Raw genomic sequence first — 54,252 nt, 5'->3', positions numbered from 1 at the left:
GCGCTTGCCCAGCCCGGCCGGGCCGCAGATCAACAGGCCATGCCCCAGCCGGCCCGCGTCGAGCGCGGCCACGGTCTGATCGAATGCGCGCTGCTGCCAGGGCGAGAAGGTGCTCATGCGCCCTTTCCTTCCTGCAGCCAGCGCTCGACCTGCGCGATCACGTCGGCGGCCACGCGTTCCTGCACCTGGCCCGCGTCGATCACGGCGAAACGCTGTGGATCCTGCTGGGCGCGGCTGCGGAACACTTCACGCACGCGCTGGAAGAAATCGTCCTGCTCGCTCTCGATGCGGTCCGGCCACAGGTCGCGGCCATTGGCGCGCGCACGACCGACCGCCACGTCCACATCCAGCAGCAGGGTCAGGCCCGGCAACAGGCCAACGGCACGGCGCTCCAGCTCGGCAATCCACTGCGGGTCCAGGCCACGGCCCCCTCCCTGGTAGGCGTAGCTGGAATCGGTGAAGCGATCACTCAGCACGTAGGCACCGCGCTGCAGGGCCGGCTGGATCACCTCCCGCACGTGCTGCGCGCGGGCGGCGAACACCAGCAGCAGTTCGGCCTCGGCACTGAGCGGCTCGGCGGCGATCTCGGCATCGGGCTTCAGTATCAGGCTGCGGATGCGCTCCGCCATCGGCGTGCCGCCCGGTTCGCGGGTCAGCACCACCTCATGGCCATGCTGGCGCAGGCACGCGCGGATGGCATTGATCGCGGTGGTCTTGCCGGCGCCCTCGCCGCCTTCCAGGCTGACGAAACGCGGGTGGCGTAGCAGCGCGGGACTCATTGCGCCGGGGTCTCCTGGGTGCGTTGCTGGCGCAGCTGCTGCAGGTAGCGCGCTACCGCAGCGTTGTGCTGGTCCAGGCTGGACGAGAACACGTGCGCGCCACTGCCATCGCCAACGGCGACGAAATACAGTGCATCCCCCGCTGCCGGCTGTGCCGCGGCCATCAGCGCGTCGCGGCTGGGCATGGCGATGGGGGTCGGGGTCAGGCCCGCACGGGTATAGGTGTTGTAAGGCGTATCGGTGGTCAGGTCGCGGCGGCGGATGTTGCCGTCATAGGCCGCGCCGATGCCATAGATCACGGTGGGATCGGTCTGCAGGCGCATGCCGATCTGCAGGCGGCGCATGAACACGCCGGCAATCTGCGGGCGCTCGCTGGCCAGCGCGGTTTCCTTCTCGATGATCGATGCCAGCGTCAGCAGCTCGTACGGCGTGTTGATCGGCAGGTCCGGTGCACGGCTCTGCCAGGCCTCGTCCAGCGCCTTTTCCATCGCCGCATGCGCACGCTTGAGCACATCCACGTCGCTGTCACCGCGCTGGTAGATGTAGGTCTCCGGCAGGAACCGGCCTTCCGGATGCTGGCCGCCGAAGCCCAGGCGCTGCATCAGTGCCGCATCATCAAGATCATCGGTGGTGTGCAGCAGTGGATCGGCACGCTTCAGCGCCGCGCGCAGCTGGCGGATGTTCCAGCCTTCGATGATGGTGACGCGGTGCTGCAGGACCTTGCCGGCGCGCATGCGCAGCAGCAGCTCGCGCGGGGTCAGCTGGCTGTCCAGCGCGTACTCACCCACCTTCAGCTTGCCGGCGGCGTCGAGCTGGCGTGCCAGCAGCTGCCACTGTGCGTCCTGGCCTTCGTCCACGCCCGCCTCGCGCAGCTTGCGCAGCACGGTGTTCAGGCCATCGCCGCTGGCGATCACCACGGTCTCTGCGGAGGGGGAGATCGGGGCATCGGCGAACTGGGTCTGCTTGTAGAAGAACCACGCGCCCGCGCCGGCCACGACCGCGACCAGCACCACCAGCAGCGTTACCACGAACAGACACCCGCGCTTGGCTCCCGCCATGGATTACCTCAGAACTCGATTCCGTCGTGCAGGATACCGTGCCGGTGGTGTGGGGTCATGGCCGGGGTGGCACTCAACCCCGCTTCGCTCGCCGGGCATGGCCCGGCGGTGATGCATCGGTAGCGCCGGGCCATGCCCGGCGGGGGTCGATCGCCTACCCCTGCTGGCCCAGGGCGCGCAGCAGGCCACGCGCTTTGGCACGGGTCTCGTCCAGCTCCTTGTCTGGGTCCGAATCGACCACGATGCCGGCGCCGGTGCGGAAACTGACCTCGTGGCCGTCCACCTCGGCGGTACGGATCAGGATGTTCAGGTCCAGGTCGCCATCGCGGTTCAGCCAGCCGAACGCCCCGGTATAGGCACCGCGCGGCACCTGCTCCAGCTCGCTGATGATCTGCATGCAGCGCACCTTCGGGCAGCCGGTGATGGTGCCGCCGGGGAACGTTGCGGCGATCACTTCGCCGGGGGTGACCTCCGGGCGCAGATGGCCGCTGACGTTGCTGACGATGTGGTGCACATGGGCGTAGCTCTCCACCGTCATCAGTTCATCGACCACCACGGTGCCGGGCAGGCAGATGCGGCCCAGATCGTTGCGTTCGAGGTCGATCAGCATCACGTGCTCGGCGCGCTCCTTCGGGTGCCCGACCAGCTCCTGGATGCGCGCGGCATCATCGTCACCCTCGAAACGCGGGCGCGTGCCCGCGATCGGCCGGGTCTGCGCGTGGCCGGCATGCACCGATACCAGCCGCTCCGGCGAGGAGCTGACCACGTGCCGCCCAAACGCACTGAACAGGCCGGCAAACGGTGCGGGGTTGGCGCGGCGCAGCTGTGCGTACAGGGCCTGCGGGCTGACCGGCGTGGCGAACTGCGCGCTCCAGCGCCGCGACAGGTTCACCTGGAACACATCGCCGGCGCGCAGGTAGTCGATCACCCGGCGCACGCCGTCGGTGAAGCGCTGCGGCGCGTCTTCGCCGACCGACTGCGGCGGCTGCCAGCCCTGCCCCGCCTCCGGCAGCGCCTGCGCGGCCAGCGCCACCAGCGAGTCCAGCAGCGCCTGCTCGCCCGCTTCGGCGATGACGAAGCTGGCGTGGTTCTGGTGATCGTGCAGCACGGCCGCCGGGCAGCGCAGCGCCAGTGCCGTCGGCCGGCCATCATCGCGCGCACGCGCCGGCAGCACCGGTTCGATCTGGCTGGCCACTTCGTAGTCGAGCATCAAGGCCCAGCCGCCGCGGAACGGCAGGCTGTGACTGCCATCGTGCGGCAGCCGTGCCTGCTGCCAGGCGCGGTCCAGCGCCTGCAGGAAACTGCCGGGCTGCACCGTATCCTGCTGGTCGCGCACGCGACCATCGGCATCCAGGCGCAGCGTGTCGCCCTGTGCGGCCAACAGCAGGCTCCAGCGGCCCTGCGCGGTGCCGGAAGCGGTGGACTCCATCAGCAGCGGGAAACGTTCCGGCGCCTGCTGCTGCAGGGCCAGCAGATCGATCGGATGCGGCAGCGGGTGGATCAGCGGGGCGTGGGTCATGGTGGCCTGCAGGGGAATTCAGATACACGGAAGCCGCCTTGCGGCGGCTTCCTCGTGCGTGGAGCACGTCCGGTCGAGCATGGCCCGACGCGACAACCCGGTCAGACGCGCTTGAAGATCAGCGTGCCGTTGGTGCCGCCGAAGCCGAAGCCATTGGACATCACCACGTCGACCTTGGCCTGGCGCGCTTCATTGGGGACGTAGTCCAGGTCACAGCCTTCGCCCGGCTCCTGCAGGTTGATGGTCGGCGGGATGACGTTGTCCTGCAGAGCCATCACCGAGAAGATCGCCTCCACACCGCCGGCAGCGCCGAGCAGGTGGCCGGTCATCGACTTGGTGGAGCTGACCATCATCTTGTAGGCGTGGTCGCCGAAGGCCGTCTTCATCGCCATGGTTTCGCCCAGGTCGCCCAGCGGCGTGGAGGTGCCATGTGCGTTGAGGTAACCCACCTGTTCCGGATTCAGGCCAGCGTCCTTCAACGCCATGGTCATGCAGCGGGCAGCGCCTTCGCCGTTCTCGCTCGGCGCGGTCATGTGGTACGCGTCGGAGCTGGCGCCGAAGCCGGCCAGCTCGCAATAGATCTTCGCGCCACGGGCCTTGGCGTGCTCGTACTCTTCCAGGATCAGGATGCCGGCACCGTCGCCCAGCACGAAGCCGTCGCGATCCTTGTCCCAGGGGCGCGAGGCCTGTTCCGGTGCGTCGTTGCGGGTGGACATGGCCTTCATCGCGCAGAAGCCGCCCACGGCGGTCGGCGAGGAGCCGCGCTCGGCGCCGCCCACCACCATCACGTCCGCATCGCCGTACTGGATCATGCGCATGGCGGTGCCGATCGAGTGGTTCGAGGTGGCGCAGGCCGAAACCGCCGAGAACGACGGGCCCTTCAGGCCGGTGATGATGCTCAGCTGGCCCGGCAGCATGTTGATGATGGTCTTGGGCACGTAGAAGGGCGAGATCTTCTTGCCCTCGTGGAATTCGATGGTCTGCTCTTCGATGCCGAGCAGGCCGCCGATGCCGGCGCCGACGATGGCGCCGATGCGCTCGGCATTGGCGTCGGTGATCTCCAGGCCCGAATCATGCAGGGCCATGAACGAGGCACCGAGGCCGTAATGGATGAACGGGTCCATCTTCTTGGCATCCTTGCCGCTGACCCGGTACTTGCCGAACAGTGCATTGTCGGCGGTGATGTCGAAGCCCTTGACCTCACCTGCAATCTTGGTGGTGAACCGTTCCAGGTAGGAATCGGCGACGTTGGTCAGCGGACCGATGCCCGAACGACCATGGGTGATGCCTTCCCAGCTGCTGGCCAGATCATTGCCCAACGGCGAGACGATACCCAGGCCGGTTACGACGACGCGACGCTTCATTGCTGATTCTCCTGACCCGAAGATGCTTTCGGGCAACGCGGTTTGCTTCGGTGTGATGCGCAAACACACGGGGCCGCAACAGCGGCCCCATGGGGTGCGGTGCGCGCCGGGCGGATGCCCGCACGCGCACTGCCGTCTGACATCAGGCCTTGACGTGGGCCTTGATGTAGTCGATGGCGGCCTGCACGGTGCTGATCTTCTCGGCTTCTTCGTCCGGGATTTCGCACTCGAATTCTTCTTCCAGCGCCATCACCAGCTCGACGGTGTCCAGCGAGTCAGCGCCCAGGTCATCGACGAACGATGCGCTGGTGGTGACTTCTTCTTCCTTGACGCCAAGCTGTTCGACGACGATTTTCTTGACGCGTTCTTCGATGGTGCTCATGGGATCTCGCTCCAGATGGAGTTGTGGTTCAAAAGTGGTCGCCATCAAGGGCGATGGCCGTGGGATAGTGTAGTGGAAACCGGCGCGCCCTTGCATTGCAGCAAAAATCCACGCAGATCAACCACTTGCGGCGCAATCCGTGCGCCCCTTGCTTACGGCATGTACATGCCGCCGTTCACATGGAGGGTTTCGCCGGTGATGTAGCCGGCAGCCGGGCTGGCCAGGAAGGCCACCGCATGGGCGATGTCTTCCGGCGAACCCAGGCGTTCGAGGGCGATGTCGTTGATCAGCGCGGTGCGCGCTTCTTCCGGCAGTGCCTTGGTCATGTCGGTGTCGATGAAGCCCGGCGCGACCACGTTGACGGTGACGCCACGCGAGCCGATCTCCTTGGCCAGCGACTTGCTGAAGCCGATGATGCCGGCCTTGGCGGCCGCGTAGTTGGCCTGGCCGGCATTGCCGGTCACGCCCACCACCGAGGCGATGTTGATGATGCGGCCCTTGCGTGCCTTCATCATGCCGCGCATAACCGCCTTGCTGGTGCGGAACACGCTGGTCAGGTTGGTGTCGATGATCGAGGCCCAGTCATCGTCCTTCATGCGCATCAGCAGATTGTCGCGGGTGATGCCGGCGTTGTTGACCAGGATCGAGATCGGGCCGAACTCCTTGGCGATGCCATCCAGCACGCTGTCCAGTGCGGCGGCATCGGTGACGTTCAGCGCGCGGCCGTGACCACCGTGGGCCGCCAGGCGCTCGCCGATCGCCGCAGCGCCGGACTCGGTGGTGGCGGTGCCGATGACGGTGGCGCCCTGGGCGGCCAGCAGATCGGCAATGGCGGCACCGATGCCACGGCTGGCGCCGGTGACCAGTGCGATTTCACCCTGCAGGGGCTTGCTCATGATGGTTTCCTCAGACGGGGGCAGCCGCCCCACCCGCGCCGCGTGCAGCGGCCACTGGCAGGGTCGGCAGGAACAGGGGCGATCAGGCCGACCATGCCTCGCGGGCGCTTTCAAAGTCGCCCGGGGTGGCCAGCGAACGGCCGTCGATGGCCTTGTCGATGCGCTTGACCAGGCCGGTCAGCACCTTGCCCGGGCCACATTCGGCAACCTGGGTGATGCCACGGGCGGCCAGGGCCTGCACGCAACCGGTCCACTGCACCGGCTGGTACAGCTGCTGGACCAGCGCGGTGCGGATGGCATCCACGCCGTCGTGCACCTGGGCATCGACGTTCTGTACCACCGGCAGCTGCGGAGCCTGCCAGGACAGCCCGGCCATCACTTCGGCCAGACGGTTGGCGGCCTCGCGCATCAACGGGGTATGCGAGGGCACGCTGACGGCCAGCTTCACTGCCTTGCGCACGCCCTTTTCGGCCAGCAACGCCAGCGCGCGGTCGACTGCTGCCGCATCGCCACCGATCACGATCTGGCCGGGCGAGTTGAAGTTGGCCGGTACCACCACCTGGCTGCCCGCTGCTTCGGCGCAGACGTCCAGCACCAGCTGGTCTTCGGCGCCGAGCACGGCGGCCATGGCGCCCACGCCGGCCGGAGCCGCGTCCTGCATCAGCTGGCCGCGCAGGCGCACCAGGTGCGCACCGTCATGCAGGCTCAGCGCGCCAGCGGCGACCAGCGCCGTGTACTCGCCCAGGCTGTGGCCAGCCAGCACCGACGGGCGCGGACCACCCACGGCGTTCCAGGCGCGCCACACGCCGATGCTCGCCGCCAGCAGGGCCGGCTGCGTGTATTCGGTACGGTTGAGCATTTCCTCCGGGCCACCCTGGGACAGCGCCCACAGGTCGACGCCGGCACCATCGGATGCCTCGGTGAAGGCCTCACGCACCTGCGGGTGCAGCTCGGCCAGCTCGGCCACCATGCCCACAGACTGCGAGCCCTGGCCGGGGAAGACAAAAGCGAGGGTGGATACGGTCACGCGGTCATCCGCTTGTTGCAATCGAAGCGGGCCATGATAAGGGCGAATCCGCCGTGTCGTCTGTACGTGCGCGTATGCAGGGCGTATGGAGCGCGCAAGCAATGCCGGGCCGGCGAACGGTTGCGGCAGCGCCAAGCCATGCCCGGTGAACGGCTCCGGTAGCGCCGGGCCATGCCCGGCGGATGCAATCAGCAGAACAACTGCAGAATGTCCAGTTCGCCATCGGCAAAGAAGTCCATGCACAGCCCGACCACCATCAGCACCCCCATGGTGGTGGCGCCGTGCGCGATGAAGATCGAATGGGCCAGCGTGCGCGCCGAGCGTCCGAGCTTCATGCAGACCCGGGCCAGGCGCTGCAGGCGGCCGCTCACAGCGTGCACGTGCTCGCGTACCGGCGCCTGCACGGTGCCGATCGCCTCGGCCATCATCGCCTGCAGGCAGTCGGGTCGGTCGGCGTAGTACTTGGCCACGCCATAGCCGAACATCAGCCAGTCGCGCGCCTGGGCTTCGGCCAGATCCATCACTTCCAGCGGATCTTCCTCGAAGTCGATGAAACCGACCCGCTCGCCATCCCAGGTGAGATTGCGCGGCAGCGGCTGGCCGAAATAGGCGCCACGGCTGTGTGCTTCGGCAAGTGCCCGCATTGCGGCCATCACCAGCCGGTCCCGCCCGGCGTCGTCGGCCTCGCGCAGGCAGGTGTTGAACGAGCTGCCGTTCTCACCGATCACCAGCGCGGCATGGCCGCTGCCGATCACGTCGGGCACGTTCACCCCTTGTGCCTGCAGTTCGCCCAGGCGGCGGGCCTCGACCTCGCGTGCGGCGTCACCGCCCCGGTGCGGTGGCGGACGCAGCGCGTCCAGCTGGAACCGGTGGGCGACGAAGTTGAGCAGACCCAGGGCCATGGCCCGGCTTCCCTTGCCGTACTGCTTCAGCCAGGCGCGCTGCCCGTCGATGACGATGGGCTCAACCATGACAGGACCTCCTTAAACGCGTTACGGCCCCGGAGGGCCGCAACGACAGACTTCACGTTGTCGTAACTTGCACTATCAATAGCGCAACAGGGCCGAACCCCACGTGAAGCCGCCACCAAAGGCCTCCAGCAGCAACAGCTGACCGCGCTCGACGCGGCCCGAGCGGACCGCGGCGTCCAGCGCCAGCGGCACCGAGCCGGACGAGGTGTTGCCATGCTGATCGACGGTGACCACGACCTGGTCCATCGACATTTCCAGCCGCTTGGCGGTGGCTTCGATGATGCGCAGGTTGGCCTGGTGCGGGATCAGCCAGTCCAGGTCCGACTTGTCCAGGCCATTGGCAGCCAGGGTCTCGTCCACGACCGAGTCCAGCGCCTTGACGGCGTACTTGAACACGTCGTTGCCCTTCATGTTGATGGTGCCGCCGCCATTGGCGCCGTCCTTGAAACCGGCCGAAACGCCGACCGGATTCCACAGCAGTTCCTTCTTGCTGCCATCAGAGTGCAGATGCGTGCTGAGGATGCCGGTTTCCTCGTCGGCCTTGAGCACGACGGCGCCAGCACCATCACCGAACAGCACGCAGGTGGTGCGGTCGTTCCAGTCGACGATGCGGGTCAGGGTTTCCGCGCCGATTACCAGCACGTGCCTGCAGTCGCCGGAACGGATGAACTTGTCGGCCACGCTCAGCGCGAACACGAAGCCCGAGCAGGCCGCGTTGACGTCGAAGGCGGGGCAACCGGCCACACCGAGCTTGGCCTGGATGAGGCACGCGGTGGACGGGAAAATCAGATCAGGCGTGGTCGTGCCGACCACGATCATGTCGAGCTGGGAAGCGTCGATGCCCGCCGCTTCAAGCGCACGCAGCGCAGCCTGGTAGCCGAGATCGCTGGTGGTCTCGCCTTCGGCCGCAATGTGCCGCTCACGAATACCGGTGCGCGTCTGGATCCACTCGTCCGAGGTTTCGACCATTTTTTCCAGGTCGGCGTTGGTCAGGACTTTTTCCGGCAAATAGCTGCCGGTGCCCGCGATCCTCGAGTAGATCCGCTTGCTCATCATGTTTCCTGTTGCGCGGGCCGCCGATCACCGGCACGCCCGGGGAAAGAAGGCAAAGGCCGCTGCCCGTCGGGCAGCGGCCTTCCCGGCACATCAATCTTCTTCGACGGCCGAGGTCTTGGTCTGGATGACCTTCTTGCCACGGTAGAAACCGTCGGCAGTGATGTGGTGACGCAGATGCACTTCACCGGTGGTCGGGTCGGTCGACAGCTGCTTGGCGCTCAGGGCGTCATGCGAACGACGCTGGCCGCGACGGGACGGGGTAACACGGGATTTCTGGACAGCCATGGGATTGCTCCAAACTCGGTTCGTTTTGCTTCGTCGTTTCGTCGCACAGGACGCCAGCGCCCAGCACACTTTTCGCTTTCGCCGCAGCCGCCGACGACAACCGGCTGCTATTGTTTCTTCAACGCCGCCAACGCCGCGAACGGGTTGGCCTTCTTCGTTTCTTCTTCGCTCGGTGCCCAGTCCTTGTCGACTGCTTCACCGTCGGGTGACAGCGGTACCACCGGCACCGCCAGCACCAGTTCGTCCTCGACCAGGTCCAGCGGACGCAGCTGGCCATCTTCCGGCACCAGCAACGCCTCGTACTCCTCCGGCAGGGACGATTCCTCGTCCTCGTCGCGGATCAGGCCAAGCCTCTGGGTCACCTTCACCGGCAACAGGAATCGCTGCATGCTGCGCTGACAGGTCAGCGGCAGCGCGGTGTCGATGGTCAGTTCCACATAGGATACCCGCAAGACGTCGTCGCGACCGAACTCAAGCGAGTACACGCACTCGCCGTCGGTATCTGCGACCAACCCCTGCAGGCGGGTCAATTCAGCCAGGGACACCTGACCGTCGAAGCGCCTTCGCGCTACAACCATCCGCCAGGCATCCAGCGTTTCGGGCACGTTCGCGGACATAAGCCGCTGAATACTAAGGATCCGGGCGGCGGCTGTCAAATGCCCGCCACATGAGGCTTGCCGCTGGCAGTCAGGCCGGGCCAGACTGCCGCACCCTGCCCCGGTATTGTTGCATGACCCTGGTCCTGGCCTCCACCTCCCGTTACCGCCGCGAACTGCTGCAGCGGCTGGCCCTGCCGTTCGAGTGCGCGCGCCCGGAGGTGGATGAAACGCCGTTGAGCGGTGAAGCCCCGCTGGATCTGGCGGTACGCCTGGCCGCGGCCAAGGCGGCCGATGTGGCCGCCCGCCACCCGGGCGCCTGGGTGATCGGCTCGGACCAGGTCGCCGATCTGGAAGGCCGGCCGCTGGGCAAGCCAGGCACGGTCGATGCCGCCTGTGCGCAGTTGGCGGCCATGGCCGGACGCACCGTACGCTTCCACACCGCCCTCAATCTCACACGGGACGGAGAATCTTTCGCAGCGCTGGATCTGACCGAAGTGCGCTTCCGTCATCTTGATGCCGCGGAAATCGCCCGTTATGTCGCTGCCGAGCAGCCCCTTGACTGTGCCGGCAGCTTCAAATGCGAAGGACTGGGCATCAGCCTGTTCGAAGCCATCGACAGCCGCGATCCCACTGCGCTGGTCGGCCTGCCCCTGATCGCTCTGTGCGGCCTGCTGCGCAGGGCCGGATTCCGGGTGCCCTGAGCCCCGGGTAGCGCCTTCAGCGCTTCTCCACCACGAACGGCTGCTCCTGCCATGCTTCCACGCTGCCGTCGTGGCCGTACAGGCGCAGGCCCAGCCAGTGCTTGCCCGGTGCCAGCACGGAGGTATCGAGGCTGGCATCGAAGCCCACGGCCGGATGCTGCGGATCGGTGCTGTCCGGCCAGGCCGGGCGCAGGTCGAACTCGCGACCGTAGCGTGCATCGCCGATCGAACGGCCATCGACCAGCACCTCCACGCGCGCCAGGCCGACGCCGTCCTTGAAGGCCCAGCCCCGGATCGCCAGCGTGCCGGACACCTTCTCGCCATTGGACGGCGCATCCAGCCACGCCATCGCCGGCGTCACGCAGGGCCCCGGCGCGCGCTGCGCCGGCAGGCGGAACAGCAGGAAGCGCTGGAAGCCGTGGTCACTGCTGACAATCCGTGGTGCCGGCAGCGGCCCCACCTGTTCGCAGACCGCGTGATAGCGGTCCAGCAGCTCGCGGTACCGCTGGTCGCTGGGTGACAGCACCAGCAGCATGGGCGCGGTGCGCTCACCGGCATGCACCAGGTTCCACTGCGCCAGCTGCGCCGTGCGGCCATGCTTGTCGTTGAGCGGGTGCGGCAACACTTCGATATCGCCATCGCCCAGCTGGAAGCCCAGCTCGGCCCCCACCTTGAAGTTGCCGGCCAGGACACGCGTGCCTTCTGGCATCTGCTGCAGTTCCTCGCGGACCGCCTTGGCCAACGGCTCCCAGCCGGCGAAATTGCGCGGGTAGTACTTGCTGCCGGCCATCTGCTCGCGCAGTGCCGGCGTGGATGCCATCAGGTAGTAGCCGAACGCCAGCACCATGCCCAGCCCTGCCAGCCACCACCCTGTCCTGCGCAGCCAGCGCGGCCATCCATTGAGCACCACCGGTACCGCGACCAGCAGCGCCAGGTAGCCCGGCAGCGGCCAGTGGAAACTGATGCGCTCGACATCGGTGAAGAACCCCAGCAGGAAGATGCCCAGCGTCGATACGCCGCCCACCAGCCCGAAGTAGCGCCACTGCACGCGCGCACCACCACCGCTGCGCGTGCCGGCCAGCGCCACCTTCCACATCGCGATGCACAGGATGGGGGTGACCAGCATCGGCTGGATCACCAGGAACCACAGCCCACCCCACTCGAACGCCCAGGGATGGCGCTCGACCACCTGGAACTTCAGCCCGGCATCGTGGTTGTCCGCATTCCACGCCAGCAACGGCAACCAGGCCAGTACACCGATGGCCAGCGCGACCCAGACCCGCGGATCGGCCAGCATGCGCCGGCCCTGCGGCAACGCCAGCAACGCGATGAAGCCGACGCCGATCACACCGATGAAGCGATAGTGGCTGAGCGCACCGATCAGCAGGCCCAACGCCAGCTTCATCGCCGATGATGCGTCCACGTTGTGCAGCAGGCGCGCACCCGCGTGCAGGCACAGCACGGCCGCCAGCGCCATGGGTACGTCCGGCACCGCCAGCAGCCCCAGCGTGGCCGACAGTGGCATCAGCAGAGTAAGGCTGCCTGCCTGCCAACCGGCCACGGCACCGAACCAGCGCGTGGCGATGCGCGAAACCAGCCAGGGCAGCAACGCACCTATCGCCAGGAACGGCAGGCGCAGGGCCAGCACGTGATGACCGCCGATCTCCACGCCCAGCCGCGCCATCCACGCGGTCAGGCCCGGCAGATCGGAATAGGCCGCCGCCAGGTGCTGGCCTTCCTGCCAGTAGAACGCTTCATCGACGAACAGTGGCAGGCGCGCGGCCACCACCAGCTTGGCCGCTGTGACCAGCGTCCATAACCAGAGAAAAATCGTCCGTGCGCGCTGTTCGCCCTGCATTGCTCTATGGATAATCGAGGAGATTCCAGATCAGAGACGATCATGCCAGCTTCGTCCCCCAGTCCCAGCATGCTAACCGATCAACTGCGCCAGTCCCTGCGGGAGGCCCAGGATCAGGTCAACGCGCTGGTGCTGGGCAAGGTTCCGGAAGTGCGGCTCGCCTTCGTCGCTCTGCTGTCCGGTGGACATCTGCTGATCGAGGACCTGCCCGGCCTCGGCAAGACCACGCTGGCCCACGCGCTGGCCAGCAGTCTGGGCCTGGGCTTCCAGCGCGTGCAGTTCACCTCGGACCTGTTGCCGGCCGATGTGCTTGGCGTATCGGTGTATGAGGCAGGCAGTCGCCAGTTCCAGTTCCATCCCGGCCCGGTGTTCACCCATGTGCTGCTGGCCGATGAAATCAACCGCGCGCCACCACGCACGCAGAGCGCGCTGCTGGAGGCCATGGCCGAACAGCAGGTGACACTGGATGGACAGACGCATGCGCTGCCGGACCCCTTCTTCGTGATCGCCACCCAGAATCCGGTGGACCTGTCGGGCACGTTCCCCTTGCCCGACTCGCAGCTGGACCGTTTCCTGCTGCGGCTGGCGATGGGCTATCCCAGCCCGCAGGCCGAGCGCGAGCTGCTGCGCGGCACCGATCGCCGCGACCTGATCGCACGTGCGATGCCGAAACTGGACGAAGTGCAGGTGCGGGCATTGCGTGAGGCCGTAGGCCAGGTCCACGCCAGCGACGCGCTGGTCGACTACGTGCAGGCCCTGCTGACCCGCAGCCGCCAGCATGCAGGCGTGCGCGTAGGGCTGTCGCCTCGTGCCGGACTGGCGCTGCTGCGTGCAGCCCGGGCGCATGCGCTGCTGCTCGGCCGCAGCCATGTCATTCCCGAAGACGTGCAGACGCTGTTCGTGGCGGTGGCGGGGCATCGACTGGTGGCCGAAGCCGAGTCCAGCTCCGGGCCTGCGCTGGCACGCGCGATCCTGCAGACCGTCACGGTGGACTGAGCGTGGCCTCGCGCTGGGCGCGGCTGCAGCTGCTGGCACGCCCGCGTGCGCCGGAAGCACTGCCGCAGCGGTTGAACCGCCACCGCATCTACGTGCTGCCTACACGCTTCGGCCTGTTCGTCGCCACGCTGCTGTCAGCGATGCTGCTGGGTGCGCTGAACTACAACAACAACCCCGCGTTGCTGCTGGCGTTGCTGCTGGCGGCGGCGGCAATCGCCAGCGCCATTGCCGCGCACCTGCAGTTGTCGGGCGTGCAGATCGATGCGATCTCCGCCGAGCCGGTGCCTGCCGGCCAGCCGCTGCGGCTGCGCGTGGACCTGTCGCTGCGTGATCCGCGGCCACGACAGGGGCTGCACCTGCAACTGGGCGACAGCCAGGCCTGGACCTCGCTGCCGGCACAGGGGCGCGGCGAAGTGGAGCTGGACGTCCCCAGCGAACGTCGCGGCTGGCGGGAGCTGTCGCGCATCCGCCTGTCCACCACGCAACCGTTGGGCCTGGTCCGTGCGTGGTCGTGGGTGTGGCCGGAACAGCCATTGCTGGTGTATCCCCTGGCCGAAGCGTTGGCCCCCGCGCTGCCGGAGCGCGGCAACGATCCATTGCACACCCGCGCCCACGCCAGCGGCGAAGAGCTGCACCAGCTGCGCCCCTACCGCGCCGGAGACGCGCCACGCAGCATTGCCTGGAAGCACTCCGCGCGCCGCGACAGCCTGCTGGTCCGTGAGTACGAAAAGCCGGTCGGCATCGAGGTCGTGCTGGACTGGCACACGCTGGCGCCACTGCCGACCGAAGCGCGCATCGCACGCCTGGCGCGCTGGATCGACATGGCCGAACGCGGAGGTCGCCGCTACACCCTGCTGCTGCCCTCGCATCCGCCACTGGGGCCGGGACAGGGCGCCAGCCATCACCATCTCTGCCTGCGCGCGTTGGCGCTGATGCCGCATGACTGACGCCGCGCCCACGCTCGACCGCAACGCCCGCACCTGGACCCTGGCCAGCGCTGCGCTTGCGCTGCTGCCGTTGCTGCTGCAGTTGCCGCCGATGCTGGCCACGGTGATCGCGCTGGCTGCGCTGCTGACGGCCGCGCTGTCGTGGCGACGCGTGTTGCCGATGCCGGTGCGCCTGCTGCTCGTGCTGGGCATGCTGGCCGCCATCGCCTGGCAGATGGGCCTGGTCCGCCCCGGACGCGATACCGGCTGCGCACTGCTCGCCGCGATGCTTGCAATCAAGTCCAGCGAGCTGCGCAGCCTGCGCGATGCACGCAGCCTGCTGGGCTTTGCGCTGTTCTCGCCATTCGCCGCCTTCCTGCTGGACCAGGGCCCGCTGACCACGCTGCTGGCGGCGCTGGCCGGCCTTTGTGCACTGCTGGCCCTGCAGCGCCTGGCACAGGGCGAGGGCCACGCCGACGCCTTGCCGTTGCGCGGCCAGCTGAAGGGCGTCGGCCGGCTGCTGGCGCTGGGCCTGCCACTGGCGCTGGCGTCGTTCTGGCTGTTTCCGCGTCTGTCCACGCCGCTGTGGGGCGTACCCGAACGCGCGGTCAGCACGCCGGGCCTGTCCGACAGCATGGAGCCGGGGCAGTGGCTGGACCTGATGGCCGACGACACACCTGCGCTGCGGGTGCAGTTCTTCGGCGCCGTACCCGATCCGGACCAGCGCTACTGGCGAGGACCGGTGTTGACCGACTTCGATGGCCGACGCTGGACCCGTGACCGTGCCCGCACGCAGCGCCCACCCGCGATCGTCGATGCCGGTGCGCGCGGCTGGGACTACCAGATCGACTACGAGCCGACCGACCGCCGCCAGCTGGTGGCACTGGATCTGCCGACCCGTGCGCCGGAAGGCAGCACGCTGGATGCGGACATGAGCCTGCTCAGCGACCGCACGCTGTCGGCGCTGAGCCGGTGGCGCCTGCACTCGGCGCCGCCGCAGCACTTCGACAGCGCGCTCCCCCCCTACCTGCGACGCGCAGCGCTGCAGTTGCCGGCCGGCTTCAATCCACGCACCGCCACCCTCGCCCGGCAGTGGCGGCAGGAGGCGGGCAGCAACGATGAGGCCGTGGTACGTCGCGCCCTGCAGTGGATCACCACCGATTTCTCCTACACGCTGGACACGCCCGTGGCCGGCCGCGACCCCATCGATGAATTCCTGTTCGGCTACAAGGCAGGCTTCTGCGAGCACTTCAGCTCGGCCTTCGTGGTGCTGATGCGCAACGCAGGCATTCCGGCCCGCGTGGTGACCGGCTTCGCCGGCGGCACGCGCAACCGGGTGGGCGACTACTGGGTCGTGCGGCGGATGGATGCCCACGCCTGGGCCGAGGTCTGGCTGCCGCAACGGGGCTGGGTGCGGGTCGATCCCACGGCCGCCGTCGCCCCCGAACGCATCCTGGACACCCTCGACGATCGCCTGCTGGCAGACGCCGGCAATCCGCTGCAGCAGCGCTGGCTGCAGCTGGGTCAGATGGGCGACTGGCTGCGCCGTGGCTGGAACGACCTGGTGCTGTCCTTCGATGCGCGCCGCCAGCAGCAGCTGTTCAAGCCCCTGGGCCTGGACGACATCAAGCCGGGACAGTTGCTGTCAGGCTTCGTGATGGCCGCGTTGGCAGCCGTGCTGTGGATGGCATGGCTGCTGGCCCGGGGCGAGCGCGAACGCGACCCGCTGCTGCGCGCCTGGCACCGCCTGGGCCGGCGCTACGCCCGGCTCGGCCTGGCCCGCGAACCGCACGAGCCGGCACTGCTCTGGGCCCGTCGCGTCGATGCGTGCCGGCCCGATCCGGCCCTGCTGGCACTCAGCCAGCGTTTCGCCGACGCGCGCTACGCTGGAACTTGCACCGACCTCGCTTCATTATTGCGGGACCTGCGCAGGCATCGCCCGACTTCCGGAGCCTCCCCATGAACACCAAGTTCCTTCTCACCGCTGTGGCCACGCTGGCCCTGTCGGCCTGCGCCACGGCCCCAAAGCCGCTGCAGGGACAGTTCAGCCTGGTCTCCCCGCGCGACTCGGTCGCTACCCAGCAGGTCGGCACGCCCGTGCGCTGGGGTGGCCGCATCATCGAAACCAAGCCCGGCCAGGGCGAGACCTGCTTCCAGATGATCTCGCGCCCGCTCAACGCCTCCGGCCGGCCGAACACCACCTCGTCCGATGCCAGCGACGGCCGCTTCATCGCCTGCCGCTCCGGCTTCTACGATCCGGCGGTGTTTGAGCCCGGCCGTGACGTGACCTTCATCGGCAAGATCGATGGTTACCAGAACACCCGCATCGGCGAGTACGACTATCGCCTGCCGAAGCTGTCGGCCGATGTGATCTACCTGTGGCCGGAGCAGCGCCAGGTCGACGTCGTGCCCTACCCCTATGGCCCCTGGGGCCCGGGCCCGTATGGCCCGTACTGGGGCTACGGCCGCTGGGGCTGGTGGTAACCCCCCTCCGGTACGCATGACGCAGAAGGCCGCCCACCGGGCGGCCTTCTGCTTGCACGCCATCGCGCCGGCGGGCGCTTACTTCCCGGGCGCGCCGAAATGGCCCAGCGGCGCGCCGGCCAGCAGATGCATGTGGATGTGGAACACGGTCTGCCCCGCATCCTCACGGCAGTTCATCACGATGCGGTAGCCCTGCTCGGCAAAGCCCTCGCGGCGCGCATAGTCGGCCGCCGCCAGGGCCAGCTTGCCGATCAGGTGCGCCTGCGAAGGCTGCAGGTCGTCCAGGGTCGGAATGATTTCATTCTTCGGAATGAACAGCACGTGCACCGGCGCCTGCGGCGCGATGTCCTTGAAGCCCAGCACGTCCTCGTCTTCATAGACGATGGTGGCCGGAATCTCGCGACGGATGATCCTGCTGAAAAGGGTTTCGTTGCTCATGGTCGGCCTCGGTGAAATGTCGCCTGCATTGTAGGCAACCCCCGCCCTTCAAAGGGCCAGGCCGTCAATCGCGGAATTCGCTGCGGGTGCCGAACGCGTGCGACAGCGTGCCGCGATCCACGTATTCCAGTTCGCCCCCCAGCGGCAGCCCCTGCGCCAACCGGCTCGGCCGGACCTGGCGGGCCCGCGCCAGCTGCGCCAGATAATGCGCGGTGGCCTCTCCCTCGACGGTGGCACTGGTGGCGATGATCAGCTCCTGCACTTCGCCTTCGCCAAGGCGCTGCTCCAGCTGCTCCAGGCCCAGGTCGCGCGGACCGATGCCGTCGAGCGGCGACAGACGCCCCTGCAGCACGAAGTAGACACCCCGGAAGCCGGTGGCATTCTCGATGGCAAGGCGGTCGGCGGGCGATTCCACCACGCACAGCTGGCTGCGCTCGCGGCTGCCGTTGGCGCAGGTCGGGCACAGTTCGGTTTCACTGAAATCGCGGCACTGCGCGCAGTGGCCGATGCGCTCTACGGCCAGCGCCAACACCTCGGCCAGGCGCTGGCCGCCGTCGCGTTCGCGTTCCAGCAGGTGGTAGGCCATGCGCTGCGCGGTCTTCTGGCCCACGCCAGGCAGCACCCGCAGCGCATCGATCAATTGTTCAAGCAGGGGTGCGGACACGGCAGCTTCTGGCTTTATGGGTGTGCGCGGCACCCGGCAACGCGGGCACCGCGCCGACGATCAGAACGGCAGCTTCATGCCCGGCGGAAGCTGCATGCCGGCGGTAGCCGAGCCCATCTTCGACTTCGATTCGGCATCGATCTTGTTGGAGGCATCGTTGAACGCCGCGGCGATCAGGTCTTCCAGCATCTCCGGGTCACTGGCCAGCGACGGGTCGATGCGCACCTTGCGGCACTCCTTGGCACCGGTCAGCGTCACGCTGACCATGCCACCGCCGGCACTGCCGGTCACTTCGATCCTGGCGATTTCTTCCTGGGCCTTCTGCAGGTTCTCCTGCATCTTCTGGGCCTGCTGCATCAGTTGGGCGATGTTGCCGCGCATAGTGTCTTACTCGTCAAAAGAACGGATGGAATCGGAAACGACCCGGGCGCCGTGTTGCTGGATCAGCACCTGCACTTCCGGATCGTCCATGAAAACAGCCTCTGCCACCTGTTGCCGCTCGCCGCGCTGGCGATCGGCGCGCTGGTGCAGGGTCTCGGCCGGAACGTGTTCGGTTTCCACGGTCTCGACCACGATCTTCAGCGCGTGCCCCAAGGCCTTTTCCAGCATTTCGCCAAGAGCGGCCAGCGCGCGTTCCGAGCGCAGGTACTCAAATCCGGGCGAAAGCCCCAGTTTCAAGGTCCCCTGCCGGCAGGAGATGAAGGCGGCATTGGCCGCAAGCTGCCGTGAAGGCCCGCTCAGGCCGCTGTTGGCGACCAGGTCCAGCCAGTCTTCCGCTGTCGCCAGCTCGCCGATGTCAGCCCGCGCGCCCGTCTCCGCCGACGCGACGGGCGCAGGTGGAGCGATGACGATGCCCTCGGAACGGAACGGACGCTCGGGCGCGGCTGATGCAGCGACCGGAGGCGACGGCTCATGCCAGGGCGCGACCATGGCCGCGTCCGGCGTGGCGACATCCGCAGCCAGTGTCTGGTCGCGGGCCTCGGCCTCGTCCGTGGCCCACGGCGGAAGATCGTCGACGGCCACCGGCACCGGGATGCCGTCGGCCTTGACCGGCGGCGGCGACACCGGTTCTTCGACCGGAACCGGCTTCGGCTCAGGCGCCGGATCAGGTTCGGGTTCGGGCGCCGGCTCTGGCTTCGGGTCGGGTTCGCGTGGGGCGGCCTGCGCAGGCACGCGGGCCGGGATCGCGGCAGCGGCGGCCACCGGGGCCGTTTCCTGGCTGCCAGCACCCGCCCCACCACCGGGCATCGCCCCCCCGGCGGCACCGCCGGCGGCATCCACCGAACGCGGCACCGGCGGCACCGACGCTGCCGGGCGGAACGCCAGCATGCGCAGCACGGCCATTTCAAAGCCCGCGCGCGGGCTCGGCGCCAGCGACAGGTCGCGACGGCCGTTCAGGGCCATCTGATACCAGAGCTGCACCACCTCCGGACGCAGCCGCCCGGCGAACGCTGCCGCGTCCAGGCCTTCAGCCGCGGCGGCAACACCCGGTACCAGCTGCTGCACCTGGATGCGATGCAGGCCTTCGGCCAAGGCCTCCAGCACGCCACTCCAGTCGGGCGAGAATTCCGCCAGTGCCGCCACCACCTGCAACAGGCGCGACCCGTCACCTTCGGCTAGGGCATCGAGCATCGCTGCCACCTGGGTGCGATCGACGGTCCCCAGCATGGTGCGCACCACATCGTCGCGCAGCGCACCACCGGCGTAGGCGATGGCCTGGTCCAGCAGCGACAGACCGTCGCGCAAACTGCCGTCGGCGGCCTTGGCCAGCTGCACGATGGCACTGCCGTCGGCTTCGATTTCCTCGGCCGCCAGGATGCGGGTCATCTGGCCCTGGATCTGGTCCTCATCCAGGCGCTTGAGGTTGAACTGCAGGCAGCGGCTGAGCACGGTGACCGGCAGCTTCTGCGGATCGGTGGTGGCCAGCAGGAACTTGACGTGCTCCGGCGGCTCTTCCAGCGTCTTCAGCAGCGCGTTGAACGCCGCCTTCGAGAGCATGTGCACTTCGTCGATCAGGTAGACCTTGTACTTGCCGCGCGAGGGCATGTACTGCGCGTTCTCGATCACCTCACGGACGTCATCCACGCCGGTGTTGGACGCGGCGTCGATCTCCAGCAGGTCGATGTAGCGACCGGCATCGATGTCCAGGCAGGCCGGGCACTGGCCGCACGGATCGGCACTGGTGCCCTGCTCGCAGTTCAGCGACTTGGCGAAGATGCGCGCGATGGTGGTCTTGCCCACACCGCGGGTACCGGTGAACAGGAACGCGTGGTGGACCCGGCCACTGTCCAGCGCATTGCTGAGCGCACGGACCACGTGTTCCTGGCCCACCAGCTCGGCAAAACGCTTCGGACGCCACTTGCGGGCAAGGACGAGATAGGACATCAGGCCACCGTCTTCCATCGGATGCTCCATTGTGCCACGCCTGTCCATCCCCCTCCGCCTGCGACGCGCCCTGAATGGGTGCTTGTGTCCTGCCGCGCCGCCCGCTAGAATCTGCGCCCCTGCTGAGGCGTTTGCCGATGGCAGGGATCCGGAGAGGTGTCCGAGTGGTTGAAGGAGCACGCCTGGAAAGTGTGTAAGCGTCTAAACCGCGCTTCGGGGGTTCGAATCCCCCTCTCTCCGCCAGATGAATGAAAAAGCCGCCCATCGGGCGGCTTTTTTATTTGTCTGGTGGAGAGCATCGGGGTGAGAAGCCTCGCCGGGGTTCGACGGATCTGCAGGAGCAGATCCGGACCGCCGAAGGCGGGTCCCGAAGCGCAGCGCGCAGGGATCGGGTGCAGGGATGCACCCGACAATCCCCCTCTCTCCGCCAGATGAATAAAAAAGCCGCCCAACGGGCGGCTTTTTTATTTGTCTGGCAGCCAGAGTCGGTTGTCCAGCAAACTCCGCCCAACCTCAACTGCTGGACAGCTTCATCAGCACCAGCCCCGACACGATCAGTACCGCCGCGCCGATCCGCATCGGGCTGACCTGTTCACCCAGGAACACGATGCCGACCACGAAGGCACCGACCGCGCCGATGCCTGTCCAGATCGTGTAAGCCGTTCCCAGCGGCAGGCTGCGCATGGCCACGGCCAGCAGCCAGAAACTGGCGATCATGCCGGCGAGAGTGACCAGGGTGGGAGTGAGCCTGGTGAAGCCTTCCGATTGCTTCATCGACACGGCCCAGACGATTTCCAGCAGGCCAGCGAACAACAGATAGATCCAGGCCATGACGGCCCTCCTCTTGGCAGGGCCAGGCCGTCCTGGTCATTGATTCCCGATGTGGGGGAGGTCGTTCCTCCTGGCCCGGGATTCTAGCAACGCCCGCGCCGCCCGGCCGCGAATACGCGCCGCGGGTTACAGCAGATTCAGCGCATGGCGCTGGCGTCGATACGCATGCCTGCGCTAGAATGCGCGCCTGCCATCGGCCAGCCGATGTGCAGTCCGGCTGTGGTCTCCGGCGCACCCTGCGCTGCTTCCCCTGATCCGTGAACAGGCCGCCTCCGGGCGGCCAACGTCTCTATGGTGGCCCCGTCGGCCCCTCGCGACGCTAGGTCGAAAACCCCGCCAGGGCCGGAAGGCAGCAACGGTATCGATCGACGCGGGCGCCGAGGTCAGCCGGCGGGGCCATCGCCTTTCTGGCAGTGCCGCGCTCTGGTAGAGGTCAACCCTGGTTGGCCCCCTCGCCGGGCGTGGCCCGGCGCTACCGTGCTTCGGGCGTCCCTTGATGGAATACCACCCGCCATCCCTGCCCATGCCTGCGCCACAACGAACTGCGCAGCACCCAGCGTTGCGGCTGGCCATCCAGGTGGTAGCGGCTGCGATAACGCACCTGGGCCAGGTCTGGTGCCAGCAACGAGACCGCGTACTGCTCCGATTCGATCTGCACCTGCGCCCGCTCCAGCGGAATCTCCGCCAGCGCAGCCGCACGGCCATAGCACTGGCCGGAGCTGCCGATCTCGCTGAAATCCTCATCCAGCAGTTCCGACAGCCGCGCGCGATCACCGCGCACCTGCGGGGTGTGCAGCGCGCGTTCCAGATGTTCCAGCTCGGCCGCCAGCGCCGCGTCGGCAGGCTGGCCAGAGGTATTCACGGCGGATCCTGCGCCAGCACGTGCGGCGCGGTCGGGATCGCCAGCGGCACGCACTGGCCCGGCTGTGCCACGCGGTGTCCGCGCGCGGCCAGCGCAGCACCATCGGCCACGCTGGCGTAGTGGTACAGCATCATCCGCGCCTGCAGCTCAGCGCTGTACTCGCGCTCCAGATCATCGACCCCGGTATGCGATGGATTGCCGTGCAGGCCGCAGTCGTGGGCGATCAGCTCGTTGTCACTGGCGTACCGCGCCAGCATCTCCGGGATCGGCCGGGTATCACCGCTCCAGGTCAGCGCGCCCTGCAGGCGCAGCCCATAGGCGGTCTCCGGCCAGTGGTGGCGTGCCGGGAATACTTCCAGGCGCACGCCTTCATGCCAGAACGCGTCGCCGACCACGACCAACTGGAACGCATCCCAGAAATTGGCACCGCCCTCGGCCAGCACATTGGGGTAATCGCCGATGCGCCTGTGCAGCAGCGGCACCACGGTGGCCGGCACATACAGGCGCACCTTCCCACGCCGCTGCGCGTTGAAGTAGGTATCCACGAACAGCCGCTCGAAACCGGCCACATGGTCCAGGTGGACATGCGTGATGAACAGCGCCTGCGGCATGTGGCCGTAGTGCGCCCTGAAGGCGGTCAGGCCTTCCCCGCCACAGTCGATCGTCAACCACGGCCGACCTTCGCGCTCGATCACCGACATCGGTGATCCCAACTCGACCGCCGACGCATTGCCGACGCCGAGGAAACGCAACGACCAGTCCATCAGGTGCCCCGGTTCCAGGCCATGTCATAGGCGCGGCGCAGCCGCGCGTAGTCCTTCTGCACGTCCTCTACGCTGCGCTCGCCGCGCAGCTTGATCAACGAGCGCAGCAGGCGCTTGAGGTTGCGCTCCCGCCAGGCGGTGGCCGGAATGCGGATGACGCCACGATCGAAGTCGATCAGCCAGCCATGGCCGTTGCTGTCGAACAGGATGTTGTGCGCGTTGAGGTCGGCATGGTCCAGGCCGGCACGGTGGAAGCGGGCGATCAGCCGACCGGTCTCTTCCCACGGCGCGCCACGTCCGGCAACCAGCGCGCGGTCGGCCAGCGAACGCACCCCTTCGATCCGTTCCATCAGGATCGCCGCCCGGTAGCGCATGCCCTGCCGCATGTAGAAAGCCGCCACCGGCCGGGGAACCGGCAGCTTCAGCGCGCGCAGGGCCCGCATCAGCCGGAACTCGGCAAAACTGCGGGTCCGGTCGGCGCCCCGCCACAGGTACTGGTCGTGGCTGATCCTGGCCACCAGGCCACCGCGCAGGTAATGGCGCAGCACGCTGGGGCCGAACGGCGCGTCGACGAACCAGGCGCTGCCACGTCCCCCTTCGCCCACCGGCCGGGCCCGGCTGCCCCAGTGCTGGGGAGAGAACAGGCCGATGTCGGCTTGCCGCAGGCGCTCGCGGTCGAACAGAATGGCCCCGATGCCGCGACCCTCGCGGCATGGCGTCAGCGCTTCATTGGCGTCGAATGCGACCATTTCTTTGAGTCTAACAACACATGGCATCAGCGTCCTCATCCTTGTGCCTTCTGCGCCTGTCCGCACTTGGCGATGTCACCCACGTGGTGCCCCTGGTGCGTACGCTGCAGGCCGCACGCCCGGACACGCCGATCCACTGGATCATCGACAAGGCCGGGCAGAAGCTGCTCGAGGGTCTGCCGGGCGTGACCTTCCATGCCTACGACAAGAAGAGCGGCATGGCCGGCGTCAAGGAGCTGCGCAAGCAGCTGCCACCGGGGCGCTTCGAGGCGCTGCTGCAGATGCAGGTGGCCTTCCGCGCGAACCTGCTGTCGGCGTTCATCCCGGCCGAACGCCGCATCGGATACGACCGCAGCCGCTCGAAGGACCTGCATGGGTTGTTCATCAACGAACGCATTCCGGACCGCCCCGGCATCCACGTGCTGGATGCGATCGGCAGCTTCTGCGAGCCGCTGGGCCTGCACCAGACCGACGTGAGCTGGGACCTGGCCGTGCCGCAGTCGGCCTTCGAGTGGGCCGCGGCGCAGTGGCAGGATGATGGCCGGCCGGTACTGATGATTTCGCCCTGCTCCAGCCACGTCCGCCGCAACTGGTACGCCGACCGCTACGCGGCCGTCGCCAACCATGCCACGCAGCGCGGCTGGCAGGTGGTGCTGTGCGGTGGGCGCAGTGAACTGGAACGCAGCATGGCCGACGCGATCCAGGCCCAGCTGCACACGCCGGCACTGGACCTGGTCGGCAAGGACACGCTCAAGCAGCTGCCTGCGCTGCTGGCACGCGCCAATCTGGTGATGACACCCGATTCGGGACCGATGCATATCGCCAATGCCATGGGAGCGAAGGTGCTGGGCCTGCACGCGGCCAGCAACCCGCACCGCAGCGGCCCGTATTCGGATCGCCGCTATTGCGTGGACCGCTATGACGACGCCGCACGCAAGTATCTCGGCAAGCAGGCCGCCGACCTCAAGTGGGGCACCAAGATCGAGTTCGATGATGTGATGGAACTGATCACGGTCGAGGACGGCATCGCCGCCTTCGAGCGTTACGTGACCGACCACCTCACCTGAGTCGATGGATCATCGGTAGCGCCGGGCAACGCCCGGCGGATCCATCTCACCCGCGCTGTGCGTAATCCTGGTACGACTTCTCTTCCACGTAGGCAGAGCCCAGTGCCAGGTTGATCGCCTTCTTGATGCGAGCGCGCTCGTCATTGCGCAGATACACACTGCGTGCAAGGTCGATGAAGCCCTGGTCGAACGCCTGCGCCTTCTCCTTCAGGCGGATGTCGTCCTCGATGTCCCACAACTGCTCGTTGACGGCCTTGAGTTCACCGCGCAGCTTGGCGATGTCCTTGACCGCGGCCGGGTGCGCCATCCAGGTCTGCTCCAGCGCCGACAGCTCCTTGCGCACGTTGGCCAGCTTGCCCTCGTCGCTGATCCGCTCGGACTTGATCTGCAGGATCGAAATCTTGTCGAGCAGTTCGCCAAAGGACACGGGAACGAGGATTTCAGCAGTCATGGGGGAGCTCCAGCAGGTGATGCGTACATGTTAACCCGCAGCACCCCGAGGGGAGATCCATTGCCGCCCCGCAACGCGCGCGGCCAGCCGGACAACGAAAAAAGCCGCCCGGGGGGCGGCTTTCTTCTTCATCTGGCGGAGAGGGGGGGATTCGAACCCCCGAGGCGCTATAAACGCCTGCCTGATTTCGAGTCAGGTACATTCAACCACTCTGCCACCTCTCCGGGTGGTCCCCGGCGAACCGGGGACGCGCATCATACGAGGAAGTGAGGCTGCCGACAAGTCTCCGGGGCCCTGCGGCGCAATTTTCCTGCCGCCATGCCTTGCCGGATGCCGGTCACGCCGTGATGATGCCCTCTCCCCCGCGCTACCCCGCCCCGCACACCATGATCGAATTCGGACATCTCACCCATCCCGGCCTGCGCCGCGAGCTCAACGAGGACACCTATTACGGTGACAGCGAGCTGGGCGTGTGGCTGGTGGCCGATGGCATGGGCGGGCACGCCTGCGGCGAGGTCGCCAGCGCGCTGGCGCGCGAAGCCATCGTCCGCGAGATCCGCCGCGGCGCGTCTCTGGAGCAGGCCATCCGCACGGCCGACGAAGAGATCATCCGCGCTTCGCGGCGACGCAACGATACGCTGCCGATGGGCACCACCGTGGTCGCCGCGCGCGTGCAGGGCAATCGCTACGAAGTGGCCTGGGTCGGTGACAGCCGGGCCTACCTGTGGCGCGACGGCCAGCTGGCCCAGCTCAGCCAGGATCACAGCGTGGTGCAGGAACTGGTCACGCAGGGCAACCTGACCGCGGAGCAGGCGCGCGCGCATCCGCACCGCAATGTGGTCACCCAGGCGCTGGGCGTGACCGATCCGGCGCACCTGAACGTGGCCACCACCCGTGGCGAACTTCGTCCCGGCATGCAGCTGCTGCTGTGCAGCGATGGCCTGACCGAGGAGGTCGATGATCGTGGCATCGCCCGCACGCTGGCCTTCGACGACGCCAGCGCACAGGAATGCGTGGATACGCTCGTCGCCGCCGCGCTTGATGGCGGCGGCCGCGACAACATCAGCGTGATCCTGGTCCGCTGCCACTGAGCCAGCGGACCGCACGCGCACCCTGCGCCGAGGGTCTACGCGCTGGCGGGCTCTTCCACCTTCGGGCCGTCCCACAGCGCATGACCGGCCTTCTTGCGCAGGCGTTCCAGTCGCGCGGCGTGCGCTTCACGTTCCGATGCGGTGGCGACCACGCGCGGACGCGGCAGCAGCTTGGCAGCATCGAACGCCTGCAGCACCGCGCCACCCGCGCCGGCCTCGTCCTCGCCCAGGCCGAAGCCGATCTCTTCCTGCCCTGACGTCAGCGCGATGTAGACATCGCCCAGGATCTGCGCATCGAGCAGGCCGCCGTGCAGTGCACGGTGCGAATTGTCCACGCCCAGCCGCTTGCACAGCGCATCCAGCGAGTTGCGCTGGCCCGGGAAACGCTCGCGCGCCATCGCCAGGGTGTCGATCACGGTGCAGCGATCGGTGATCTTCCCGTACTGCGGCCCCAGCAGGGACAACTCGTTGTCGAGGAAGCCCAGGTCGAATGCCGCGTTGTGGATGATCAGCTCGGCGCCGTCGATGAACGCCAGGAACTCATCGGCGATCTGCGCGAACTCGGGCTTGTCGGCCAGGAAGTCCAGGGTCAGGCCGGTGACCTCCTGCGCGCCCTGTTCGAACTCACAGTCCGGCTTGATGTACTGGTGATAGTTGTTGCCGGTGGGGCGACGCTTGAACAGCTCCACGCAGCCGATTTCGACGATGCGGTTGCCCTTCTTCCACTCCAGGCCGGTGGTTTCGGTATCGAGAATGATCTGACGCATGGGCTCAGTTTACCGGGCTGGCATCGCGGATCTGGATGGCGGCATTGCGCGCCAGCGTATCGACGCGTTCATTGTCCGGATCGCCGGAATGCCCCTTCACCCAGCGCCAGTCGATCTGGTGCCGCAGCGTCGCCGCATGCAGCCGCTCCCACAGCTCGCGGTTCTTCACCGGATCACCGCCGGCGGTCTTCCAGTTCTTGCGGATCCAGCCCGGCATCCATTGGGTCAGGCCCTGCCGCACATACTGGGAGTCGGTGAACAGCACGATGTTGCAGGGCTCGGTCAGCGCCTCCAGGCCGGAAATGGCCGCCATCAGTTCCATCCGGTTGTTGGTGGTATGCGCTTCGCCGCCGCTCAGTTCACGCTCGTGGTCCTTGTAGCGCAGCAACGCGGCCCAGCCGCCGGGACCGGGATTGCCGAGGCAGGATCCGTCGGTATGGATTTCGATGGTTTTCAATACAGCTCCAGAATCAGGTAGCAACGGTGCCATGCCAGCGCACCGGCAGCGGTGTCGGCCCGGGCAGGGCCAACGTACGTTTTTCGGCATGGAACAGGCAGGCCGCGCGCAGCGGGGCCCAACCCCCGCGGCCACGACTGCCGGCGCCCTGCCAGAGCGGGCCCAGGTAGCGCATGTCGTCGCAGTCCAGCCCGTGACGACCCAGCAGCTGGCGGATCCGCTGCGGCGTACGCACCGTCAGGCCATGCTGGCGCCAGTGGGTGCGGAACGGACTGAACGGATTAAGGCTGCTCAACCACAGATGGCCGCCGGGCATCAGCACCCGCTCGCACTCGTCAAGCAGCTGGTCGGCATCAGCGGCCGTCACGTGCTGCAGCACGATGGCATTGACGCTTTCGGTGGCCAGCGGCAGCGGCAGACCGCAGCACGCATCACCGGCATAGCGGCCGCCACTGCGGTACAGGCGCAGGCCGCGCCCGCCCGGCTGCGCATCTTCCAGCCAGGCAGCGCTCGGCGCGATCCACATCCAGGGCTGTGCGGGCAGCACCGACAGCTGTGGCAACAGCAGTTGCCGCTCCAGCACGCGCAGGGCCGCCGCCGGCTCGCTGTCGAACCACGGGGCCAGGCTCGCTTGACGGGTGCTCTGCAGCGCGGGCATGGTCCAATTCTATGCGACTGACTGCCCTGCCCGCATTTGCGGACAATTACATCTGGGTGCTGATCGATGATGAAGGCGCTGCCATCGTCGTCGATCCCGGTGATGCCGCGCCGGTGCTCGCGCTGGCCGAACAGGGCCTGCGCGTGGATACCATCCTGCTGACCCACCATCACGACGACCACATCGGTGGCGTGCCGGCCCTGCGTGCCCGTTTTCCCGGCGCGCGGGTGGTCGCACCGGTGGAGGAACGCATCACCACCGCCACGGAACGCGTCGGCGAAGGTGAACGCGTTCAGGCACTGGGCCGGACGTTCCACGTACTATCCGTGCCCGGGCATACCCGCAGCCACATCGCGTTTCACACTGCTGAACATCTTTTCAGCGGAGATTCGTTGTTCAGCCTGGGCTGTGGACGCCTGTTCGAAGGTACGCCGTCCCAGCTGCTGGCATCGATGCGCACGCTGGGTACCTTGCCTGCACGACTGCTGCTTTGTTGTGCCCATGAGTACACCGTGTCAAATGCCGTCTTCGCGCGGCATGTCGACCCCGCCAACGCTGCCCTGCGGCAGCGCCAAGAGGAGGCTTTGGCCATGCGCCGCGATGACCGTTCCACCCTGCCGGTAACCCTGGCCAACGAACTGGACTGCAATCCGTTCCTGCGTGTGCACACCGCGCCGATCCGCGCGGCGGTGTCGGCGCACCTGGGGCGCGACGTCGTTGACGATGTCGATGTCATGGCCGGTCTCCGGCATTGGAAAGACGGCTTCCGCGCATGATGCGCCGAAGTCTGCCGCTGGCCCTGGGCATCGCTCTGGGGCTGGCTGGAACCGCAGGCGCGCAGTCGCTGGGCGCTGGCATCGGCCAGAATCTCACCGCCGCTGCTGCGTTGCCCTTGGACGCCTCTTCGCTGCCACCTGCATCGGTGCGCAATGGCCAGGAGATCTTCTCCAGCTTCCGCGATGGCCTGGCTGAACCCACCTGCGACGCCGAGGCCACCAGCCCGCGCTGGCAGAAGCAGTTCGCGCACGCCCCTTCGCGCCTGGCCAACCAGGATGACGATGCACTGGTCCTGTTCGGCTATGTGGTCGAAGAACTGCGCAAGGCCAACCTGCCGACCGAATTCGCATTGATTCCCTTCGTGGAAAGCGGCTACCGGCCCAATGCCCGCAATGGCAGCGGACCGACCGGGCTGTGGCAGTTCATCGCCACCACCGCCCGCAACCATCGCGTGCCGATGGCCAACGGCTACGACGGCCGCCTGTCGGCGGTGGATTCGACCCAGGCCGCGGTGCGCTACCTGAAAACCCTGCACGGCATGTTCGGCGGCGACTGGCGGCTGGCCACCATGGCCTACAACGCTGGCGAATATCGCGTGCTGCAGGCGCTGCGCAAGGCAGGCATGAATGCGCAGAACGCCACGCCCTCAGCCCTGCCCGGACTGTCGCCGGTCACCTATGCCTACGTCGAGAAGCTTCACGCCCTGGCCTGCGTGCTGGAAGACGTGGAAGAACAGCCGGGCGTCATGGCCTCGCTGGACCGCACCGTGCCGGTGCTGAAGGATCATGCCCTGCCGGCCGGCACCAGCGTCCAGCAGTGGGCCGCCCAGCGCTCACTGGACCCGGCACGCATCGCCCGCCTGAATCCCGCCCTGGCCGCCGGTGGCCGCCCCACGGGCACCACCCGGGTGCTGGCCCCTGTCGCAGCGGCGACCGCCGACGTGGTGGACAGCACGACGGCGCTGGCGGCCTCGGTTTCGCCCACCTCTGCCCCCGCTGCCTCGCCAGCGCCGCAGGTTGCCCGCACCGTCGCCGCCGCCGTCGACCGTCCGCGCAGCCGTCGGCATACGGTGCGCAACGGCGAGTCGGCCTGGACCATTGCCCGTCGCTACGGCATGCCGGTCAAGGCGCTGCTGTCGATGAATGGCCTGAGTGGCAGCAGCGTGCTCAAGCCGGGCGCGGTGCTTCGCCTGGAAGACTGACCGGCGCACAGCAGCACCGCGCGATCCTCCTGCTACCGGGCACCCGCCCACGAAAAAGGCCCGGCAATGCCGGGCCTTTCCGTTCTGCCCGCCGTGGGCTTACAGATTCGCTTCGGTGGTCTGCACCACGAACTTCTTGCGCATCGCGTCGATGTAGGCCTTGGCTGCGGCCATGCCGTCGATCTGGCTCAGCTGTTCCTTCAGCTGCTTCTGCTGCTCGGCGGTCACGTCCTTGATGTCGCCCGGATTGACCTTGTTCACCGCGAACACCAGCGCACGGCCGTTGACGTCGACCTTGCCGTAGGTCGGCTTGCCTGCGGTGGGTACCGGCGCGCTGAAGATCGCGCTGTTGATTTCCGGGGTCGGCACCGGCTGGCCACGCGGCAGGCCCGGCATCGGGCTCAGCTGCAGCTTTTCGCTGGCAGCCAGCGACTGCAGGGTGGCACCGCCCTTCAACTTGGCCAGCAGCGCTTCGGCCGCCTTGTCGCTGGCCTGGCGCTGGCGGTCGGCACGGATCGCGGCGATCACCTGCTCGCGGGCCTTCTCCAGCGGCAGCGCCTGCTCCGGCGTGTGGGCCGCGACGCGGATCACGACGCTGTGGTTGGTGGCGCCTCCCAGGGCGATCGGATCGCTGGCGGTCCCGTCCTGCACCAGCACGTCCGAGAACGCGGCGCGCAGCACGGCCGGGTCGCTGGCGATGCCGCTGGCGGTAGCGCGGGTGATCGGTCCCAGGGTCTGCAGCGGCAGCCCCACTTCCTTGGCTGCGGCAGCCAGGTCGCTCGGGCTCTTGTTGATGGCATCGACCAGACGGCCGGCCAGCTCGTTGAAACCGCGCTCACCGTCGGCCTTGAGCTGTTCGGCGGCCAGCGTATCGCGCACGTCCTCGAACGACTTGCCTTCGCCGCCGCGTACCGCGGCCACCTTGATGATGTGGTATCCGAAGTCGGTCTTGACCGGACCGATCACGTCGCCGGCCTTGGCCGCGAACAGGGCGTCTTCAAACGGCTTGACCATCGCGCCACGCTCCACCCAGCCCAGGTCACCGCCCTGGTCCTTGGAGCCCGGATCCTCGGAGTTGGCCTTGGCCAGGGCTGCGAAGTCGGCACCGGCCGCCTTTGCCTCGGCCGCCAGCTTGTTCGCCTTGGCCTCAGCACCGTCGCCGGTAATCAGGATGTGGGCGGCCTGGCGCTGCTCCGGAGAGGTGAACTTGGCCTTTTCTTCCTCGTAGCGCTTGCGCAGGGTGGCTTCGTCGGCCGGCGTCGGCGCCGGCAGGTTGGCACCGTTGACCTCGACATACTCCAGCGAAACGGTTTCGGCCTGGCGGAAATCCTTGCCATGGCTGTCGTACCACTGCTTGATCTGCGCATCGGTCACCGGGGCCGTGTCAGCCGGCACCGGCGGCAGCGCAGCCAGCTCGACATCACGGGTTTCGCCCAGCAGCTTCAACAGGCGTTCGGTCTCGGCCTGGGTGACAAAACCGGAGTTCTGCAGTCCGGCCGGAATCACCGACTGCTGCAGGCTCTCGCGCACCAGTTCCTGGAACTGGGTCGGGGTACGCGGAGGATTGCCGCCGGCCAGCGCCAGGCGGTAGCTGTTTTCGTTGAACTTGCCATCCGGCCCCTGGAACGCCGGCATGGACGTGATGTACTCGCGCACGGCGCCATCGCCAATCACCACACCCGCCTGCTCGCCGACCAGGCGCACGACCTGCTCGTCGATCAGCTGATCCAGGACCGCCAGCTTGTTCTCGGTGCTTTCGAACGCGCGCGGGTCGAAGTTCTCGCCCTGCTGCTGGCGCTCACGCATGCGCTCCTGCTCGAAACGGGTGCGGAAATCCTGCGCGCTGATCTCATGGTGCTGCCACAGCATGCGTACCGGCCACCACGACGGCGCGGAACGCCACCAGGTCGGCGGTGCGGAAACCTTGGCCACGTTCTGTGCGCCAACGCCACCCAGGTAGCTGTTGTCGATCACGAACAGGAACGGAATCATCAGCAGCCCCAGGATCACGGTGACGATCCAGCCTGAGGTCTTGTCGCGGAGTTTCTGCAGCATGGTGAGGAATCACAAGGCCTGATTGGCGAGCCCGGCAGTGTAACCCGCTTCGTCGCAGGGACCAAAAACGCCAAGGGCGACATGCGCGCAAAGAAAAAGCCCCCGGCATTCGCCGAGGGCTTTTGAAAGTTGGCGGAGCGGACGGGACTCGAACCCGCGACCTCCGGCGTGACAGGCCAGCATTCTAACCAGCTGAACTACCGCTCCGCGCTTGAAACTTTGCAGGCGCCCAGTATATCCGAAGACACCCTGGAAACCCAGCCCGATGAACACTTTTTTCAAAGTTTTTTCACAGGGACTTAAGAACTGCGCAATGGCGGAGCGGACGGGACTCGAACCCGCGACCTCCGGCGTGACAGGCCAGCATTCTAACCAGCTGAACTACCGCTCCGTGTTTGCGACAACCCTTCTGCCTTCGTCCCGGACAGGCCGGGGAGAAGACAAGGCCCCCAGCTTTGGGCCGGGGGCCTCGATGTAATGGCGGAGCGGACGGGACTCGAACCCGCGACCTCCGGCGTGACAGGCCAGCATTCTAACCAGCTGAACTACCGCTCCGCGTTGTACTGCTTGTGTTCTCTTCCCGATCAGGATCAGGGAGAAAACAAAGCCTCCAGCTTTTGGCCGGAGGCCTCGTTGAAGTGGCGGAGCGGACGGGACTCGAACCCGCGACCTCCGGCGTGACAGGCCAGCATTCTAACCAGCTGAACTACCGCTCCACACTCAAACTTTTACCGCGGTGCTGTGGTGGGTGCTGAGGGTTTCGAACCCCCGACCCTCTCCGTGTAAAGGAGACGCTCTACCGCTGAGCTAAGCACCCCAGCGAGCCGCTTAGTTTACAGCATCCTTAAGGGCCTTGCCAGCCTTGAAGGACGGATTCTTCGAAGCAGCGATCTTGATGGTGTCGCCGGTCTTCGGGTTGCGGCCGGTGCGGGCTGCACGGTCGCGGACCTGGAAGGTACCGAAGCCGACCAGGGTGACCGCATCGCCGTCCTTCAGCGCCTTGGTGATGGCAGCAACGACGGCATCGACAGCGCGGCTGGACTCGGCCTTGGTCAGGTCGGCAGCTTCAGCAACGGCGTCGATCAATTCGGTCTTGTTCATTCTCTACAACTCCTTTGGCGGTGGGTTCCGCGGATTCGACAGGGAAGCAACCGCACGCCATCTGCGCGCGATCGCCATGTGGAAACGGTTCGCCGATTCAGAGATCGCCAACAGCGATCACTCATTTGCGAGTGCTGCTTTTATACCAGTGGCCCTACCCCCACGCAAGCTGGAAAGCCAGCAACGACGCGGGTTTCGGGCCATTCGGCAACGCGCGTCAGTGCTTGACGCGCGCGTTTCCACTCGGTTTCGCCTTGCTACGTACCGTGACGCGCTGCGCACTCTTGCGCGCCTTCTTCGGTGCCAGCGGACGCTCCAATGCCAGATCAAGCACTTCTTCGATGTACTTCACCGGCACGATCTTCAGATCACGGGTGACGTTGGCCGGGATGTCGGCCAGATCCTTGCGGTTCTCTTCGGGAATGATGACCGTGCGGATACCGCCACGCAGGGCAGCCAGCAGCTTCTCCTTCAGTCCACCGATGGCGGTGACCCGCCCACGCAGCGTGATTTCGCCGGTCATCGCCACATCGGCACGCACCGGCACCCTGGTCAGCATCGAGACCAGGGAGGTCACCATCGCCGCGCCGGCGCTCGGGCCGTCCTTCGGCGTGGCACCGTCGGGAACGTGCAGGTGCACGTCGTGCTTCTGCAGGAAGTCGCTGTCGATGCCGAAACGATCGGCGCGCGAACGCACGACCGACAGCGCCGCCGAAGCCGATTCCTTCATCACGTTGCCGAGCTGGCCGGTCAGGATCAACTGGCCCTTGCCCGGCACCAGCGTCGATTCGATCTGCAGCAGGTCGCCACCGACTTCGGTCCAGGCCAGGCCGGTGACCAGGCCGATCTCGTTTTCTTCCTCGGCGCGACCAAAATCGAAGCGGCGCACGCCCAGGTACTTGTCCAGGTTCTTGCCGGTCACCGTGACCAGCGCCTTGGCCTTCTTCGCGCCCTTCCTGGCCTTCACCGGCTGCGGGCCTGCCAGCGCGATCTCCTTCACCACCTTGCGGCAGATCTTGGCGATCTCGCGCTCCAGATTGCGCACGCCCGACTCGCGGGTGTAGTAGCGCACGATGTCCTGGATCGCATCGCTGCCGATTTCCAGTTCCTCCGGCTTCAGGCCATTGGCCTTGATCTGCTTGGGCACCAGGTAGCGGGTCGCGATGTTGAGCTTCTCATCCTCGGTGTAACCGGGGATGCGGATCACTTCCATGCGGTCCAGCAGCGGGCCCGGAATGTTGAGCGAGTTCGAGGTGGCCACGAACATCACTTCCGACAGATCCAGGTCCACTTCCAGGTAGTGATCGTTGAATGCGTTGTTCTGCTCCGGATCGAGCACTTCCAGCAGCGCCGAGGAGGGATCACCACGGAAGTCCATCGACATCTTGTCGATCTCGTCGAGCACGAACAGCGGATTCTTGCTGCCGACCTTGTTGAGGTTCTGCACGATGCGGCCCGGCATGGAGCCGACGTAGGTGCGACGGTGGCCACGGATCTCGGCCTCATCACGCACGCCGCCCAGCGACATGCGCACGAACTTGCGGTTGGTGGCCTTGGCGATGGACTGGCCGAGCGAGGTCTTGCCCACGCCCGGGGGCCCGACCAGGCACAGGATCGGGCCCTTCATCTGCTTCACCCGCGACTGCACCGCCAGGTATTCAAGGATGCGCTCCTTGACCTTCTCCAGGCCGTAATGGTCGGCATCGAGCGTGTCCTGCGCAGCCTTCAGGTCCTTGCGCACCTTCGTGCGCTTCTTCCACGGCACGCCCAGCAGCCACTCCAGGTAATTGCGCACGACCGCCGCCTCAGCGGACATCGGCGACATCTGCTTGAGCTTGTTCAGTTCGTTGCGCGCCTTGGCTTCCACGGCCTTCGGCATGCCCGCTTCGGCGATCTTGCGGGCCAGCTCTTCCAGCTCGCCCGGCGCGTCGTCGAGGTCACCCAGTTCCTTCTGGATGGCCTTCATCTGTTCGTTGAGGTAGTACTCGCGCTGGCTCTTCTCCATCTGCGACTTCACGCGGCCGCGGATGCGCTTTTCCATCTGCTGCACGTCGATCTCGCCGTCGACCAGGCCGACCAGCATCTCCAGGCGCTCGCCGACGGCCAGCGTTTCCAGCAGGCGCTGCTTGTCGGCCAGGCGCACGCTGATGTGGGCGGCGATGGTGTCAGCCAGGCGCGCAGGCTCGTCGATCCCGGCCAGGGTCTGCAGCAGCTCCGGCGGAAGCTTGCGGTTGGTTTTCACGTACTGCTCGAACAGCGACATCAGCGAGCGGGCGATCGCCTCGATCTCGCGCGGCTCGCGCTCGTCCGCAGCGTCGATCTCCACGGCCTGGCCGTGCAGCGAACCGTTGCGTTCGTCGACATGGGTCACCTGCACGCGCGAGAGGCCTTCGACCAGCACCTTGATCGTGCCATCGGGCAGCTTCAGCAGCTGCAGCACCTGCGCCAGCGTACCGACCTGGTAGAGATCGGCCGCATGCGGGTCGTCGGTCTCGGCGGACTTCTGCGCGAGCAGCAGGATGCGCTTGTCTGCCTCCATTGCCTGTTCGAGCGCGTGCATGGACTTGTCACGGCCGACGAACAGCGGGATGACCATGTGCGGGAACACCACTACGTCGCGCAGCGGCAGGACCGGCAGGTCGAGGGTTTCACTTGGGGAACGGGCCATGGGGGCTCCAGGGAAGGGGAAAACCGCCTCCGGGAGGACATCTTCCGGAGACAAAAAAAGCCGATGGCCCCGTTATGGGGCCATCGGCTTTCAGATGCAAGGCATTCCTTTAAAATTCTTTCCAATCAACAACTTGGAAGAATCACTCGGCGCCTGCGGCCTTCTGTTCAGGGGCCGCCGGGGTCTGGTAGATCAGGTACGGCTCGGACTTGTGCTCGATCACCGATTCGTCCACCACCACCTTGCTGACGTTTTCCTGCGAAGGCAGGTCGTACATGGTGTCCAGCAGCACCGATTCGACGATGGTGCGCAGGCCACGGGCGCCGGTCTTGCGCTTGAGCGCCTTGCGGGCGATGGCCGACAGGGCGTCCGGACGGAACTCCAGTTCGACGTTCTCCATCTCGAACAGCTTCTTGAACTGCTTGGTGATGGCGTTCTTCGGTTCGGTCAGGATCTTGATCAGGGCCGGCTCGTCCAGCTCCTCCAGGGTCGCCACCACCGGCAGGCGGCCGACGAACTCGGGAATCAGGCCGAACTTGATCAGATCTTCCGGCTCGACTTCCGCCAGCAGCTTGCCCACTTCCTGCTTGCGCTCGGCGCTCTTCACCTTGGCGCCGAAGCCGATGCTGCCCACGTCGGTGGAACGGGCCTGGATCACCTTGTCCAGGCCGGCGAACGCGCCGCCGCAGATGAACAGGATGTTCTTGGTGTCCACCTGCAGGAACTCCTGCTGCGGATGCTTGCGACCGCCCTGCGGCGGCACGCTGGCCACGGTACCTTCGATCAGCTTCAGCAGGGCCTGCTGTACGCCTTCGCCGGACACGTCGCGGGTGATCGACGGGTTCTCGCTCTTGCGCGAGATCTTGTCGATCTCATCGATGTAGACGATGCCCTGCTGCGCCTTCTCGACGTCGTAGTCGCACTTCTGCAGCAGCTTCTGGATGATGTTCTCCACGTCCTCGCCCACGTAACCGGCTTCGGTCAGCGTGGTGGCGTCGGCCATGGTGAACGGCACGTTGAGCAGGCGGGCCAGGGTTTCGGCCAGCAGGGTCTTGCCCGAACCGGTCGGACCGACCAGCAGGATGTTCGACTTCGCCAGCTCGACGTCGTCGTTCTTCTGCCGGCTCTCGATGCGCTTGTAATGGTTGTATACGGCCACGGCCAAGGTGCGCTTGGCACGGTTCTGGCCGATCACGTACTGGTCGAGGACCTCGAGGATCTCGCGCGGCTTCGGCAGCGAGCTGCGCGCCGACTGCGCCTTTTCCTCAAGTTCTTCGCGGATGATGTCGTTGCACAGCTCCACGCATTCATCGCAGATGAACACGCTCGGACCCGCAATCAGCTTGCGCACTTCATGCTGGCTCTTGCCGCAGAAAGAGCAGTAGAGGATCTTGCCGGTGTCCGTGGAACGACCTTGGCGGTCTTCGCTCATGCTTCGCTTACCCAGTTACCCCACCCGCTGAACGGGGGTTCGATTCGAGAATAGCACAGGGCCGGAGGGACACCAGTCCCGCCCGACCCTGCAGGAACGAGGCCTGCCTGGCCCCGTGAAGGCGGCTCAACCCGCCTGGACCGACTCATCCGGGCGACGCTCCAGGACCTGGTCGACCAGGCCGTAGGCCTGCGCTTCGACCGCACTCTTGAAGTTGTCGCGCTCGGTATCGCGAGCGATCGTTTCCAGCGACTGGCCGGTGTGGCGGGCCAGGATCTCATTCAGGCGCGAACGCAGCGTCAGGATCTCGCGCGCGTGGATGTCGATGTCCGTCGCCTGGCCCTGGTAACCCCCCAGCGGCTGGTGGATCATCACGCGCGAATTGGGCAGCGCATAGCGCTTGCCGGCTTCACCTGCAGCCAGCAGGAGGGCACCCATCGAGGCCGCCTGGCCGATGCAGGTGGTGCTCACATTCGGCTTGATGTACTGCATGGTGTCGTAGATCGCCATACCGGCGGTGACCACGCCACCCGGCGAGTTGATGTAGATGTTGATGTCCTTTTCCGGGTTCTCCGATTCCAGGAACAGCAACTGCGCCACCACCACGTTGGCCATGTGATCGTCGATCGGGCCCACGAGGAAGATCAGGCGCTCCTTCAACAGGCGCGAATAGATGTCGTAGGCACGCTCGCCGCGGCTGGTCTGCTCGACCACCATCGGAACCAGGTTCAGGGCTTTGGTTCGGTTGTCCATTACGTGAGGTACCTATCTTGGGGGGAAACAACCCCGCGCCGGCAGGGGCGCGGGGCATACGGTGATCCGCCCGGACTTACTGGCGGATCGCGTCCTGGAACGACAGCTTCTCTTCGGTGTGCTGGGCGCGCTCGGCGATCCAGTCGATCACCTGCTCTTCCATCACACGGTTCTGCAGACCAGACATCAGCTGGGGGTCGTTGCGGTACATCTCAATGACCTGCTCCGGCTCTTCGTAGGTCGAGGCGATCAGACGCAGCGTTTCGTTCAGGCGCTTGGGCTCCAGGCGCAGATCGTTGGTGCGCGCCACTTCGCCGACCAGCAGGCCGACCAGCACGCGCTTGGCGGCGGCGTCCTTGAAACCTTCGTGGGCATCGGCCGGGATCTCGCCCGGGTTGCGGCCGCTGCGGCGGATCTGCTCGACCTGCTGGGCCAGCATCGCGCGGGCTTCGTTCTCGACCAGGCGCGGCGGCATTTCCACCGAGGAATAGGCGGCGATCAGCTGCTCGCCCACTTCACGGCGCAGGCGGTTCATCAGCGCGCCCTTGAGCTCGCGCTCCAGGTTGGCGCGGATGTCGCTGCGGAACTGCTCGACATCACCGCCCTTCACGCCGAAGCTCTTGATGAAGGCCTCATCGACCGCCGGCACCACCGGCTCGGACACTTCGGCAACCTTGACGGTGACCTGCACGGTCTTGCCGGCCAGCACCGGCACGCGCCAGTCGGCCGGGAAATCGACGTCCAGCGTCTTTTCCTCGCCCTTGGCCAGGCCGACCAGGCCCTTTTCGATGGTCTCGAACATCATGCCCTGGCCGAGCACGATCGAACCCTTCTCGGTGCCTTCGGCCGGCAGGCGCTCTTCGCCGGCCTGCGACCAAGTTTCGACCGCGACCAGGTCGCCATCCTGCGCGCCACGCGCAACCGGTGCCCAGGTGCGGCGCTGGTTCTGCAGGTTCTCGATCATCTGGTCGATGTCGGCGTCGGTGATCTCGGCGGTGTGGCGCACCACGGTCAGCTTGCTGACGTCGATGTCACCGAAGTCCGGCACCACTTCCACGGTGGCCACGAAGGAGAACTCACCCTCGTCGCCCTTGTCGATGCGCGGGCTGCCGACGATGCGCAGATCGTGCTCACGCACGGCCGCGTCGAAGGTTTCGCGCAGCAGGCCGTCCAGCGCCTCGCCACGGACCTGCGCGCCGAAGCGCTGCTCGATCACCTTGGCCGGCACCTTGCCCGGGCGGAAACCCTTGATGCGGGTGGTACGGGCGATTTCGCCCAGGCGGCCGTTGATGTGGCTCTGCAGACGGTCTTCCGGCAGCGAGAAGCTCAGGCGGCGTTCCAGGTTGCCGATGGATTCGATCGAAGCTTGCATGTTGACTCCTGCCACCGGTGGCGCTCTGGCCTCCGGCTCGATGATGGATGAAACGGTTGTAAGGTGACGGCGTCCGGGACGCGCCTGCTTGCCGCAGCCCTTTAGTTTCGCCCAATTCGGCGTGCACTGCCAGCGCAGGCCGGGCAAGCGCCTCGGGAACGCCCGGCGGGGGCGGAGGCAGGCCGGCACTGGTGCGAAAGGGGGGACTCGAACCCCCACGCCTTGCGGCACTGGAACCTAAATCCAGGGCGTCTACCAATTCCGCCACTTTCGCGTGGCCGGCACAGGCCGTCATTGTCGCAGGCGGGTGCACAAAGCGGAAGGCGTGACAAACCTGAATACGTAGTCCAGGCGCCCACGCGCAGCCGCCGGCACGTGCGCGTAGACTCGTGCCGTTGCCGCCACCCGGTCTGCCCCGATGGAACGCACCCCACTCCGCACGCCCCTGCAGGCCCGGATGCCCGGCTGGTCCACACTCGTCTGGCTGCTCGGTCTTGCAGTAGCGCTGCACTTCCTGTGGGTCACCGCACAGCGCTACGGGCAGGTCAGCGCCGAGGCCTATGGCATGTTCTGGGAGCGTCGCAACTGGCTGTGGCTGCATGTCGCCGGCGGCAGCCTGGCCATGCTGGCTGGCGCCACGCAGTTCATCGGTCCCCTGCGGCGACACCGTCCCCGGCTGCATCGCTGGCTGGGACGGATCTACCTGGCCGGCATCCTGCTGGGGAGCGCCGCTGTCGCCGGCCTGATCGCCACCACCCAGGGCTGGCTGGCACTGAAAATGGCGTTCGCTGCGACCGGCCTGGCGTGGTTGGTCACATCATTCTGCGGCTATCGCAGCATCCGGCGTGGCGACGTCGAGCAGCACCGGCGATGGATGCTGCGCAGCTACCTGGTGACGCTGTCACCCGCGGTGTTCCGCCTGGCGCTGCTGGTGCCTGCGCTCATGCAGCTGGCATCGCCTCTGGTGATGGTGCCGAGCCTGCTGGTGCTGAGCTGGGCCCTGCCGTTGCTGGTGCATGAAGCAGGAAGGCGCGTGGTGTCCATCGGCACACTCGCAGAGCCGTCCGGCAGCCGCTGAACGCCCAAGAAAAAAGCCACCTGGAGGACCAAGTGGCTTTCGTCTGGTGGGCTGTCAAGGATTCGAACCTTGGACCTATTGATTAAGAGTCAACTGCTCTACCAACTGAGCTAACAGCCCGAAATCGGGGCGCGAATTATGACCTGATGCGCACACGGGGCGCAAGCTTTTTTTCAACATCGTTGATCGACGCATGCGTGCCACGACCCAAGGTGCTTCGCATGCCCTTTGCGCGGCCTGCAGGCAAGAAAAAAGCCACCTGGCGTACCAGGTGGCTTCTGTCTTGGTGGGCCGTCAAGGATTCGAACCTTGGACCTATTGATTAAGAGTCAACTGCTCTACCAACTGAGCTAACGGCCCGTGAAACTCAGACGCACATTATAGCGTGCATTCTGTTTATTGCAACACCGTGTCGGCTGTGCCGATGCGGTTGAATCAGTGGGGTGGCTGAGGGGATTCGAACCCCCGACCACCGGAATCACAATCCGGTACTCTAACCAACTGAGCTACAGCCACCACTGAAACATTCGCTTCATCGCCAATGCTGCTGGCGCTGGAGCTTTGAAGCCTTGCCTGGAGACCGTCACCGAAGTTCGGGCCGCCGAAGCGAGTCCGATATTCTGGTGGAGTCCTCACGCTTTTGCAAGCCTTTCTTCACATCCGCCGACGCGGTCCCGGTGCCTCGCCAATGGCGCGCCCGACAGGAATCGAACCTGTAACCGCCGGCTTAGAAGGCCGGTGCTCTATCCAGTTGAGCTACGGGCGCCCGAACCGGAACGGCGTCCAATCCGACGTGGCGTGGGATTGGTCGGGGTAGAGGGATTCGAACCCCCGACATCCTGCTCCCAAAGCAGGCGCGCTACCAGACTGCGCTATACCCCGGTCTTGCAATCCCCTCGAGCCAGGCCCGGGGAGTTGGTCATTGTCGCCAAGCACGCGGCGAACTGTCAACGCAGCGATCTGTCCCGGGCGCGCGGTCACGGCAGTGGCAGTGGCCATCGGCTATGCTCGACATCGTCGGCCGGATGGCCTTCCTGATCCCTCATTCGCACGGAGAACGCGCATGCGCAGCGGCAACCCGGCTCTTTCCGAGTCGACTTTCCTCGACCTCGCCAACGGCTCGGTGGTGACCCGCCCCGACCAGGCGATGACCCTCAACGGCACCGTCAACAAGACCGGCATCCTGTTGCTGCTGACCGTGCTGACCGCAGCCTTCGCCTGGAACCAGACCGTGGCCTTCGGCCAGGTGCTGCCGGCCGCCAAACTGTATGCCATGGGCGGCGCGATCGGCGGCCTGGTGCTGGCGCTGGTCACCGTGTTCAAGAAGCAATGGTCGCCGGTCACCGCACCGCTGTACGCGCTGGTGGAAGGCCTGTTCCTCGGCGCCATTTCCGCCGTGTTCGAGCTGCGGTTCCCGGGCATCGTATTCCAGGCCGTGCTGCTGACCTTCGGCACGCTGGCTGCCCTGCTGGTGGCCTACCGCACCGGCGTCATCAAGGCCACCGAGAATTTCAAGCTCGGCGTGGTCGCCGCCACCGGTGGCATCGCCCTGCTCTATCTGGCGTCGTTCGTGCTGTCGTTCTTCAACATCGAAGTCCCGCTGATCCACTCCTCCAGCGGCTGGGGCATCGCCTTCAGCCTGTTCGTGGTCGTGGTCGCCGCGCTGAACCTGGTGCTGGATTTCGATTTCATTGAGAGCGGTGTGGCCCAGCGCGCGCCCAAGTACATGGAGTGGTATGGCGCATTCGGCCTGATGGTGACCCTGGTCTGGCTGTACGTCGAGTTCCTCCGCCTGCTGTCAAAGATCCAGCAGCGCTGATTCCGGTCAGGCTGAAAACGACAAAGGGCGCCTCCGTGGCGCCCTTTCTGTTCCCCTCCCCCTTTCGACCCCGCCATGCCTGCCCTCTTCCACAGCTATCGCCCCGCTGACGGCCATCGCCTGCCGCATGACCCGTTCAACGCCATCATCGGACCCCGCCCGATCGGCTGGATTTCCAGCTGCGCTGCCGACGGCGCGTTGAACCTGGCGCCCTACAGCTTCTTCAACGCCTTCAACTACACGCCGCCGATCATTGGTTTCTCCAGCCAGGGCCGCAAGGACTCGCTGCACAACATCGAAGCGACGGGCGAGTTCGTCTGGAACCTGGCCACTTTCGACCTGGCCGAAGCCATGAACGAGAGCTGCCGGGCGGTCGCGCCGGACGTCGACGAGTTCACGCTGGCCGGCTTGACGCCGTTGGCTTCCGGGCAGGTCGAGCCGCCGCGTGTTGCAGAAAGCCCGGTCAGCATGGAATGCCGCTGCACCCAGATCGTCCGCCTGCGCGATGCCGCCGGACAGGACACCAACGGCTGGCTGGTGCTCGGCGAGGTGGTCGCCGTCCATATCGAGGCACGACTGCTGGTCGATGGCATCTACGACACTGCAGCCGCCGACCCGATCCTGCGCGGCGGTGGACCGGCCGACTATTTCCGCGTCAGTGCCGAGCAGCGTTTCCGCATGTTCCGGCCGGCCTGAATCTCAGCCGGCAACCGGGCGCGCCAACAGGGCCGGCAGCGACGAGGCGAGCAGCGCGATGCCCGACAGCGTCAGCAGGCTCAATACGATCTGGCGGAACCGCGCCTCGCTGATGCCGATGTAGACCCGGGCCCCCAGCAGCGCCGGAACCAGCATGGCCGGGGCGACGACAGCGAAGTACGGCAGCATCTGCCGGGTGACCAGGCCACTGCCGACGTAGGTGGCCATGGTGACCGACAGCATCGCCAGGTTGAAGTTCTGGATGACCGCGCGCTGCTCCTCCTTGCCGAAACCACGCAGCGTGCTCCACAACGTGGGCACGGGACCTGCGAAGCCGCCGATGCCGCTGAGCACGCCACCGGCCATGCCCGCCACGGTGTCGCCGATGCGCCCGCCCGTGGTGATCGGCGGCAGCGAACGGGCCATCAGCATCACCGGGCACCACAGTGCCAGGAAGCCTCCCAGCAGGGCCTTGAACCAGTCCATGTCCAGCTGCGGCAATACCATCACGCCCAGCGGAATGCCCGCCAGGCCGCCGAAGACGAAGGGCAGCAGCAGACGCAGATTGAATCCGCGCCGCACGGTGAACACCGCCACCAGCTGACCCACCAGCGCGCCGAACACCGAAAGCGTAGCCGCCAGGCGTGGCTCCAGCCCCCACGCCCAGAACGACATGGCGACCATTCCGAACGCAAAGCCGGACAGTCCCTGCACGAATCCCGCCACGATCGCTCCAAGTGCGACCAGCAGATACACCGAATCCATCATCACCTCGCTACGACCCCGTGGCTACGCTGCCACGCCGGCCTGGGCAGCGTAGTGCGTGGCAAGGTACCCGACCAGCGCGCGCACTTTCGGTGCCGCCACACCACATGAGCTGCGCAGAGCATGCGCAGGCACCCAAACGCAACGGGGCGCCCGAAGGCGCCCCGCTGGAAATCCAGACAAGGTCCAGCCACCGCTTACAGGCGCGTGGCGATGGCCTTGGCGAAGCTCATGGTGGTGCCGGTGCCGCCCAGGTCGCCGGTCAGCGAGTCCTTGGCTTCCATGGTCGCCACGATGGCCTTGCGCAGGCGCTCGGCATTCTGCGGCTGGCCGATATGATCCAGCATCTGTGCCGCCGCCAGCAGCAGCGCGCAGGGATTGGCCTTGCCCTGGCCCGCGATGTCCGGCGCGGTGCCGTGCACCGCTTCGAAGATCGCCGCGTCCTTGCCGATGTTGGCACCCGGGGCCAGGCCCAGGCCGCCGACCAGGCCGGCGCAGAGATCGGAAATGATGTCGCCGAACAGGTTGGTGGTGACGATCACATCGAACTGTTCCGGGCGCATCACCAGCTGCATGCAGGTGTTGTCGACGATCATTTCCTGGAATTCGATGTCCGGATACTGCGCGGCCACTTCACGGGCAACGTTCAGGAACAGGCCCGAGGTCGACTTGATGATGTTGGCCTTGTGCACTGCCGTGACCTTCTTGCGGCCGACGCTCCGGGCCAGTTCGAAGGCGTAGCGCACGATGCGCTCCGAGCCCTTGCGGGTGATGCGGGTGCCGGAGAAGGCAGTCTCGCCGTCGGCCGACACTTCCTGGCCTTCGGCCAGGTAGGCGCCTTCGGTGTTCTCACGCACGGTGATCAGGTCGACGTTGTCGAAACGCGACTTGGTGTTCGGGAAGGTGTGGGCCGGACGCACGTTGGCGTACAGGTCGAAATGGCGGCGCAGGCTGACATTGATCGAGGTGAAGCCACCGCCGACCGGCGTGGTCAGCGGGCTCTTCAGGGCAACCTTGTTGCGCGCGATCGAGTCCAGGGTGACCGCCGGCATCAGGTCGCCGTGCTTCTCCAGCGCCGCCAGGCCGGCGTCGGCCTCTTCATACTCCAGGCCGGCATTGAGCTGGTCGAGCACGTACAGGGTGGCGTCCATGATCTCCGGGCCGATGCCGTCGCCGCGGATGACCGTAATTTTCTGCGTCATTGATCGATGTTCCGAACAGGGGGAAAAAACGCCGTCCGGACGTGCCCGGAAACGCCGGCGCAAAGGAAGTTTCACCGGCAATTATGCCTGAGCCGGGGCCGAGGTCCCAAATAGACCATGGTCCCAGTCCCCGGCTCAGGCAGAATTGCCCGCGTATTCCGGTAGCGCCGGGCCATGCCCGGCGGGTGGGCGTCCGGTCATTCGCCGGGCATGGCCCGGCGTTACCCTCAGTGCTCGTGGGCTTCCGGGGCGGCGGCACCGCCTTCGAGCTGGTCGAGGAAATCGACCGCGCGGCGCAGGTGCGGGATCACGATCGAGCCGCCGACCACCAGGCCGACCGAGAAGGTCTCGAAGAACTCCTCGCGGGTCACCCCGGCCTCCTTGCACTGGGCCACGTGGTAGCTGATGCAGTCGTCGCAGCGCAGCACCATCGAGGCCACCAGCCCCAGCAGCTCCTTGGTCTTCACATCAAGCGCGCCGGCCTGGTAGGTCTGCGTATCCAGCGCGAAGAACCGGCGCACCACCTGGTTCGGCTCGCCCAGGATGCGCTCGTTCATGCGCTTGCGGAACGCGGTGAACTCGGCGATGCGGTCCTTGCTGCCGTCGTCGGCCGCGCTCATGCCTGACCCTGCCCGGCCAGCAGCGGCTCAAGCTTGCCTTCACGGTGCAGCGCCATCATGTCGTCATAGCCACCGACATGGACGTCGCCGACGAAGATCTGCGGCACGCTGGTGCGGCGGGTCAGCGCCATCATCTTCTCGCGTTCGGCCGGGTCCAGGTCGATGCGGACCTCGGTCCACTGCTGGCCCTTGCTCTTGAGGAAGTTCTTGGCGGCCACGCAGTACGGGCAGACGGCAGTGGAATAGATGGTGATGGCGGGGGCACCGCCGGCGGTCTGGGCTGTCACGGGAAACTCCACGATGGATCGACGGTCTACATATGGTACCGGTGCGCTGGAATTTCCACGCTACCACCGCAACACTGTGGATTAACGAATGGTTGCCCCCTGCCCTGCCACGCTTGGCGCGCCCCGCCCGAGGACCTCCCGCTTGCGAGCCCTGCTGCTTTCGACCGCCGTCACCTTCGCCCTGGCCATGCCGCTGGCCCAGGCCCAGGAAAAGCTGCCCGACATCGGCTCCTCGGCCGGCGAGCTGCTGACCCCGGCCCGCCAGGCCGAGTACGGCGCGATGATGCTGCGCGAGCTGCGCAACTATGGCTACCTGCTGGACGATCCGCTGGTCAATGACTGGCTGCAGACCATGGGCACCCGCCTGGGGTCCAACAGCGACCAGCCGCGCCAGCCCTACACCTTCTTCGTGATGAAGGACCGCCAGATCAACGCCTTCGCGACCCTGGGCGGCTACATCGGGGTCAACGCCGGGCTGGTGCTGACGGCCGAACGCGAAGACGAGGTTGCCGCGGTGCTGTCACACGAAATCGCCCACGTCACCCAGCAGCACGTGCTGCGCGGGGTCGAGCGCGCCCAGCGCGACCAGATCCCGATCCTGTTGGGCATGCTGGCGGCGGTGGTGGCGGCACAGGCCAGCAACAGCACCTCTTCAGGCAATGCGACCATGGCCGCGATCAGCTCGGGCATGGGCCTGATGCAGCAGCGGCAGATCAACTACACCCGCTCCAACGAATCGGAAGCCGATCGGCTGGGCATACGCACCCTGTCACGCAGCGGTTACGACGTGGACGCGATGGCCGGCTTCTTCGAGCGGATGTCGACGGCCATGCGCGGCAACGAGGGCGGCTACAGCGTGCCGGAGTTCCTGCGCACGCACCCGGTCAACGTCACGCGCATCAGCGAAGCGAAGGCCCGCGCCGAGCAGATGAAGAAGGACACGGTGCTGCTGACCACCACCACGCCCAGCGGCGAGCGCAGGGAACGGGTGGACCCTGCCGACCCGACCCTGTCCGAACCGCTGCTGCGCGGCAGCAACCCGCTGCTGCCAAGCAGTGTGCTGCGGGTGCCGGTTGGCCAGCTCAGCCGGGGCCCCAGCGGCGACTTCGACTGGGCACGTGAACGGTTGCGGGTGCTCAGTGCCGACTCCACCGGCGAGGTGGAGCGCGAGTACGCCGACCTGGGCAAACGCCAGAAGAGTGGATTGAACGATGCCCAGCGCTACGGCCAGGCCCTGGCGGTGATGCGGGGGGGACGCAGCGGTGCCGGCGAGGCGCGGCAGACCCTGAACGGCCTGCTGCAGGCCCATCCGGACAGCCTGTGGGTAGCCCTGGCCCTGGCCGAGGCCGAATCGCGCTCGGGCCAGGCCACGCAGGCCAATGCCCGTTTCGAGCAGCTGCTGCGCGAGCATCCCAACAGCCGGCCCGTCGCGCTGACCTACGCCGAGATCCTCAACGAACAGGGCAACCGCGAGGCGGGGCAGCGCGCGCAGGCCATGCTGCGGCCGCTGCTGTCGCAAAGTGGTAACGATCCGGTGTTCCAGCAGCGCTACGCCCGTGCCAGCGAGCTGGCCGGGGACAGCGTCCGTGCCAGCGAGGCCTACGCCGAGGCCGCCTTCCTCAGCGGCCGGCCGGAGCAGGCGCTGATGCAGCTGCAGGCGCTCAAGCGCAATCCCGCACTGGACTACGTGGGACGGGCCCGGGTCGACGCGCGCATCGAATCGATCACCCCGACCGTGCTGGAGCTGCGCCGGCAGGGCGTGCAGGACCCCGATCTGGACCGCCGCTGAGCGCTGCATGACCGGTCCGTGGCAATCGGGAGCGGTTCCGGCCCGATGGTCACAAACATGTCATCAAACCGTAGTCTACTGGCACCCGTCCAGTAACCGAGCCCTACGGTGCCCTCGTGCAGAAACGTATCCTGATCGTCGATGACGAGCCCGCGATCCGCGAAATGGTCGCCTTCGCCCTGCGCAAGGGTGACTACGAGCCGGTCCACGCCGGTGATGCCCGCGAAGCCCAGACCGCGATCGCCGACCGTGTTCCCGACCTGATCCTGCTGGACTGGATGCTGCCCGGCACCAGCGGCCTGGACCTGGCGCGCCGCTGGCGCAAGGAGACGCTGACCCGCGAGGTGCCCATCATCATGCTGACCGCGCGTGGCGAGGAGAACGACCGTGTCGGCGGCCTGGAAGCCGGCGTCGACGATTACGTGGTCAAGCCGTTCTCGGCCCGGGAGCTGCTGGCCCGCATCCGTGCGGTCATGCGCCGCGCCCGCGAAGACGACGAGGACGGCAGCGTGGCGGTCGGTCCGATCCGCATCGACGGTGCCGCGCATCGCGTGTTCGCCAACGAACAGCCGGTGCCGATCGGCCCGACCGAATACCGCCTGCTGCACTTCTTCATGACCCACCCCGAGCGCGTGTACACCCGCGCCCAGCTGCTCGACCACGTGTGGGGCGGCAGCGTGTACGTGGAGGAGCGCACCATCGACGTGCACATCCGCCGCCTGCGCAAGACGCTGGAACCGTTCAATGCCGAGAACATGGTGCAGACCGTGCGCGGCGCGGGTTACCGCTTCTCCACCGCCACCTGAGTCCCGTCGTGCCGGCATCGCGCACCCACGGGTGCCGATGCCTACCGTCGCCGCGGTACTGCTGTTCGCCGGACTGGTGGGATGGTTCACGGGCCATCTGTGGTTGTGCGTCGCACTGGGCGCGCTGGCGACGCTGGCCTGGCATTACTGGCGCTTGCGCAGCGTGCTGCGCCGGCTGACCGCGCGCCAGCGCTGGGATACCGCCGAAGGCACGGGCGTGTGGAATGAACTGGATCGCCTGCTGTACCGCAACCAGGTCGAAATGCGCGTGCGCAAGCGGCGCCTGCTGGACATGCTGCGCAGCTACCGCGCCGCGGCCGCCGCGCTGCCCGACGCAGTGGTGGTGCTCGACCGCAACAGCCAGCGCGTGCAGTGGTTCAACGAAGCGGCCACCGCCCTGCTTGGCCTGCACCACCCGGGCGACCTGGGCGAGGCCCTTGTCGAGCGGTTGCAGCCGATGCCGCTGGCCCACTGGCTGGCCGGTGGTCGCAACGCCGAGCCGATCCTGGACGTGCCCTCGCCGGTCGATCCAGCGATCCGCCTGAACCTCCGCCTGATTCCGTATTCGTCGGACTACTGGCTGCTGATCGCCCGTGATGTCAGCAAGCTGCTGCGCCTGGAGCAGGTCCGCCGCGATTTCGTCGCCAATGTTTCACATGAGCTGCGCACCCCTCTCACCGTGGTGCACGGCTACCTGGACATGATGGATCCGGAGGATTTCCCCGGCACCGGCCCGATGCTTGAAGAGATGCGCAAGCAGAGCCAGCGCATGGCCCAGTTGGTGGAAGACCTGCTGACCCTGTCGCGGCTGGAGTCGCAGGAGCACACCGAAGAGGAAGTCGTGGCCATGCAGCCGATGCTGGCCACGCTGCGTCGCGAAGCCGAGGCCCACAGCCAGGGTCGCCACCAGATCAGCATCGAGGACCTTGCCGGCGTCGACCTGCAGGGCTCGACCAAGGAGCTGCACAGCGCCTTCTCCAATCTGGTCACCAATGCAGTGCGCTACACGCCGGCCGACGGCCGCATCACCGTCGAGTTCCGTCGCGAAGGCGACGGCGCGGTGCTGGCCGTGCGCGATACCGGCTATGGCATCCCGGCAACCCACCTGCCGCGGCTGACCGAGCGCTTCTACCGCGTTTCCAGCAGCCGCTCGCGCGAGAGCGGCGGCACCGGCCTCGGCCTTTCCATCGTCAAGCACATCCTCGGCCTGCACCATGCGCGGCTGGAGATCGAAAGCGAGGTCGGCAAAGGATCGGTGTTCTCCTGTCATTTCGATGCCGACCACGTGCGCCCGCGCGAGTCCGCCCCCCTGACCTCCGTCGAAGAATGAAGCCATGAGCAGCCTCGGATCCCTCCCTCTCCCCGTGAGCCCGGACAACGATCCGCTGCGCGATCCGGCGCTGTACATCAACCGCGAACTGTCGCAGCTGGATTTCAACTTCCGCGTGCTGGCCCAGGCCATGGACCCGCAGGTGCCTCTGCTGGAGCGCCTGCGCTTCATGTGCATCTCCTGCACCAACCTCGACGAGTTCTTCGAGATCCGGGCCGCCGCTGTCCGCCACGCGCAGGAATACGGCCTGCCGCCGGCTCCGGACGGGATGAGCCCGCAGGCCATCCTCAACGCCATCCATGAACGCGCCGCCGAACTGGTGGACCAGCAGTACCGCTGCTGGAATGAGACACTGCGCCCGGCCCTGATGGATGCCGGCATCGGCGTGCTCGGCCGCCATTCGTGGAACCACCGGCAGAAGCGCTGGCTGCGGGCCTACTTCCGCAACGAGATCATGCCGGTGCTGTCGCCGCTGGGCCTGGATCCGGTGCATCCGTTCCCGAAGATCCTCAACAAGTCGCTGAACATCGTCGTCGTGCTGAAGGGCACCGATGCATTCGGCCGCGCCGGCCACCTGGCCATCGTGCGAGCACCGCGCTCGCTGCCGCGCATCATCCAGCTGCCGGAAAAACTCGGTGGCTCGCAGAACTTCGTGTTCCTGTCCTCGGTGCTGTCCACCTTCGTGGATGAACTGTTCCCGGGCATGGAAGTCCAGGGCGCCTACCAGTTCCGCGTGACCCGCAATTCCGAGCTGGTGGTGGACGAGGAGGAAGTGGAGAACCTGGCGCTGGCACTGCGCGATGAACTGGTCGACCGCGGCTACCGGCCGGCGGTGCGGCTGGAAATCGCCCATGACATGCCGCGCGAGATCGTGCGTACCCTGCTGCAGAACTTCGGCCTGACCGAGAACGCGGTGTATCGCATCGACGGCCCGGTCAACCTCAACCGCATCATCCAGCTGTACGACCTCATCGCGCAGCCGGACCTGAAATATCCGCCGATGACGCCGCGCACGCTGCGCGACACCGATGGCATCTTCGAGACCGTGGCGCGCCAGGACCTGCTGCTGCACCATCCCTTCGATGCGTTCGCCGCCGTACTCGACCTGATCCGCCAGGCGGCGCTAGATCCGAACGTGCTGGCGATCAAGCAGACCCTGTACCGCACGGGCAAGGATTCGCTGATCGTCGATGCGCTGATCCAGGCTGCACGTGCCGGCAAGGATGTGACCGTGGTGGTCGAGCTGCGCGCACGCTTCGATGAAGAGGCCAACCTCGGGCTGGCCGATCGCCTGCAGGAAGCCGGCGTACAGGTGGTGTATGGCGTGGTCGGCTACAAGACCCATGCCAAGATGCTGCTGATCGTGCGTCGCGAAGGCCGCAAGCTGCGCCGTTACGTGCACCTGGGCACCGGCAACTACCACAGCGGTACGGCGCGCGCGTACACCGACATCAGCCTGATCACCGCTGATGCGGACATCGGCAATGATGTGCACCTGCTGTTCCAGCAGCTGTCCGGGCTGGCCTCGAAGATGAAGCTCAAGCGCCTGCTGCAGTCGCCCTTCACCCTGCATACCGGCATCCTGGCGCGGATCGAGCGCGAGACGCGCATCGCGGCCGCGGGCCGCCCGGCACGCATCATCGCCAAGATGAACGCCCTCAACGAGGCCCAGGTAATCCGCGCGCTGTACGCCGCCTCGCAGGCCGGAGTGCAGATCGACCTGATCATCCGTGGCGCCTGCACCCTGCGTCCCGGCGTCCCGGGCGTGTCCGACAACATCCGTGTCCGCTCCATCGTCGGCCGCTTCCTGGAACACAGCCGGGTCTACTGGTTCGGCAACGATGGTGCACCCGAACTGTACTGCGCGAGCGCCGACTGGCTGGAGCGCAACCTGCTGCGGCGGGTCGAGACCTGCTTCCCGATCCTGGATCCGACGCTGGCCAAGCGGGTCTACCGCGAAGTCCTGCAGAACTACCTGGATGACAACCTCAACGCCTGGGAACTGGATGCCGATGGCATCTATCACAAGCGTGCCCCAGCCCACGACGAGGCCCCGCATTCGGCGCAGATGGCATTGATGCAGGGTCTCTGACCCGGTAGGTGCCGGCCTTGGTCGGCACAATGCGTCCAATGTAGAACACCGGGGTCAGAGCTCGTTGCGCAGCAACGGGATCCGACCCCGTGTCGTTCCGGCAGACCGCGGCCAACTGTCGAAGGCGGGGTGGGTCCGGTTGAGGGGGTGTGAGCGGCATGGATGCCGCGACCAAGCCCCCAGGGATGGGTTGACGGCGTCCCCCTCATCCGGACCCACCCCGCCATCCCTCAGAAAACCCGCTTTTGACGTTGACGTTGACGTTGACCTTGCCGGCCAGCGGCCGGCACTACCGAACGCCCCCCGAAAAAATGTGAAGGCCATGCGGTGACGCCGCGCCCCGGCCTTCGGCTAACATTCGCCCATGCCGCATACCACCACGACTCCGCCCGCATTGCAGGATGGCGACCTGCTGGCCGCCATCGACCTTGGCTCCAACAGTTTCCACATGGTCATCGCGCGCTACACGCTCGGCCAGCTGCGGGTGATCGACCGCCTGCGCGAAACCGTGCGCATGGCCGACGGTCTGGATGGCAAGGGGGGCCTGTCGGCTGCGGCACGGCAACGCGCACTGGAATGCCTGGCCCGCTTCGGCCAGCGCATCCGCAATGTCCCGTCGCACCGCGTGCGTGCACTGGCCACCAATACCGTGCGCCAGCTGCGTTCACCGCAGTCGTTCCTGGTTCCCGCCGAAACCGCGCTTGGCCATGCCATCGAAGTGGTGAGCGGCCGCGAGGAGGCGCGCCTGATCTACCTGGGCGTCGCCCATGCCCAGCCGCCCAAACCGGGCGAGCGCCGGCTGGTGATCGACATCGGCGGTGGCTCGACCGAGTTCATCATCGGCATGGGCATGCAGACCCTCGAGCGCGAGAGCCTGCAGGCCGGCTGCATTGCCAGCACCCGCCGCTTCTTTCCGGGCGGCAAGCTCAGCAAGAAGCGCTGGAAGGATGCACTGGCCGAGATCGGTCGCGAGTTCCAGCCCTTCGCCAGCAAGTACCGTGCGCTGGGCTGGCAGGAGGCACTGGGTTCTTCGGGCACCCACAAGGCGATCAGCGAGATCTGCGCGACGATGAAGCTGAGCAAGGGGGCGATCACCGCCGAAGCCCTGCCACAGCTGCGCGACGAGCTGCTCAAGGCCAAGAAGATCGACGACATCGTGCTGCCGGGCCTGTCCAGCGATCGCCGCCCGATCATCGCGGGCGGCATCCTGGTGCTGGAGGCGGCCTTCCAGGCGCTGGGCCTGCAGAAGCTGCTGGTCAGCAAGGCCGCGATGCGCGAAGGCATCCTTTACGACATCGTCGGCCGTGCCGGCGAGAACGACCTGCGCGACGAATCGGTCGCTGCGCTCACCCACCGTTACGGCATCGACACCGTCCAGGCCGACCGCGTGCAGGACACCGCCCTGTCGCTGCTGGAGCAGGTACAGGAACGCTGGAAGCTCGATGCTGACGATGCCCGCATGCTCGGCTGGGCGGCACGCCTGCATGAGCTGGGGCTGATGATCGCCCACAGCGGCTATCACGTGCATGGCAGCTACGTGCTGGAACACTCGGACATCGCCGGCTTCTCGCGGCAGGAGCAGCAGATGCTGGCGGCCCTGGTCCGCAGCCATCGCCGCAGCGTGGGCAAGACCGCGTTCGACGCCCTGCCCGAGCGCCTGCTGCTGACCGCGCGGCGGTTGGCCGCGCTGCTGCGCCTGGCGGTGCTGCTCAACCGCGCCCATGAGGACGCCCCGCTGCCGCCGCTGGAACTGACCGCCGATGACAACCGGTTGTCGCTGATCGTGCCGCAGGCGTTCATCGACGCCCGGCCGCTGCTGCGCGCCGACCTGATCGGCGAGACCGACGGCATCGCCGGCCTCGGCATCCAGTTCCGTCCCTTCGTTGCCTGAATAGGCGCGCCTCGGCGTTACATTCGGTGACACTTTGCGCAATCTGGCGGCTTTTCCTGCTGCATCGCGTCAGCCCGTCGTTGGGGGTCCATCCGCGACGGCATCGTAAGCGATTGCTTTTGTTCATGTTTTGTGAAGATTTGTGACAAAGCGTTAATTTGTTCGACACGCCCTCTTTACACAGCATTAACCAACGAGACTACTATCGGGTTGCTGGTCCGGTCGCACGACCTTCCGGCTTCTTCGACGCCCTTTTTGGCGTCCGTTGCACGACCTGAGAGAGAGAGCTCGTATGACTTCACGCACCACCGCCCTGGGGCAGGCGATCCGCTATGCCCTGGCTACCACTGCAACGCTGGCGGCACTGCCCGCGTTCGCCCAGAGCGAAAGCACTGCTTCGCCGACCAACCTGGACCGTATCGAGATCACCGGT

53 protein-coding genes, 13 tRNA genes and 1 other RNA gene (2 of these 67 running past the window's edge) are annotated in these 54,252 nt (G+C 66.7%); 20 read left to right on the top strand and 47 right to left on the bottom strand.

The window, feature by feature from the left end:
- The 12 genes from ACVOJ1_RS09540 to ACVOJ1_RS09485 form a co-directional block, all read right to left on the bottom strand.
- A protein-coding gene (locus ACVOJ1_RS09540; protein ID WP_111187151.1) for a DNA polymerase III subunit delta' crosses the window boundary here: on the bottom strand, window positions 1-117 show its beginning. Its footprint begins 840 nt before the window's first position; 117 of the gene's 957 nt are visible here — the first part of the coding sequence; its start codon is at window positions 115-117; the stop codon falls past the left edge of the window.
- Window positions 114-779, bottom strand: a complete 666-nt coding sequence (gene tmk / locus ACVOJ1_RS09535) for a dTMP kinase (protein WP_111187152.1) — start codon at window positions 777-779, stop codon at window positions 114-116. The genes ACVOJ1_RS09540 and tmk overlap by 4 nt, the downstream gene beginning before the upstream one ends.
- On the bottom strand, window positions 776-1,837 hold the full coding sequence (gene mltG / locus ACVOJ1_RS09530; protein WP_111187153.1) for an endolytic transglycosylase MltG: 1,062 nt from the start codon (window positions 1,835-1,837) through the stop codon (window positions 776-778). The genes tmk and mltG overlap by 4 nt, the downstream gene beginning before the upstream one ends.
- Window positions 1,838-1,991: 154 nt before the next feature.
- Window positions 1,992-3,356 (bottom strand): aminodeoxychorismate synthase component I, encoded by a 1,365-nt coding sequence (locus tag ACVOJ1_RS09525; RefSeq protein WP_111187154.1) that lies wholly within the window; start codon window positions 3,354-3,356, stop codon window positions 1,992-1,994.
- Window positions 3,357-3,457: 101 nt separating this feature from the next.
- Window positions 3,458-4,720, bottom strand: a complete 1,263-nt coding sequence (gene fabF / locus ACVOJ1_RS09520; RefSeq protein WP_053519103.1) for a beta-ketoacyl-ACP synthase II — start codon at window positions 4,718-4,720, stop codon at window positions 3,458-3,460.
- Window positions 4,721-4,862: 142 nt separating this feature from the next.
- Window positions 4,863-5,102, bottom strand: a complete 240-nt coding sequence (acpP, locus tag ACVOJ1_RS09515) for an acyl carrier protein (protein WP_053519101.1) — start codon at window positions 5,100-5,102, stop codon at window positions 4,863-4,865.
- A 152-nt stretch (window positions 5,103-5,254) separates the two neighbouring features.
- Entirely contained in the window at window positions 5,255-5,998 is a 744-nt protein-coding gene (fabG, locus tag ACVOJ1_RS09510; RefSeq protein WP_053519099.1) for a 3-oxoacyl-ACP reductase FabG, read from the bottom strand.
- An 82-nt stretch (window positions 5,999-6,080) separates the two neighbouring features.
- Window positions 6,081-7,025 carry an ACP S-malonyltransferase gene (gene fabD / locus ACVOJ1_RS09505; RefSeq protein WP_053519097.1) on the bottom strand — a complete coding sequence of 315 codons (945 nt, stop codon included), beginning with the start codon at window positions 7,023-7,025 and terminating at the stop codon, window positions 6,081-6,083.
- Window positions 7,026-7,213: 188 nt separating this feature from the next.
- Window positions 7,214-7,996 carry a BUD32 family EKC/KEOPS complex subunit gene (locus ACVOJ1_RS09500; protein ID WP_346480353.1) on the bottom strand — a complete coding sequence of 261 codons (783 nt, stop codon included), beginning with the start codon at window positions 7,994-7,996 and terminating at the stop codon, window positions 7,214-7,216.
- Window positions 7,997-8,071: 75 nt separating this feature from the next.
- Entirely contained in the window at window positions 8,072-9,049 is a 978-nt protein-coding gene (locus ACVOJ1_RS09495; RefSeq protein WP_053519093.1) for a beta-ketoacyl-ACP synthase III, read from the bottom strand.
- 93 nt (window positions 9,050-9,142) lie between these two features.
- A complete protein-coding gene (rpmF, locus tag ACVOJ1_RS09490) occupies window positions 9,143-9,337 on the bottom strand; it encodes a 50S ribosomal protein L32 (protein WP_005408308.1) in 195 nt (64 codons plus the stop codon).
- A gap of 107 nt (window positions 9,338-9,444) precedes the next feature.
- Window positions 9,445-9,954 carry a YceD family protein gene (locus ACVOJ1_RS09485; protein ID WP_049404889.1) on the bottom strand — a complete coding sequence of 170 codons (510 nt, stop codon included), beginning with the start codon at window positions 9,952-9,954 and terminating at the stop codon, window positions 9,445-9,447.
- 113 nt (window positions 9,955-10,067) lie between these two features.
- Between ACVOJ1_RS09485 and ACVOJ1_RS09480 the strand changes: the two genes are divergently transcribed.
- On the top strand, window positions 10,068-10,637 hold the full coding sequence (locus ACVOJ1_RS09480) for a Maf family protein (protein WP_253118875.1): 570 nt from the start codon (window positions 10,068-10,070) through the stop codon (window positions 10,635-10,637).
- 16 nt (window positions 10,638-10,653) lie between these two features.
- On the opposite strand, the gene ACVOJ1_RS09475 is transcribed toward ACVOJ1_RS09480, so the two are convergent.
- Window positions 10,654-12,495, bottom strand: a complete 1,842-nt coding sequence (locus tag ACVOJ1_RS09475) for a glycosyltransferase family 39 protein (protein ID WP_253118874.1) — start codon at window positions 12,493-12,495, stop codon at window positions 10,654-10,656.
- A 42-nt stretch (window positions 12,496-12,537) separates the two neighbouring features.
- Here ACVOJ1_RS09475 and ACVOJ1_RS09470 point away from each other — a divergent pair, with 42 nt between their 5' ends.
- The 4 genes from ACVOJ1_RS09470 to ACVOJ1_RS09455 are packed head-to-tail and all read left to right on the top strand — an operon-like array spanning window position 12,538 to window position 16,901.
- Window positions 12,538-13,491, top strand: a complete 954-nt coding sequence (locus ACVOJ1_RS09470; protein WP_065175954.1) for an AAA family ATPase — start codon at window positions 12,538-12,540, stop codon at window positions 13,489-13,491.
- A 2-nt stretch (window positions 13,492-13,493) separates the two neighbouring features.
- Window positions 13,494-14,438, top strand: coding sequence for a DUF58 domain-containing protein (locus ACVOJ1_RS09465; protein WP_053519085.1), 945 nt, complete (start codon window positions 13,494-13,496; stop codon window positions 14,436-14,438).
- Entirely contained in the window at window positions 14,431-16,380 is a 1,950-nt protein-coding gene (locus tag ACVOJ1_RS09460; protein WP_346480352.1) for a transglutaminase TgpA family protein, read from the top strand. The genes ACVOJ1_RS09465 and ACVOJ1_RS09460 overlap by 8 nt, the downstream gene beginning before the upstream one ends.
- Window positions 16,377-16,901 carry a Slp family lipoprotein gene (locus ACVOJ1_RS09455; RefSeq protein WP_065175952.1) on the top strand — a complete coding sequence of 175 codons (525 nt, stop codon included), beginning with the start codon at window positions 16,377-16,379 and terminating at the stop codon, window positions 16,899-16,901. Before ACVOJ1_RS09460 ends, ACVOJ1_RS09455 begins: the two co-directional genes overlap by 4 nt.
- A gap of 78 nt (window positions 16,902-16,979) precedes the next feature.
- Here ACVOJ1_RS09455 and ACVOJ1_RS09450 read toward each other — a convergent pair whose 3' ends face one another.
- The 4 genes from ACVOJ1_RS09450 to dnaX all read right to left on the bottom strand — a co-directional run bounded on the left by ACVOJ1_RS09450 (window position 16,980) and on the right by dnaX (window position 20,406).
- Window positions 16,980-17,339 carry a histidine triad nucleotide-binding protein gene (locus ACVOJ1_RS09450; protein ID WP_053519079.1) on the bottom strand — a complete coding sequence of 120 codons (360 nt, stop codon included), beginning with the start codon at window positions 17,337-17,339 and terminating at the stop codon, window positions 16,980-16,982.
- 64 nt (window positions 17,340-17,403) lie between these two features.
- Window positions 17,404-18,003 (bottom strand): recombination mediator RecR, encoded by a 600-nt coding sequence (gene recR / locus ACVOJ1_RS09445; protein WP_053519077.1) that lies wholly within the window; start codon window positions 18,001-18,003, stop codon window positions 17,404-17,406.
- Between the two features lie 60 nt (window positions 18,004-18,063).
- Window positions 18,064-18,384: a YbaB/EbfC family nucleoid-associated protein gene (locus ACVOJ1_RS09440; protein ID WP_010483846.1), complete on the bottom strand. Its 321-nt coding sequence runs from the start codon at window positions 18,382-18,384 to the stop codon at window positions 18,064-18,066.
- A 6-nt stretch (window positions 18,385-18,390) separates the two neighbouring features.
- Window positions 18,391-20,406: a DNA polymerase III subunit gamma/tau gene (dnaX, locus tag ACVOJ1_RS09435; RefSeq protein WP_111187160.1), complete on the bottom strand. Its 2,016-nt coding sequence runs from the start codon at window positions 20,404-20,406 to the stop codon at window positions 18,391-18,393.
- Between the two features lie 132 nt (window positions 20,407-20,538).
- Here dnaX and ACVOJ1_RS09430 point away from each other — a divergent pair.
- Window positions 20,539-20,631 (top strand) — tRNA-Ser (locus tag ACVOJ1_RS09430).
- 270 nt (window positions 20,632-20,901) lie between these two features.
- On the opposite strand, the gene ACVOJ1_RS09425 is transcribed toward ACVOJ1_RS09430, so the two are convergent.
- Window positions 20,902-21,219 carry a DMT family transporter gene (locus ACVOJ1_RS09425; RefSeq protein WP_053519073.1) on the bottom strand — a complete coding sequence of 106 codons (318 nt, stop codon included), beginning with the start codon at window positions 21,217-21,219 and terminating at the stop codon, window positions 20,902-20,904.
- Window positions 21,220-21,519: 300 nt separating this feature from the next.
- Here ACVOJ1_RS09425 and ffs point away from each other — a divergent pair.
- Window positions 21,520-21,616, top strand: an RNA gene (gene ffs, locus ACVOJ1_RS09420) — signal recognition particle sRNA small type.
- 75 nt (window positions 21,617-21,691) lie between these two features.
- Here the strand turns inward: ffs and ACVOJ1_RS09415 are convergent.
- Genes ACVOJ1_RS09415 through ACVOJ1_RS09405 form a run of 3 tightly spaced genes read right to left on the bottom strand, consistent with a single transcriptional unit; the run spans window position 21,692 to window position 23,594 of the window.
- Window positions 21,692-22,081: a nuclear transport factor 2 family protein gene (locus tag ACVOJ1_RS09415; protein WP_053519070.1), complete on the bottom strand. Its 390-nt coding sequence runs from the start codon at window positions 22,079-22,081 to the stop codon at window positions 21,692-21,694.
- Entirely contained in the window at window positions 22,078-22,845 is a 768-nt protein-coding gene (locus ACVOJ1_RS09410) for an MBL fold metallo-hydrolase (RefSeq protein WP_111187161.1), read from the bottom strand. Before ACVOJ1_RS09410 ends, ACVOJ1_RS09415 begins: the two co-directional genes overlap by 4 nt.
- Entirely contained in the window at window positions 22,845-23,594 is a 750-nt protein-coding gene (locus tag ACVOJ1_RS09405; protein WP_053519066.1) for a 3-deoxy-D-manno-octulosonic acid kinase, read from the bottom strand. Before ACVOJ1_RS09405 ends, ACVOJ1_RS09410 begins: the two co-directional genes overlap by 1 nt.
- A gap of 20 nt (window positions 23,595-23,614) precedes the next feature.
- Here ACVOJ1_RS09405 and ACVOJ1_RS09400 point away from each other — a divergent pair, with 20 nt between their 5' ends.
- Complete coding sequence (locus ACVOJ1_RS09400) at window positions 23,615-24,661, top strand: glycosyltransferase family 9 protein (RefSeq protein ID WP_111187162.1); 1,047 nt, start codon at window positions 23,615-23,617, stop codon at window positions 24,659-24,661.
- Window positions 24,662-24,707: 46 nt separating this feature from the next.
- Here ACVOJ1_RS09400 and ACVOJ1_RS09395 read toward each other — a convergent pair whose 3' ends face one another.
- Window positions 24,708-25,112 carry a DUF6165 family protein gene (locus ACVOJ1_RS09395; RefSeq protein ID WP_053519062.1) on the bottom strand — a complete coding sequence of 135 codons (405 nt, stop codon included), beginning with the start codon at window positions 25,110-25,112 and terminating at the stop codon, window positions 24,708-24,710.
- 133 nt (window positions 25,113-25,245) lie between these two features.
- Window positions 25,246-25,336 (bottom strand) — tRNA-Ser (locus ACVOJ1_RS09390).
- Window positions 25,337-25,498: 162 nt separating this feature from the next.
- Between ACVOJ1_RS09390 and ACVOJ1_RS09385 the strand changes: the two genes are divergently transcribed.
- Window positions 25,499-26,203 carry a PP2C family protein-serine/threonine phosphatase gene (locus ACVOJ1_RS09385; RefSeq protein WP_053519060.1) on the top strand — a complete coding sequence of 235 codons (705 nt, stop codon included), beginning with the start codon at window positions 25,499-25,501 and terminating at the stop codon, window positions 26,201-26,203.
- Between the two features lie 35 nt (window positions 26,204-26,238).
- Here ACVOJ1_RS09385 and dnaQ read toward each other — a convergent pair whose 3' ends face one another.
- The 3 genes from dnaQ to ACVOJ1_RS09370 are packed head-to-tail and all read right to left on the bottom strand — an operon-like array spanning window position 26,239 to window position 28,085.
- Window positions 26,239-26,970, bottom strand: a complete 732-nt coding sequence (dnaQ, locus tag ACVOJ1_RS09380; protein ID WP_053519058.1) for a DNA polymerase III subunit epsilon — start codon at window positions 26,968-26,970, stop codon at window positions 26,239-26,241.
- 4 nt (window positions 26,971-26,974) lie between these two features.
- On the bottom strand, window positions 26,975-27,427 hold the full coding sequence (gene rnhA, locus ACVOJ1_RS09375; RefSeq protein WP_053519056.1) for a ribonuclease HI: 453 nt from the start codon (window positions 27,425-27,427) through the stop codon (window positions 26,975-26,977).
- A gap of 13 nt (window positions 27,428-27,440) precedes the next feature.
- Entirely contained in the window at window positions 27,441-28,085 is a 645-nt protein-coding gene (locus ACVOJ1_RS09370) for a methyltransferase domain-containing protein (protein WP_065175947.1), read from the bottom strand.
- An 11-nt stretch (window positions 28,086-28,096) separates the two neighbouring features.
- Here ACVOJ1_RS09370 and gloB point away from each other — a divergent pair, with 11 nt between their 5' ends.
- Together gloB and ACVOJ1_RS09360 are read left to right on the top strand one after the other, a co-directional pair.
- Complete coding sequence (gene gloB / locus ACVOJ1_RS09365; RefSeq protein ID WP_053519052.1) at window positions 28,097-28,861, top strand: hydroxyacylglutathione hydrolase; 765 nt, start codon at window positions 28,097-28,099, stop codon at window positions 28,859-28,861.
- Complete coding sequence (locus tag ACVOJ1_RS09360) at window positions 28,858-30,063, top strand: lytic transglycosylase domain-containing protein (protein WP_111187163.1); 1,206 nt, start codon at window positions 28,858-28,860, stop codon at window positions 30,061-30,063. Before gloB ends, ACVOJ1_RS09360 begins: the two co-directional genes overlap by 4 nt.
- A gap of 99 nt (window positions 30,064-30,162) precedes the next feature.
- On the opposite strand, the gene ACVOJ1_RS09355 is transcribed toward ACVOJ1_RS09360, so the two are convergent.
- From ACVOJ1_RS09355 to ACVOJ1_RS09300, 12 genes are all read right to left on the bottom strand, one after another.
- Window positions 30,163-32,118: a peptidyl-prolyl cis-trans isomerase gene (locus ACVOJ1_RS09355; protein ID WP_053519048.1), complete on the bottom strand. Its 1,956-nt coding sequence runs from the start codon at window positions 32,116-32,118 to the stop codon at window positions 30,163-30,165.
- A 130-nt stretch (window positions 32,119-32,248) separates the two neighbouring features.
- Window positions 32,249-32,325 (bottom strand) — tRNA-Asp (locus ACVOJ1_RS09350).
- A 107-nt stretch (window positions 32,326-32,432) separates the two neighbouring features.
- Window positions 32,433-32,509: transfer RNA gene (locus ACVOJ1_RS09345), tRNA-Asp, on the bottom strand.
- Window positions 32,510-32,596: 87 nt separating this feature from the next.
- A tRNA-Asp gene (locus tag ACVOJ1_RS09340) sits at window positions 32,597-32,673 on the bottom strand.
- Between the two features lie 84 nt (window positions 32,674-32,757).
- Window positions 32,758-32,834, bottom strand: a tRNA-Asp gene (locus tag ACVOJ1_RS09335).
- A gap of 26 nt (window positions 32,835-32,860) precedes the next feature.
- Window positions 32,861-32,935, bottom strand: a tRNA-Val gene (locus tag ACVOJ1_RS09330).
- Between the two features lie 11 nt (window positions 32,936-32,946).
- Entirely contained in the window at window positions 32,947-33,219 is a 273-nt protein-coding gene (locus ACVOJ1_RS09325) for an HU family DNA-binding protein (RefSeq protein WP_005408270.1), read from the bottom strand.
- Between the two features lie 217 nt (window positions 33,220-33,436).
- Window positions 33,437-35,887, bottom strand: coding sequence for an endopeptidase La (gene lon / locus ACVOJ1_RS09320; protein ID WP_053520353.1), 2,451 nt, complete (start codon window positions 35,885-35,887; stop codon window positions 33,437-33,439).
- 142 nt (window positions 35,888-36,029) lie between these two features.
- Window positions 36,030-37,319: an ATP-dependent Clp protease ATP-binding subunit ClpX gene (gene clpX / locus ACVOJ1_RS09315; RefSeq protein ID WP_053520352.1), complete on the bottom strand. Its 1,290-nt coding sequence runs from the start codon at window positions 37,317-37,319 to the stop codon at window positions 36,030-36,032.
- A 126-nt stretch (window positions 37,320-37,445) separates the two neighbouring features.
- Complete coding sequence (gene clpP / locus ACVOJ1_RS09310) at window positions 37,446-38,072, bottom strand: ATP-dependent Clp endopeptidase proteolytic subunit ClpP (protein WP_053520351.1); 627 nt, start codon at window positions 38,070-38,072, stop codon at window positions 37,446-37,448.
- A gap of 76 nt (window positions 38,073-38,148) precedes the next feature.
- Window positions 38,149-39,444, bottom strand: a complete 1,296-nt coding sequence (tig, locus tag ACVOJ1_RS09305) for a trigger factor (RefSeq protein ID WP_053520350.1) — start codon at window positions 39,442-39,444, stop codon at window positions 38,149-38,151.
- Window positions 39,445-39,633: 189 nt separating this feature from the next.
- Window positions 39,634-39,718, bottom strand: a tRNA-Leu gene (locus ACVOJ1_RS09300).
- Window positions 39,719-39,862: 144 nt separating this feature from the next.
- Here ACVOJ1_RS09300 and ACVOJ1_RS09295 point away from each other — a divergent pair.
- Complete coding sequence (locus tag ACVOJ1_RS09295; protein ID WP_080375359.1) at window positions 39,863-40,522, top strand: DUF2306 domain-containing protein; 660 nt, start codon at window positions 39,863-39,865, stop codon at window positions 40,520-40,522.
- Between the two features lie 44 nt (window positions 40,523-40,566).
- On the opposite strand, the gene ACVOJ1_RS09290 is transcribed toward ACVOJ1_RS09295, so the two are convergent.
- From ACVOJ1_RS09290 to ACVOJ1_RS09270, 5 genes are all read right to left on the bottom strand, one after another.
- Window positions 40,567-40,642 (bottom strand) — tRNA-Lys (locus ACVOJ1_RS09290).
- Between the two features lie 164 nt (window positions 40,643-40,806).
- Window positions 40,807-40,882: transfer RNA gene (locus ACVOJ1_RS09285), tRNA-Lys, on the bottom strand.
- A gap of 79 nt (window positions 40,883-40,961) precedes the next feature.
- Window positions 40,962-41,038 (bottom strand) — tRNA-His (locus ACVOJ1_RS09280).
- Window positions 41,039-41,211: 173 nt separating this feature from the next.
- Window positions 41,212-41,288 (bottom strand) — tRNA-Arg (locus tag ACVOJ1_RS09275).
- A 39-nt stretch (window positions 41,289-41,327) separates the two neighbouring features.
- A tRNA-Pro gene (locus ACVOJ1_RS09270) sits at window positions 41,328-41,404 on the bottom strand.
- Between the two features lie 181 nt (window positions 41,405-41,585).
- On the opposite strand from ACVOJ1_RS09270, the gene ACVOJ1_RS09265 reads away from it, so the two are divergent.
- On the top strand, window positions 41,586-42,341 hold the full coding sequence (locus ACVOJ1_RS09265; protein WP_053520416.1) for a Bax inhibitor-1/YccA family protein: 756 nt from the start codon (window positions 41,586-41,588) through the stop codon (window positions 42,339-42,341).
- A 75-nt stretch (window positions 42,342-42,416) separates the two neighbouring features.
- Complete coding sequence (locus ACVOJ1_RS09260) at window positions 42,417-43,037, top strand: flavin reductase family protein (protein ID WP_346480351.1); 621 nt, start codon at window positions 42,417-42,419, stop codon at window positions 43,035-43,037.
- Window positions 43,038-43,040: 3 nt separating this feature from the next.
- Here the strand turns inward: ACVOJ1_RS09260 and ACVOJ1_RS09255 are convergent, their stop codons facing one another.
- The 4 genes from ACVOJ1_RS09255 to grxC all read right to left on the bottom strand — a co-directional run bounded on the left by ACVOJ1_RS09255 (window position 43,041) and on the right by grxC (window position 45,911).
- Window positions 43,041-43,802 (bottom strand): sulfite exporter TauE/SafE family protein, encoded by a 762-nt coding sequence (locus ACVOJ1_RS09255; RefSeq protein WP_053520419.1) that lies wholly within the window; start codon window positions 43,800-43,802, stop codon window positions 43,041-43,043.
- A gap of 197 nt (window positions 43,803-43,999) precedes the next feature.
- Window positions 44,000-45,004 carry an isocitrate dehydrogenase gene (locus ACVOJ1_RS09250; RefSeq protein ID WP_053520418.1) on the bottom strand — a complete coding sequence of 335 codons (1,005 nt, stop codon included), beginning with the start codon at window positions 45,002-45,004 and terminating at the stop codon, window positions 44,000-44,002.
- 227 nt (window positions 45,005-45,231) lie between these two features.
- Window positions 45,232-45,624 (bottom strand): carboxymuconolactone decarboxylase family protein, encoded by a 393-nt coding sequence (locus ACVOJ1_RS09245; protein ID WP_053519434.1) that lies wholly within the window; start codon window positions 45,622-45,624, stop codon window positions 45,232-45,234.
- Window positions 45,621-45,911 (bottom strand): glutaredoxin 3, encoded by a 291-nt coding sequence (gene grxC / locus ACVOJ1_RS09240; RefSeq protein ID WP_004154541.1) that lies wholly within the window; start codon window positions 45,909-45,911, stop codon window positions 45,621-45,623. The genes ACVOJ1_RS09245 and grxC overlap by 4 nt, the downstream gene beginning before the upstream one ends.
- A gap of 142 nt (window positions 45,912-46,053) precedes the next feature.
- Between grxC and ACVOJ1_RS09235 the strand changes: the two genes are divergently transcribed.
- From ACVOJ1_RS09235 to ACVOJ1_RS09210, 6 genes are all read left to right on the top strand, one after another.
- The gene (locus tag ACVOJ1_RS09235; protein WP_481558708.1) at window positions 46,054-47,700 is read left to right on the top strand and encodes a M48 family metalloprotease; all 1,647 of its coding nucleotides are present in this window, start codon (window positions 46,054-46,056) and stop codon (window positions 47,698-47,700) included.
- Window positions 47,701-47,816: 116 nt separating this feature from the next.
- Complete coding sequence (gene phoB / locus ACVOJ1_RS09230) at window positions 47,817-48,506, top strand: phosphate regulon transcriptional regulator PhoB (RefSeq protein WP_053519436.1); 690 nt, start codon at window positions 47,817-47,819, stop codon at window positions 48,504-48,506.
- A gap of 37 nt (window positions 48,507-48,543) precedes the next feature.
- Entirely contained in the window at window positions 48,544-49,836 is a 1,293-nt protein-coding gene (phoR, locus tag ACVOJ1_RS09225; protein ID WP_346480349.1) for a phosphate regulon sensor histidine kinase PhoR, read from the top strand.
- Window positions 49,837-49,840: 4 nt separating this feature from the next.
- Window positions 49,841-51,928 carry a polyphosphate kinase 1 gene (gene ppk1, locus ACVOJ1_RS09220; RefSeq protein ID WP_053519438.1) on the top strand — a complete coding sequence of 696 codons (2,088 nt, stop codon included), beginning with the start codon at window positions 49,841-49,843 and terminating at the stop codon, window positions 51,926-51,928.
- Between the two features lie 364 nt (window positions 51,929-52,292).
- Window positions 52,293-53,819 (top strand): exopolyphosphatase, encoded by a 1,527-nt coding sequence (gene ppx, locus ACVOJ1_RS09215; protein ID WP_053519439.1) that lies wholly within the window; start codon window positions 52,293-52,295, stop codon window positions 53,817-53,819.
- A 292-nt stretch (window positions 53,820-54,111) separates the two neighbouring features.
- Window positions 54,112-54,252, top strand: the beginning of a protein-coding gene (locus tag ACVOJ1_RS09210) for a TonB-dependent receptor domain-containing protein (protein ID WP_111186885.1). Its footprint extends 2,790 nt past the window's final position; the window shows 141 of its 2,931 coding nt (coding positions 1-141); it begins with the start codon at window positions 54,112-54,114; its stop codon lies off the right edge, out of view.

Source organism: Stenotrophomonas sp. STEN225, from assembly GCF_056756445.1.
Note: the sequence above shows the minus strand (reverse complement) of the source record. Positions and strands in the feature narration are given on the sequence as shown.

What these genes read in the sequence shown, in the direction of transcription:
- ACVOJ1_RS09385 (WP_053519060.1), top strand. Translation starts at nt 25,499, where the DNA reads ATGATCGAATTCGGACATCTCACCCATCCCGGCCTGCGCCGCGAGCTC.
- ACVOJ1_RS09250 (WP_053520418.1), bottom strand. Translation starts at nt 45,004, where the DNA reads ATGACGCAGAAAATTACGGTCATCCGCGGCGACGGCATCGGCCCGGAG.
- ACVOJ1_RS09260 (WP_346480351.1), top strand. Translation starts at nt 42,417, where the DNA reads ATGCCTGCCCTCTTCCACAGCTATCGCCCCGCTGACGGCCATCGCCTG.
- lon (WP_053520353.1), bottom strand. Translation starts at nt 35,887, where the DNA reads ATGGCCCGTTCCCCAAGTGAAACCCTCGACCTGCCGGTCCTGCCGCTG.
- ACVOJ1_RS09405 (WP_053519066.1), bottom strand. Translation starts at nt 23,594, where the DNA reads ATGGTCGCATTCGACGCCAATGAAGCGCTGACGCCATGCCGCGAGGGT.
- tmk (WP_111187152.1), bottom strand. Translation starts at nt 779, where the DNA reads ATGAGTCCCGCGCTGCTACGCCACCCGCGTTTCGTCAGCCTGGAAGGC.
- ACVOJ1_RS09265 (WP_053520416.1), top strand. Translation starts at nt 41,586, where the DNA reads ATGCGCAGCGGCAACCCGGCTCTTTCCGAGTCGACTTTCCTCGACCTC.
- ppk1 (WP_053519438.1), top strand. Translation starts at nt 49,841, where the DNA reads ATGAGCAGCCTCGGATCCCTCCCTCTCCCCGTGAGCCCGGACAACGAT.
- mltG (WP_111187153.1), bottom strand. Translation starts at nt 1,837, where the DNA reads ATGGCGGGAGCCAAGCGCGGGTGTCTGTTCGTGGTAACGCTGCTGGTG.
- clpX (WP_053520352.1), bottom strand. Translation starts at nt 37,319, where the DNA reads ATGAGCGAAGACCGCCAAGGTCGTTCCACGGACACCGGCAAGATCCTC.
- fabG (WP_053519099.1), bottom strand. Translation starts at nt 5,998, where the DNA reads ATGAGCAAGCCCCTGCAGGGTGAAATCGCACTGGTCACCGGCGCCAGC.
- ACVOJ1_RS09400 (WP_111187162.1), top strand. Translation starts at nt 23,615, where the DNA reads ATGGCATCAGCGTCCTCATCCTTGTGCCTTCTGCGCCTGTCCGCACTT.
- ACVOJ1_RS09255 (WP_053520419.1), bottom strand. Translation starts at nt 43,802, where the DNA reads ATGGATTCGGTGTATCTGCTGGTCGCACTTGGAGCGATCGTGGCGGGA.
- ACVOJ1_RS09425 (WP_053519073.1), bottom strand. Translation starts at nt 21,219, where the DNA reads ATGGCCTGGATCTATCTGTTGTTCGCTGGCCTGCTGGAAATCGTCTGG.
- ACVOJ1_RS09360 (WP_111187163.1), top strand. Translation starts at nt 28,858, where the DNA reads ATGATGCGCCGAAGTCTGCCGCTGGCCCTGGGCATCGCTCTGGGGCTG.
- dnaX (WP_111187160.1), bottom strand. Translation starts at nt 20,406, where the DNA reads ATGGAAGACGGTGGCCTGATGTCCTATCTCGTCCTTGCCCGCAAGTGG.
- ACVOJ1_RS09475 (WP_253118874.1), bottom strand. Translation starts at nt 12,495, where the DNA reads ATGCAGGGCGAACAGCGCGCACGGACGATTTTTCTCTGGTTATGGACG.
- ACVOJ1_RS09295 (WP_080375359.1), top strand. Translation starts at nt 39,863, where the DNA reads ATGGAACGCACCCCACTCCGCACGCCCCTGCAGGCCCGGATGCCCGGC.
- ACVOJ1_RS09395 (WP_053519062.1), bottom strand. Translation starts at nt 25,112, where the DNA reads ATGACTGCTGAAATCCTCGTTCCCGTGTCCTTTGGCGAACTGCTCGAC.
- rpmF (WP_005408308.1), bottom strand. Translation starts at nt 9,337, where the DNA reads ATGGCTGTCCAGAAATCCCGTGTTACCCCGTCCCGTCGCGGCCAGCGT.
- dnaQ (WP_053519058.1), bottom strand. Translation starts at nt 26,970, where the DNA reads ATGCGTCAGATCATTCTCGATACCGAAACCACCGGCCTGGAGTGGAAG.
- gloB (WP_053519052.1), top strand. Translation starts at nt 28,097, where the DNA reads ATGCGACTGACTGCCCTGCCCGCATTTGCGGACAATTACATCTGGGTG.
- ACVOJ1_RS09355 (WP_053519048.1), bottom strand. Translation starts at nt 32,118, where the DNA reads ATGCTGCAGAAACTCCGCGACAAGACCTCAGGCTGGATCGTCACCGTG.
- ACVOJ1_RS09525 (WP_111187154.1), bottom strand. Translation starts at nt 3,356, where the DNA reads ATGACCCACGCCCCGCTGATCCACCCGCTGCCGCATCCGATCGATCTG.
- ACVOJ1_RS09485 (WP_049404889.1), bottom strand. Translation starts at nt 9,954, where the DNA reads ATGTCCGCGAACGTGCCCGAAACGCTGGATGCCTGGCGGATGGTTGTA.
- ACVOJ1_RS09410 (WP_111187161.1), bottom strand. Translation starts at nt 22,845, where the DNA reads ATGGACTGGTCGTTGCGTTTCCTCGGCGTCGGCAATGCGTCGGCGGTC.
- ACVOJ1_RS09450 (WP_053519079.1), bottom strand. Translation starts at nt 17,339, where the DNA reads ATGAGCAACGAAACCCTTTTCAGCAGGATCATCCGTCGCGAGATTCCG.
- fabF (WP_053519103.1), bottom strand. Translation starts at nt 4,720, where the DNA reads ATGAAGCGTCGCGTCGTCGTAACCGGCCTGGGTATCGTCTCGCCGTTG.
- acpP (WP_053519101.1), bottom strand. Translation starts at nt 5,102, where the DNA reads ATGAGCACCATCGAAGAACGCGTCAAGAAAATCGTCGTCGAACAGCTT.
- ACVOJ1_RS09500 (WP_346480353.1), bottom strand. Translation starts at nt 7,996, where the DNA reads ATGGTTGAGCCCATCGTCATCGACGGGCAGCGCGCCTGGCTGAAGCAG.
- ACVOJ1_RS09245 (WP_053519434.1), bottom strand. Translation starts at nt 45,624, where the DNA reads ATGAGCGCGGCCGACGACGGCAGCAAGGACCGCATCGCCGAGTTCACC.
- ACVOJ1_RS09325 (WP_005408270.1), bottom strand. Translation starts at nt 33,219, where the DNA reads ATGAACAAGACCGAATTGATCGACGCCGTTGCTGAAGCTGCCGACCTG.
- phoR (WP_346480349.1), top strand. Translation starts at nt 48,544, where the DNA reads ATGCCTACCGTCGCCGCGGTACTGCTGTTCGCCGGACTGGTGGGATGG.
- ACVOJ1_RS09455 (WP_065175952.1), top strand. Translation starts at nt 16,377, where the DNA reads ATGAACACCAAGTTCCTTCTCACCGCTGTGGCCACGCTGGCCCTGTCG.
- ACVOJ1_RS09470 (WP_065175954.1), top strand. Translation starts at nt 12,538, where the DNA reads ATGCCAGCTTCGTCCCCCAGTCCCAGCATGCTAACCGATCAACTGCGC.
- clpP (WP_053520351.1), bottom strand. Translation starts at nt 38,072, where the DNA reads ATGGACAACCGAACCAAAGCCCTGAACCTGGTTCCGATGGTGGTCGAG.
- ACVOJ1_RS09460 (WP_346480352.1), top strand. Translation starts at nt 14,431, where the DNA reads ATGACTGACGCCGCGCCCACGCTCGACCGCAACGCCCGCACCTGGACC.
- ppx (WP_053519439.1), top strand. Translation starts at nt 52,293, where the DNA reads ATGCCGCATACCACCACGACTCCGCCCGCATTGCAGGATGGCGACCTG.
- ACVOJ1_RS09370 (WP_065175947.1), bottom strand. Translation starts at nt 28,085, where the DNA reads ATGCCCGCGCTGCAGAGCACCCGTCAAGCGAGCCTGGCCCCGTGGTTC.
- ACVOJ1_RS09495 (WP_053519093.1), bottom strand. Translation starts at nt 9,049, where the DNA reads ATGAGCAAGCGGATCTACTCGAGGATCGCGGGCACCGGCAGCTATTTG.
- tig (WP_053520350.1), bottom strand. Translation starts at nt 39,444, where the DNA reads ATGCAAGCTTCGATCGAATCCATCGGCAACCTGGAACGCCGCCTGAGC.
- ACVOJ1_RS09480 (WP_253118875.1), top strand. Translation starts at nt 10,068, where the DNA reads ATGACCCTGGTCCTGGCCTCCACCTCCCGTTACCGCCGCGAACTGCTG.
- ACVOJ1_RS09440 (WP_010483846.1), bottom strand. Translation starts at nt 18,384, where the DNA reads ATGCGCGGCAACATCGCCCAACTGATGCAGCAGGCCCAGAAGATGCAG.